Source organism: Microcoleus sp. B4-C1, assembly GCF_036705285.1.
Classification (GTDB): Bacteria; Cyanobacteriota; Cyanobacteriia; order Cyanobacteriales; family Microcoleaceae; genus Microcoleus.
In genome coordinates this window covers 1-41017 of record NZ_JAUBUC010000063.1, presented here as the reverse complement: position 1 = coordinate 41017, position 41017 = coordinate 1, and the positions used below count along the sequence as shown (strand labels likewise).

The window sequence follows — 41017 nt, the reverse complement described above, 5'->3', positions numbered from 1 at the left end:
GCCCGTCCAAAAAGGACGGGCGGGACGCCCATCCCACAATAACAATTAAAATTGTAAGTTATTTAATTCGCGATCCTCAGTAACATGAGGTGCTCTCGCGGGCATAGGGCATAGGGCATAGGACTCACCCCATACCTCACCACGCTTGAGAACCGCTATAAATGTTATCGAAAGTATTAATTTTTGGGCAAGTTTATGATAATTTAATTTCCTGGTGAGATCGGGATTTGTTGTGGCTGGGTGGAGATTTGCTCAATCAACTGCTGGCCTTGCGGGTTCACCAATAACCCCAAAATCGATCGCCATTAGCCGACGATCGCCCTAAGAGTGTGAGCCGATCGTGAAATTAGCCAAAAGTTGCGAGTAGAATGGTGCAAGAGCCGATCGCTCGATCGTAGTGCACAGCGAAATATGACCCCACCGCCGCCGCCCCGCAAACCTCAAACCGTCTTGGGTGCAATTACCCAAGCAGTCCAGACTATTGCCAAGGTTAATTTTAACCAGCTAGCGCTGAAACCTAATGCCAAAGTACCCGAACTGTGGGTTCAGGATGCGGGTGCAGCTAAAGCTGAGGTTTATCCGCTGTTGGGCGATCGATATTTGTTAGGTCGATCGTCCAAATCTTCAGATATAGTAGTTCGCAATCCCGTTGTCAGTCACGTGCACTTATCCCTGTCGCGGGATACTCGGCGGCGGACTCCTTTTGTCATCAAAGATGAAGACTCCACAAACGGCATTTACAATGGCAAAAGGCGAGTTAAAAGTATGTCCCTGCGTCACGGAGACGTGTTCACTTTAGGGCCGCCGGAACTAGCCGCCGCTGTCAGAATTCAGTACGTATATCCGCCGCCTTGGTATGTGCAACTTGTGCGTTACAGCTTTTACGGCGTCAGCGGAATCACCGCTTTGATTGCCGTGTTGGTAGGTGCTGAATCGACAAAGTTTCAAGTGCGGCCTCTGCCGAGAAGTATCAATGGCCCCGTGATTGTTTACGCCCGCGATGGGCAAACTCCCCTACGTCCTCCTCAGAATAACGCTCACTTAGAATTAAAGCAATTGCAGGATTTTTCGCCTTATTTATCCAAGGCGGTACTTGCTTCGGAAGACAGCCGCTACAATTGGCATTTGGGAGTAGATCCGATCGGAGTTTTGCGCGCGCTTTTGACCAATGTTCGCGGGGGAGGAATTCGCGAAGGCGGCAGCACTGTGACGCAGCAATTAGCGAGGAGTTTGTTTCGAGATTATGTGGGAACTCAAGATTCGGCGGGACGCAAGTTACGGGAAGCTGTAGTTGCCTTGAAACTGGAGAATTATTACAGCAAAGATGAGCTGTTGCTGACTTATTTGAATCGCGTGTTTTTGGGAGTTGACCTTTACGGTTTTGAGGATGCGGCTCGGTTTTATTTTGGGAAGTCTGCCAGGGATTTAACTTTGTCAGAGGCGGCGACTTTGGCAGGGATTTTGCCTGCTCCCAACAGTTTTAATCCGATTCAAAATTATCAGTTGGCGGTGCAGTATCGCGATCGAGTGATCGAACGGATGCGCGCACTGGGGACGATTTCTCAGGAAGAAGCCGATCGCGCGAGGCGATCGCGAATTGAGATCAATCCTAAAGCTCGCCAATATCTGCAAAGTACGATCGCTCCTTATTTCTACAGTTATGTATTTGACGAATTGGAGTTTTTGCTGGGGGAGCAGTTAGCCAGAGAAGGCAATTTTATTGTAGAAACAGGCTTGAACCCCGGCCTGCAAAAGTTGGCGGAAACTTCCCTCAGAAATGCTGTTGAAAATGCGGGAGCCAGTGCAGGTTTTTCTCAAGGAGCCGTGGTAACTCTCAATAGTACAACCGGGGAAGTCTTAGCTTTAGTTGGGGGCGTAGATTATTTAAAAAGTCAGTTTAATCGGGCTACCCAAGCTTTGAGACAGCCCGGTTCTACATTTAAGATTTTCAGCTATGCAGCCGCCCTGGAACAGGGAATCTCACCCGATAAAACTTATTCTTGCGCCCCCCTTTCTTGGGGCGGACAAAGTTACAGCGGCTGCGAAAGAACCAGCGGTAATGCTGATATGTATCGGGGTTTAGCACAGTCGGAAAATGCAGTTGCTTTGAGAATTGCACAAGATGTCGGTTTAGACAATGTAGTGGGAATGGCAAGACGTTTGGGAATTACTTCGGAACTGCGTTCTAACCCTGGTTTAGTATTAGGTGAAAGTGAAGTTAATGTGTTGCAATTAACGGGTGCTTTCGGGGTTTTGGCCAATCGGGGTTTAGGAAATCGCCCCCACGTAATTAAGCGAATTATTGACAGCAGCGATTGCAAAGATCGAAATGATTTTAACAGTTGCCGGGTGATTTATGAGTATCAAAAAGATGGCATTGCCAATCGGCAGTTAGTTTCTGAAGCCGTAGCGGATACGATGACTGATATGCTGCAAGGTGTTGTGCGGGGAGGTACGGGTAGCAGTGCTGCTTTGGGGTTGGGAGAAGCTGGAAAAACAGGCACGACTAATGATAATAGAGATTTGTGGTTTGTCGGTTATATTCCGAGTCAGCAACTGGTGACAGGAGTTTGGTTGGGAAATGATGATAATTCTCCGACTGCCGGAGGTAGTGCAAATGCCGCTCAGTTGTGGGGGGAGTATATGCGCCAGGTGGCGCGTTGAAATCAACAGCACAGACGCATCAAAAGTAGTAAGTAGGGTACGCAGTACGCACCCTACGAGGATTTAGGGGCAATTTCTGCGCTTATTCTACAGTCTGAGAAACTGGCCGACAGCCAGACAATATCGAGTGCAAATTAACGACATTTCCGATTACCGCGATCGCAGGTGCTGCAAATCCGATCGCCTCAACTTGCTCTACAATTGTACCCAAAGTCCCGATCAATTCTTCTTGTTCCGGCCGCGTTCCCCAGCGCACTAACGCTATGGGCGTTTCTGCACTTAATTCTGCTGCTGTTAACTGGCCGATAATGTAAGGCAAATTGTGGATTCCCATGTATACTACAATGGTTTCGGAGCCACGGGCGATCGCCTGCCAATTTACTTCCGGTCGATATTTTCCCGCTGATTCGTGGCCGGTGACAAAGGTGACTGAGGAACTGTACGATCGATGTGTTAAAGGAATTCCCGCATAAGCAGGGGCCGCAATCCCAGAAGTTACACCGGGCACAACTTCTACAGACACTCCAGCTTTTACCAACTCTTCCATTTCTTCGCCACCGCGGCCGAAGATAAACGGATCGCCGCCTTTGAGACGAACTACGATCGCATTATCTCCAGCTTTTTCTATCATTAACTGAGTTGTTTCGTCCTGCATTAACGAGTGACGCCCTTTGCGTTTTCCGGCATCAATTCGTTCTGCTTGGGGGTTAATTGCTGCCAAAATTTGAGGGCTGACTAAAGCGTCGTAAATCACCACATCCGCGCACTCTAACAAAGCTTTTCCCTTCAAGGTCATCAAACCCGGATCTCCGGGCCCCGCACCTACTAAATACACTTTTCCTAAAGACATTTTTCTTGGTTCCTTTACCTCTTCTGTGCCTCTGCGGTTCATTTTTGAATTAAATTCCCAATTAAGTCTGCTAATTCTACACTTGCGCCTAGAGGATTTGCGAGATGAAGTTCCGCCGCAGGAAATTGCTGCTTTAGCTGTGCTACATTTTTGGCGATCGCATCTGTAATTCCTCCATTAAATAAGAAGTATGGCACAATCCCTATTTGCTGCTGTCCACCACGAACCAAACTGTCAATTTGCTCTTCCAAACTCGGCTTTACCGACCAATAAGCTGTCAGCGCACCGAGTTTGCTGGCAATTTCCTCAACAATCGAGTTACCTCCGGGGCGACGGCTGCCGTGAGATAATAAAATCCATTTTGGCAATAGCAGATTGGGGAGAAAACTCACCTCTTGCATCTGACTTTTTACCAATTTTGTTAAGCCTGCTTCCTGGGAACCTAAATGCGGGCGCAATTCAATTTTTAGCTTGTCACCAAAAGTTTTTTGGGCAATTTCCACCTCTGCCGGTATGTCTTCGGCGACGTGAACTCCCGGCAATAAAAATACAGGCAGGATTTGCAATTCTGTCAGTCCCAGCGACAGGGTACGTTCGCCAAAACTGCAAATTTGTTCGTGCAGCGGTGCGGGCCCGAGTTCTAAGGTGGCGGTTGCTACTGCGGGGAAGGAGTCAGCCAAATTTTGAGACAGCAGTTGACCTAGGTTTTCCAAAGCTTGTTGGGGTCTGGGGTCACGGCTGCCGTGAGAAACTAATAAATAGGTGGATGAGCGCAATTTCAATATGGATTTGATGTTAATGTTCGAGCCGAATTTCAAATAATTATAACACCGTTGGGCCCGTGACTTGAAAAATACTCAACACAAAAGTTCGATATCCTACGGTGCGCGGCTTAAAAATCAATAAGGTTCAGTTAAGGAAAATTGTAGAGAAAATGTTGGGTTTCGTTCCTCAACCCAACCTACGCACTCAACACAGGGCTTAAATTTTCTAAGCCGCCCACCTTACAAAAGAAGGCGGGCGGCTGAAAAATTACTTAATACAGGGCTTAAATCTTTTAAGCCCCACACGCTAAACAACTCTCAAATTAAGCTTTTGGAGCGGGATCGGCAATGTATTTGAAAGTAGGTTCCGAGTTCCAAGGGCCGCGTTCATCCTTGCCATTTGTGGACAAGTTAAAGTAGAGATCCACAGTGGAATCTGGCGGAATATTGCCGAACATCGGATCGGTGAGTTTGCCCAGCGCTTCCAGAGCTTTCATGAACATTTGAGTGTGAGAAATTTCGCGAGTCAACAGAAACTGCAACGTCTTTTTCGTTCCCATATCCGGTGCTAGTTTAATCAACTCTTCGTAGGTTTGGCGAGCTCCTGCTTCTGCACCGATATTAGCGCGTAAATCGCGCACCACATCGCCACCTTCGTTGACATAAGCTGCCGTCCAAGCTTGACCTTGGCTGTCCAACAAGTGTGGGCCTACGCCACGCACCGCAAACAAAGTGCTTTTGTAAGCTTCTGTTTGGTCAACGTTTTTGGTGTGCATTTCTATGAGTTGACCCACCATTTCTAAGTGGCTGAATTCTTCTATTGCAATATCTTGGAGCATATCCTTAATCCCTGCATCTTCACAGTGAAAAGACTGCACCCAGTATTGCAGAGCTGCTGTCAGTTCTCCGGTTGCTCCGCCAAACTGTTCTAGCAGCAATTGGGCAAAACGGGGGTTGGGTTGGTCTACAGTCACCGCAGCCATTAATTGTTTTTTGTGAAAAAACATGGATTGATACCTCTCTTTAATTCTGTTGCTACAGTCTCAGGATTGCAGACTTGTAGCTGTGTTCACCTTCAGAATCCATTGTGCGACAATCGATCGCACCGAGCCTCGGTCGATGGATACATCTAGCTCAACAAATTTCTCTGCTTTCCGGTAGAGTTTAAATATGAAATTATACTTAGTGAGTCGGTAGACCGAATTACAATTTAGGAGCAGGATTATTGTCGCACTCGGTTAATTTTGCTGATAGGGCATCGAGGTGTCGCAGCCACTGAATGCCGCCAACCCAACTGCGAGAGGGAGGTGTCCGATTGGTGCTTGCTGACTAAATTTAATCTGCCCTAAAGTAGTAGCAGAATTGTAGGTTTGCCAGTTGACCCGATCGCAAAATCTGATATAGTCTCCCTTAACGCTTTCGTAAATCTGCTTTTGGACGCTGAAGCCAAACCGACCTTGACTGTAGTGCAGCCAAAGGCGATCGACTGTTTGCAAATCTTCGCAAGGGATCTGGTAAATTTGGCTAATTTCTAGCTGAGTACCCGGTGGCTGAGAAAGAGATTGACACATCAAGCCCCAAGTTTCGCGATCGGCTTCTTTCCACTTTTTGTTTGACAAAAAATCTCGCAGTTTGGTATAATTAATTCCCCGTGCAGAAATTAGGGTTGGATCGAGATTTGAAGTATTTGAAGTAACAGATAAGGGAAAAGTTTCTGCGGAATTGGCTACGGCATTTGTGGGTAAAATCGGAGAATCAGGAGTTTGTAGCGCGTTGATATCGGCAGAGTTGTCGCTATTATTAAGAGCAGGAGCGATGATCTGCTTTTCCGGCGAAAGCAAATTTTGATGGCGAATATCTAAAGCTGCTTTGATATCGTCCAAAACTTCCGTAGCAAAACTGTACCGCTGAGTGAGACGAGTTTGCAGCAATTTATCTAAAATTTCACCTAACTCGTCGCTAATACTCGTGGCTTTGGGGAGAAACTCGCGCCACCACCAGCGCTCGTGGTTGCAGTCGTACATATCCAAGGGAGGAACTTGCGTCATCAGGCGAATGCAAGTAACACCTAAACTGTAAAGGTCGCTAGCAGGAAATACTTTGCCGCGCATTTGTTCGGGAGCTACATAATCTTGACTGCCGATGAGCGTTGCTGAACGGAGTATCGCTGAATCAGTCAGCAGTTTGGCTATGCCGAAATCGATCAATACGAGTTTGTTGTCTGACTGGCGGCGGATAATATTTTCGGGTTTGATGTCCCGGTGAATGACGCGCTTCTCATGGATAAATTGCAGCACCGGCAATAAGTCTTGCAGCAGTTGCCAAATTTGATTTTCATCGTAGACACTCTTGTCTAATTCTTGTTTAAGAGTCGGCCCGTCTATAAACTCTTGAACTAAATAAATATGACCTTCTTGTTCAAATCCCGCTAATAATGTGGGGATTTGCGGGTGTTTTCCGAGTTCGTCTAAACGGACTGCTTCTTGGCGAAATAATTCAACGGCTTTGTTGAAAATTTCGGGGTCGCGGTCGTAAAAATAAAATTGCTTGACTGCACAGCGGGGTAGAGATGGGATGTCTTGATCAATTGCTAGGAAAGTTTTACCAAATCCGCCTCTACCTAAAAGTTCAATCGGGCGATATCGCTGTCTCAGCAACAGGTTAAAGCCGCAGTTTAAGCAAAATTTGGCGGTGTGGGAGTTTTGAGGATTTTGACATTCTGGGTTGATACAGTAGCTCATATCGATTTTAGATTTTAGATTTTAGATTTTGGATTGCGGAGAAGAGTTTTTTTTAAACGAACCGCGAAGACGCGAAGCGACGCGAAGGAATAGGGAAAAGAGAAGAGAGAGAAAAGGGATGGTTGATAACTCATGCGGTGTGGGATAAGCTGTCCCGCTTCTGGCGTTGTATTTTTCGGGCGGGCGGGACACCCCACAAGCATTTCATCTGAGATATTGCACCATTCTCAATCAGGCTTTTAGGGGTGGGCTAGAAGATCCCACCCTAAAAGAAATTCATTCTTTGTGGAACAGGCCGGAAAGCCTGTTCTTAAAAATGGTGTCAGAGGTGAGTTTTATCAAACTGGACTGTAGATGCGCCTGGGCTGATAAGGCTATTTTAATGCGCTGGATCGAATCGGGACGCTGCCAGAGCTGCCGAACCCACGCCGCATGAGTGCTGGGGGCGAGATAATTGCCGTTGGCGAAGCCCTCGAAGAGGCTCGCACAGGCCGATCGCACAGAGCGAAAATTGTGCTAAACTCCTACTGTGCTTGGAATTTGAGGCACCATCGATCTGTCCGGTTCAGGGACGCTCAGAAATATTTCAAAATATTTTTGCCTTACCCCTAGACTTGTGCTGAGATATGATGCTATAGTTAACACTGATACGGCGAGCGTAGCCAAGTGGTTAAGGCAGTGGTTTGTGGTACCACCATTCGTGGGTTCAAGTCCCATCGTTCGCCCTTTTGATTCTCAACTGTTTAATTCGATCGCCTCCGGGTGGGCTTCGGCACACCTTAATCTTTGGGATTTAGCGGTTCTGTCGGCATCATTTGTGTCAACTTAACGTTAAAAGTAGTATGGGTCTGCTGTTTGACAGTTAGGGATCGATCCCCCCTAACCCCCCTTAATAAGGGGGGGACAAGAGCGTCATCGAAGTCAACCCCTACTCCCCTTATTAAGGGGGATTTAGGGGGATCTAGACTCAGCGAAAAGCGAGATTTCTCAGGGGTTTCAGGCTGGTTATTGACACCAATGTGTCGGCACAAGTTCCGATGTGCTAATCTTAAATCCAATCTAAAATCTAAAATCTAAAATCTAAAATCTAAATATGCCATCTTTAGTAACAGAAGATTGGGGATATAAATTTAGTGGCGATCGCACAATTAATAAGTTTATTCGCGATATAGAAGGAGAAGCGGCTTTAGGGAAATATTGCGATTGGGAATGCAGAGAGCGTGCGGAAATTCTGATGTCTGAGATTGCCGGCAAATCCCACAGTCTTTTCTACGTGCGCCGCCAAAAGGTAAATGAGAGATTTTCGGAAGAAGAAATCTGGGAATTGCTCCTTGCTACGGATGGAGATGATTTTGAATTACCCCAATTGTTGCAAAAAGCTGATCGCACTTTGCGGTTGTTAGCAACTGTACGCTGTGAAGACGGAATTGGCGGTTTAAAACTGCTGGATGCTGGTTTGGTGGCGGTTCCCAGAGGGAGGAAAGATGGGTATTCTTTGCCGGTTCAGTTGCGACTTTTGGCTAACAGTAGATCGCCAATTCCTGTAAAGTCGATCGCCCGCGTCCAACAAATGCCATTTTGGGACGACAGGCACATACCGACTACCGAACAACTAAAGGTTTGGCACACTTTTTTAAATGTAGAAAAACGCATCGCCGAAGCGCGTCAATTTTGTGTACCTTTCCGAGGACACAATTACGGTTCCGGCTTCAAAATCGTCACTTTTGAAATTGAGCGTAATTCCGCAACTCTTGACGGCTACGAGGAAAATCCCTTAGAATTGGGCGACTTTCGCGAAAGGCTGAAAAAAGCCAGAAATGAAGAAATTATCCTGTTTGATTCGCCGCCCGGAAGCAGAAGCAGCCGCGATGGAGAGACATTAGGTAGCATCGCTGAAATTGACTTTGAACATGGTAAATTACGCATTAAGTTAGATGTTGATTTAGGATCTCGCATGGCGGGCGGCAGATATCAAATGCCCAAACAAGGATTCTTGTATTTTGAGGCTGCGGGCGATATTAGTCAGATTGAACGCAAGAAAAAAGCTTTAAAAATGCTGACAGATGGGCGCGCTCAAAATCCCTATTTAAGTGAGTTTTTATTCGACTCTTCTCAGGCGAGAATTCCCGAAAAACTGATTAAATTGGATCGGGAAAATTTATTAAATCGCAATGCTAATGACGATCAACTTGCCGCCGTAGAAACGGTGCTTTCGGCGCGGGATTTAATTTTGATTCAAGGGCCGCCGGGAACGGGCAAAACGACTGTGATTGCGGAGATTTGCTATCAAATTGCCCGTCAGGGTGGCAAAACGCTAATTGCTTCCCAAGCAAATTTGGCTGTAGACAATGCTTTGAGTCGGTTAGTTCACAATCCGGCGATTCGGGCTTTGCGAAAGGGAAAAGCTCATAAGGTGCAGGAAGAAGGGCAGCCGTTTTTGGAGGAAAATGCGATCGGCACTTGGCTGCAAAATACGGCGACTGACTGCGAACAAAAGCTCTCGCAGCGCCTGACTAATGTCAAATCTTTGCGGCAGTTGGTGGCAGAATCCGAGCGATTTACCGCCTACTGTGCCGCAGAGAGAGATTTTTTTAATGAACTAAAGCACCTGCACGACAGTAAAGCAAGTATTGAGGAAAAGTGCAACCAGCAAGCAACCAATTATGAACTAATTTTAACCGAAAAAAGCGATATTGAATCGGTGGTTTCGGGGCTAGAAAATCTACTGGATGCGCCGCAAGTTAACTGGGAATCTCCAGAAGTTGCCGAGTTTATGCCCCGACTAAAACCCTATTCAGAAGGCAATGTTTTAGTAGAAAACTTTATGGCAAATGTGCGGATTGCCGCTAGCAATGCTATTCAAATAGGGTTCGATCGCCCTGCTTGCGGCGCGTTTGGGATTGCTGTTTGGCTGCAGGAAACTGTAGCAGCGCAAATATCGGAATTTAAGACGGCATTCGATCGCGCTGATGATGTTTGTCACGCTATGTCGGCGGTTGCGGAGTCGTTGCGGGTGTCGCGGCAGATGTCTGAGGCTGTGAATCAACTCGAATTGGGCGATCGGCAAAATCAGACACATCGCCAAAATCTCGAACAGAAAATCAAGAATTTGGAACTGCGAAAAGCGGAAATTGCAGCCGTTGTCGTCGCCGTTGCACAGTGGATTGAGACAGCAGATACGGGGCTCTATGAAGTCGTGAAAACTTGCTGGGAAACGGGCGCAATGCTGACGGATGATATGGTAGAATTGCCGACAGGATTGCTGAAAATTGCCCGATCGCTCAAATTGCCGATCGTACCGCCCAAATGCAAAATCAATTTGCCCGATTTGGATCGGTTGCAAAAGGCTATATCCCACGAAGAAAGCGCAGGTTTTAAGGACATACAAGGGCAACAGTTCCGGTTTAGCGAGTTTCTGCACCTAAATTTGAGTCAAACGCCGATCGTACTCTCTGCGGGCGATCGTACACAGTGGCAGCAACTAGCCAAAGACTTCGCCAGCTATTCCCAAGTCAGCCAAAGTCAGCGCAAATTTATCATCGAAAAAGCTCGCACTTTCTTAAGCAGCATTCAACAATTTTATAGTGAATCCTTGCACCCAAATCATATCCAGGCTACCTTCGATCGCCTAGTCAAAGAATTGCTGCACAGTATCCTCGCAAACGCCCGTCAGTGCGTGGTTCCCCTGAAAACCGAAACCGAACAGCAGCTTATAAAACAGCAACAGTTATTAGATAAAATCGGTCAAACCTTGAGCCAGCAGCAAATATCCGCCGCTAAACTTCAGGTAGAAACAGCGCAGCAAGAGGCAAACTTAAAAATTAGCGAAGTTACTACTTTGTTGCAAGCAATTGTCCAACAGCCAAACGTACCTGAAAAATTGCGAATTTTATCCGAACAATATCTCGCCCAAAAATCGAATATTTGGGAGCAACCGCAGCAGTTTGTCAAGCAAGTTGAGGCTTGGAAATCAACCACGATTCAGCTTGAAAAATCCATTGCTGACTTAGATCCTTTTGGGGTTTTGGAGACAATCAAAAACACCCTTGACGAGCATTTATCCCCGCTACAAATTGCGGCTGCAACTTCGCAGCAGCAACTCGCTCAACTACAAGCAGAATTGAGCGAAATTAATGCTCAACTGCAACAGCAGCAACCAACAGCAGCATTACTTGTCGAGAGAAATTGGTGGGAGTCAGCATGGCAAACTATCCCGACTCAATATCAGCCAGAAGTTCCGAATACAGGATTATTCACCGTAGCTTTTTTGAACAAAATTAAGCGTTTATTCAAAACTTGGCAACGTAAATTAGAACAAGAAGAAACCGCACTAAATCGCTCTCAAACGTTTGTGACAGATTGGATTCAAAAACTCCGCAATCCATCAGAAAAAGACCGCAACGATTTAAAGCAAATTTATATTGACAATGCCAACGTGATCGGCATTACTTGCGTGCAAGCTGCTAGTTTCGATTTTACTAAAAACTTTCCCAGCTTTGATGCAGTTATCATTGACGAAGTTAGCAAATGCACTCCGCCAGAGTTATTAATCCCCGCTTTGAAAGGCAGAAAGTTAGTATTAGTGGGCGATCACAGGCAATTGCCGCCGATGTTTAATCAAAGTACGATCGACGATATTGCCGAAGACATCGGCTGTACCGGAGACGAACTTAGCTTTATCAAAGAATCGCTGTTCAAAGTTTTGTTTGAAAATGCCAGCGACAGCATCAAAAAAATGCTGACAACTCAGTATCGAATGCACCCACAAATCATGGGCGCAATCAATCAGTTTTACCAGCAAAAACTCAACTGTGGCATTCAGGAAGCTGACACCAAGCGCGCCCACAACCTCGCAGGTAGAATCATTCAAGAAAATAATCATATTCTGTGGGTGAAAACGCCCATCGGACAAGGATTTGAAGAGGAAAAACAGGGTACTTCGCGGTTGAATGTCAAGGAGATTGATGCGATCGAGCGTTTGTGCGAACAAATGGAGATAGCTTGGCAGCCCAAAGTTGCCGACGGTGAACCACCGAAAGAAATCGGAATTATCACTTTTTATGCTGCTCAATTAAATGCAATTAAAGACAGAATCGAAGGCGAAAGATTCCCTGCTTTGAGCATCCGCACTGGTACGGTTGACATATTTCAAGGTATGGAAAGACCTGTAATTATTGTCAGCACAGTGTGCAATAATGTTAGGGGCGATATTGGATTTGCTAAGGAACCGGAACGGGTGAATGTGGCATTTTCCCGCGCTCAAGAATTGCTGGTAGTTGTCGGCTGCCACGATTTATTTACTCAACAACTAGGTACTGTGGGAAAAATGTATCAGGAAGTTTCAAAAACGGTGCGTCACTGCGGAGGTTTTGTAGATGTTTCTAGCGTCCTCAACTAAAACAATTGACTCAAATTTAAGTTCGCTAGCCGAACAAATTGAGCAACAAAATCCGGGTTTGTCAGTGTTGGCGGCGCGTCAATTCCGCTTTGCAATCCGCCAAACTCCGCTGGAGGTGGCGATTAGCGAACCGCGCGAGTTTAACGTGTTGGAAGAGTTCATTTTGCGGGCGGGCGTTGAGTTTGAACCTGCGCCAACTTTGAAGGAATTGGCGGATTTGCTGGGGTTGGACGAGATTTTTGTGAAGACTACGGCGGCGACTCTGGTTAGTTTGGAAACCTTGGAGGTGGCTGAAAATGGAAAAATTGCGATCGCCCCGCAAGGTAGAGATTTTTTCGAGAAAGGTGCGGTTAGTCGATCGCAAATTCAATCACTTTATGCCATTTCCGATCCGCTGAATCAAACTCTTACCTTCAAGTTCGATGCTTTAGCGGCCGAATCTGTCAACTTACCCGATTTAGCAGATTTAGTATCGCTCGAACATAAAATTAGCGACCTTGCGAATTTAAGTCTAGCAGAAATCCAGCCGTTAATTCAAGATTCCGGCTTAGGAATTCACGCCCCACAAAACGGCAAAATTGTCTCTGCTTGCGATGTCGTGGGCGACGATTTAGATATTTGGCAAACAGTCTCGATTTTTGTGTTGCTAGATGCGATCGAAAATAAAACTACTATTCAAGTCCGACAGGGAAAGCAAATATTAGAAACTGCTTCAAACTTGCTAAACGAACTTGAATCGCAACAAAAACTTTCCTTAAATGACTTTTGTAACTCAACCTCAGATATCGCACAGCAAGAATTAGAGACAATCCCGGTTCCGAAAACTCCTAAAAAGCTATCTAAGAAGAAACCCAAGTAAACGATATGATGAAATCTAAAGTCCTGATTACGAACTGGTTTGTAATCAGGACTTTAGTCCTGATTAACTGATATCTTGCACCCTTCTCAATTACTTGTTTAGGAACGGGCAAGATGCCCATTCCACAATAAAATCAAATTTTGTGGAACGGGCATCTTGCCCGTTCTTGACAAGAGTACAACATATAACTATTAACCCACAAATGAGGTGATTGTATAAGGGACAGACTAGATCAATATCGTCAATACCTTCAGACATTAATGAGCCGTTATTCTAAAAAAGTTTTAGACGGCTCTTTAGCAACTAAATTTGGCTGCATTCCCGCCGAAAAACCGAATTCCGCCTCTCGACGGCGCACCCCCATCAATTCAGCGCGAGTGACGGGCTGGGTAGGTTTAAAAGTTCCATCTTGATAGCCGCTAACTATCTTGTTGTCCCGCGCAAATAGAAGTTTTCCGGCACTCCAGTGGGAAATAGGAACGTCGCTATAGGGAGGGATAGAAACATAGCTAGGAAATGTGATATTACCACATTGTATTCCTTTCAAAGATTCCCAAACTAAAGATACCAATTGCTCTCTGGTAACCGCAAATTGCGATCGAAAGGTATTATTGTGAAAAAACCGGGCTACAAACCCAAAGCCCACAGCTTCTTTAATTTCGGAAGCGTAGATATCCTCGGTAGCTATCTCCGAGTTGTAGAAAAGCTAGTATTGCCTACGGTATTGGTATTTCCTGCGGTATTTCCTGCGGTATTGGCTGCGGTATTTCCTGCGGTATTGGCTGCGGTATTGGTATTGGTATTGGCTGCGGTATTACTTCGGTATTGCCTCCGGTATTGCCTCCGGTATTGCCAATTTCTTCCGGTGCGGGTTGATTGGTAGTGAAATAAAAGTGACCTAATGTGCGGCCTTGATAAGCTCTTTTGCTCAAGCGCCAAGCAGGATCGAGAGTGATTTTCATAAATTCGTTAGCATCGCCATTTGTGCGGCCTATCACCACCGATTTACCTTGGTAATCTACGGGAGTTCCAATTAGTAGAACATTGCCATCAACAATTTCCAAAGTCAGGGCGTATTTTAATGCTAAATCGGTGCCTGCCATGCGAATTGAAAAGCCGTTGCTGTCTGTTGCGCGACCACAAATACCGGTGAAATCAAAACTAACTAATAATGGATCGACTTTCACGGGATTAGAGCCACTTTCGCTCCAGCATTGTCGCGTGTTAGATACCTGTTCTACAATTAGCAATTGGTAGCCGCCGGAAGGGCGGGGTTGGGCGATGACAATTACTCGGTCTTGGTTAATTTCGGTTTCGTCAAAAGTAAATGCTTTAGCCGAACCGATCGCGCCAAGTGTTAAAATTGCTGAACCTGCCAGTGCGGCCACTGTTCGTACAAGTGAATGTTTCATGATTTTTCCCTATTGGCTCCTTATTGTGATGAGACTTATCTAGAATATAAAAAAGTCGCCCTCTTCCAACAACAAGATAGAATTTTACCATCTCTTGTTCCGGTGGTACCAAGTGCGATCGATCGGCGATCGTCAAATTGGTTCGTAGTGAAAACTCAAGTCCGAGCGAATTGTATGAGGACTTGAGTCCTCAGTACAAACTTATAACCGTTATTTTACCGAGGAACTTGATAAGCTGTTCGGCATCTAAATTGTATTTTCCGGGCGGGCGGGACGCCCACTCCACAAGAATTTGAGGGGACTTGACAGTAAAATTTAGATGAGCCTGGGCTGATTACTTGCGGGAAACGATCGCACTATTCACAAAAAAAACGGTGCGTTACACTCTTGTTAACGCACCCTCAAACAAACATTCAAAAAGTGTCTTTGCCCTCTAGCGGAACATACTGCTAACAGAACTATCTTCGTGAATCCGCCAAATAGTTTCTCCGAGCAAATTGGCTACCGAAAGCACCGTCAACTGCTCAAAACGGTTTTCTTCCGGTACAGGAATTGTATTCGTAACAATTACCTCTTCCAAAACCCCGCTAGACAAACGCTCGATGGCTGGAGGCGAAAACACCGCATGAGTAGCACAAGCATAAACCTGCCTCGCACCCTCGTGGCGCAACAATCTCGCGCCCTCAGAAATCGTGCCGGCAGTATCGATCATGTCGTCCACCAACACAGCAGTTTTGCCCCTGACATCACCGATGAGGTTCATCACTTCGGCGACGTTGTGAGCTTGGCGGCGCTTGTCAATAATTGCCAGGGGAGCATCACCAAGCTTTTTGGCAAAAGCTCTCGCCCTAGCGACTCCGCCAACATCCGGCGAAACCACAACAATATCCGTCAATTGCTTGCTCGCCAGATAATCCAAAAGCACCGGCGAACCGTAAACGTGATCGAAAGGAATGTCAAAATAACCTTGAATTTGAGCCGAGTGCAAATCCATCGCCAAAATGCGACCTGCCCCAGCTTCCGTAATCAAATTAGCCACTAATTTTGCCGTAATCGACTCTCTTCCGGCCGTTTTGCGGTCAGCCCTAGCATATCCGTAATAGGGAATGACAGCAGTAATTTGTCTAGCCGAAGCGCGGCGACAAGCATCGATCATAATTAACAATTCCATCAGGCGATCGTTTACCGGACAGCAAGTTGGCTGAATCAAGTAAACATCGCAACCCCGAATCGATTCTTGAATTTGAACGTAGAGTTCCCCATCAGCAAACCGCTTGCGAACCATCGGCCCCAAATCAATCCCCAGATAGCGAGCCACCTCTTGGGCGAGGGGAATATTAGCAGAACCGGAGAACAGCCGCAGACGGTCATGAGCGGAAACCGGCGGCTCGGGAAGCGGAAGCGGTAAAGTAGCAGAACGGATCACAGCAGGCCTCTTGCAGGACGTTTATTCCATCGCTATCTTACCATCTGAAACTAGAAATATTCAGCCAATTTTTTAATAGATTTAACTTTCGAGGCGACCACAAGTGTGAAGTTAGGCGAATTGAATAGGACTTGCAGAAATATGTCCGAGAAACCGGGTTTCTAGCCCTCTTTCGGCACCCTCAACGGTCACAATCGGTTTTTACTTATTTTTATCCACCCATAAAACTATAAGTTATACTATAATACCGTACATTAACGGATAAATTACTTTTTAAAGGCATAATTTATTACTGTAAAGATCAAGCATTCTGCGTAATTATGCTGTGTGACAGCCCAGCGTGCGGAATGTGGGTTCTAGCGCTCTCTGTAATGGCAGAAGTACGATCGCACTGGTGTCCCTGGGTCTAAAAGTTCTACCGTGAGTCAATTTGGGGCTGAGGCGGGAAGTCTAGCGGCCCAAAATTCAGTCGAAAGTCGAAGGCATCCGGGTTCCATGCGATAAAAAAGCCACCAACAGGCAATAAACTTGAAAAATACTGTAAAAAAAGTTAAGAATCGGAAGCATACTTCAGATTTTTGAGATCGGGCAAAGCAAGGTAGAAATCGATGAGCTTAAGAGAACGCATTGACGCAGAAATCAAAGCAGCCATGAAGTCCAAGGACAAAGTTCGCTTGGAAACAGTTCGCGGCATCAAGAAATTTATTCTCGAAAAAGAAGTCAGCCTCCGTCCCTCCGGGCAAGAAACGCTGACAGAAGCTCAAGAAATGGAAATTTTGATGCAAATAGCCAAACAGCGCCGGGATTCGATCGAACAATACCGCAAAGGTGGCCGCGAAGATTTAGTGGCACAAGAGGAGGCGGAGTTGGCAATTGTTGAAGAGTATTTGCCGGCGCAGATGTCAGACGAAGAGGTGAGTCAAGTAGTTGACGAAGTGATTGCTTCGGTTGGCGCTACTTCTGCAAAAGATATGGGCAAGGTGATGGGCAAGGCAATGCAGCAGCTTAAGGGCAAAGCAGACGGTAACAGAATTCAAGACATGGTGAAAGCAAAGCTTAGTCCTTAGTCAGTAGTCAGTAGTCAGTAGTCAGTAGTCAGTAGTCAGTAGTCATTAGTCATTAGACATCTCCGATAAATCATCTCAAGCTTTATAGAGATGTATGGCTTAGGCCGAGGGGCGACAATTTATTAGGGCTAAGGCCAAAAAACCCGGTTTCTACGAAAAATCGTGCATTTCTCCCTTGAGATATTGACGCAGAAACCGGGTTTTTGATCGGATCTGCAGGTGGCAACCTCTGTGTTTTCGTGAAAAAACCCGGTTTCTGACCATCATTGCGTCCAAGAATGTCATAAAAAATGTAAAATACTAACTTTGGTCGGGACTGGGGACTACAGATAGTGAAGTATGCTCAAGAGCATTAAAGACCTAGCATTACTAAGTCTGTGAGCGATCGTCTATTTTTTAACAGTTTCTACTTAAACTTATGCAGCCACCTATTGCTATTGGAACTCTCCTACAAAACCGCTACCGCTTGGTGAATATTTTAGGTCAAGGAGGATTTGGCCGGACTTATTTAGTAGAAGATTTGGGACGGTTTCAAGAACGGTGCGCCCTGAAGGAATTGATCCCGGTGCAAAGCGGGCCATACGTTTTGGAAAAATCGAAGGAATTGTTCCAAAGAGAGGCGGCAATACTTTACCAAATTGGGCACCCACAAATTCCCCAGTTTCGAGCAATATTTGAAGAGAACCAGCGTTTGTTTTTAGTGCAGGATTACGTGGAAGGGATGACTTACCGCGAACTGTTGCTCGATCGAACTTCCAATGGTCGCAGTTTCACTGAAGCCGAAGTCTTGGTATTTATCCGGCAAATGTTGCCGGTACTCGCTCACATCCACGCCCGCGGCATCATCCACCGCGACATCTCCCCAGAAAATATAATTCGGCGGGAAAACGACCAGTTGCCGGTGCTGATTGACTTTGGAGTGGTAAAAGAACTCGCCACCAAAGTCCAGTCTCCCGAAGGAACAGCCCACGCGACAACTGTCGGTAAAATCGGCTACGCGCCGATGGAACAGTTGCAAAGCGGGCGGGCAACTGCCAGCAGCGACCTCTACGCTTTAGCCGTAACGGCGATCGTCCTGCTGACAGGCAAAGAACCGCAGGAATTGCTCGATCAAACAACGCTGCAGTGGAATTGGCAGCAGCAAGCGCAGGTGAGCACGGGTTTGGCTTTGGTGCTAAATCGGATGTTGAGCCGATCTCCGGGCGATCGATATCAATCTGTCAGCGAAGTCGCCCAAGCACTCGACGCCCAAACTAATCCTAAACCTAGCCAGCCAACTGTACCGCCCGCGCCAGTAGTGGTGCAGACAAACCCTTCGCTAATAGCAACGGTGGCCGTGGGCAGGCCGCCAGAGCCCGTCGCCCAGAGTTCCCCCCCGCCAAACCAGCCAGACCCGTTAAGTGAGCCTGTTGGGGGCTCTTTTTGGGACAATCCCATCGCTGCGATCGGACTGCTGGCCGGCTTAGTAATCTTGACTGGCTTTGGTTCCTGGGCTTTAGTCGGCTCATTTCTCAACAATTCGCGCCCCAAACCCACTCCGACACCGCCAGCACTTACAAGTCCGACGCCGACACTAACTCCGGTACCAAACCCGCTACCTTTGCCAACCCCAACCCCGCAACCTTTGGCAACCCCAAGCCCAGAACCTGTGCCAGAACCAAGCCCAGAACCTTTGCCGGAACCAACCCTAGAACCTTTGCCGGAACCAAGCCCAGAACCTTTACCAGAACCGAACCCAGAACCTTTGCCTGAACCAAGCCCAGAACCTTTACCAGAACCAAGCCCAGAACCAAGCCCAGCGCCAACTCCGACTCCAGCGCCGACTCCAGCGCCGACTCCAGCGCCGACTCCAGCGCCCAAACCGGCGCCCGCACCCAAACCAACACCCGCGCCGTCGCCAACACCAGCACCAACACCCGCACCAACACCCGCACCAACACCGGAACCTGCCCCAACACCAGCACCATCGCCGGAACCTGCCCCAACTCCGGCACCGTCGCCGGAACCGGAACCGGAACCCGCGCCGGAACCCGAACCGGAGCCCGCGCCGGAACCCGAACCAGCACCAACACCCGCACCATCACCAGAACTCTAAACTTCTGGCAAAATTCCCCTAGACTGAGGTTGAGGCCAATTATTTGTTAGCTTTTTGCCAATGAACTCGCTGCTAATTACTGGAACTGATACCGACGCGGGCAAAACTGTTTTGACCAGCGCTCTGGCTGCTTATTGGCAAATGTATTTTCCCGATCGCAGTTTGGGAATTATGAAGCTGTTGCAAACAGGAACGGGCGATCGCGAACTTTACACCCGTTTGTTTTCCCTCGACCAATCCCCCCAAGAACTCAATCCGGTGCACTTTGATGCGCCTCTAGCACCGCCGATTGCGGCCGAACGGGAGGGGAGACGTATCGAACTCGAAAAGGTCTGGACAGCGTGGCAAAGCCTCTCTGAACGCAAGGATTTTGTGTTGGTGGAAGCTTTGGGAGGGCTGGGATCGCCTGTAACGTGGGAACTGACGGTGGCCGATATTGCTAGGGATTGGCGGCTGAGAGGGGTTTTGGTAGTACCTGTGAAGTTGGGGGCGATCGGGCAAGCTGTGGCGAATGTTGCTCTCGCCAAACACACTGGTTTTAAGCTGAGAGGAATTGTGCTCAATTGCGTTAAAGCTTATTCTGAACAAGAAATTGCCGATTTAGCGCCCGTTGATTTAATCCAGTCGCTGACTCAAATACCTGTGTTGGGTATTTTGCCGCATTTAGATGACCCGACTGACCTTGCTAAATTAGCTAAAGTTGCTTCAGATTTAGATTTAGAGCGGTTGCTACCAGGGGTTAATTTAGTTCCTCAGACTTCTAAATAACCCTATTCTCAACACATCTCTTTCTCATTCTTCTCTTCCTCTGCGTACTCTGCGTCCTCTGCGGTTCATTAAAAAAAAATCTCCGGCACAACTCAGATAGGATTGAAGAAGATTTTCTTTTAACCGCAGAGAGCGCAGAGAGCACAGAGAAAGAAAAGAGAGAGTTTTACAAATTGCTATAAGGAGAATAAAACATGGTTTCTACTTTACCGAATTTAACCTCTGTCGATTTATCTCAGTTGCGGCTGGAAATTAGAAATTTGCAGCCTCAGCTAGTTGAATGGCGTCGCCTTTTGCATCAAAGGCCGGAGTTGAGTTTTGATGAAAATTTAACGGCGCAGTTTATCTCACAAAAGTTGCAGGAATGGGGAATAGATCATGAAACTAATATTGCTCAAACTGGTATTGTCGCCACTATAGACAGCGGCAAACCGGGGCGGGTTTTGGCAATTCGGGCTGATATGGATGCTTTGCCGATTCAAGAGGAAAATGAGGTGGATTATCGATCGCAGCATGATGGAATTATGCACGCTTGCGGCCACGACGGCCACATTGCGATCGCCCTTGGTACTGTTTGTTATCTTGCCAAGCACAAACACAGCTTTTCGGGTAAAGTAAAATTTATCTTTCAGCCCGCCGAAGAAGGGCCAGGAGGCGCAAAACCGATGATTGAGGCGGGTGTTTTGAAGAATCCTGATGTTGATGCGATCGTCGGCTTGCATTTGTGGAACAATCTACCTTTAGGCACTGTAGGCGTCCGCAGCGGCGCGCTGATGGCGGCTGTGGAAGTTTTTGACTGCACGATTTTTGGCAAAGGTGGACACGGCGCAATGCCACATCAGACTGTGGACTCGATCGTAGTTACAGCCCAAATTGTCAGCGCTTTGCAGGCAATTGTCGCGCGGAATATTGACCCGATCGACTCAGCGGTAGTAACTGTCGGCAAATTCCACGCAGGCCACACCCACAACGTGATTGCCGATACTGCTCAAATCGGTGGCACGGTGCGCTATTTCAATCCAGCATATCAAGGTTATTTTGCAAACCGAATCGAGCAAGTAATTGCCGGAATTTGTCAGAGTCACGGCGCTAATTACCAATTAGATTATTGTGCGCTTTATCCGCCAGTTATTAATGATTCGAGAATAGCTGAATTGGTGCGCGACGTGGCAGAATCCGTCGTCGAAACTCCTGCCGGAATCGTTCCCGAATGTCAAACAATGGGCGGCGAGGATATGTCGTTCTTTTTGCAAGAAGTCCCCGGTTGCTATTTCTTTTTGGGTTCAGCAAATCCAGAGAAAAACTTGGCTTACCCGCACCATCACCCGCGCTTTGATTTTGATGAAACTGCGCTGGGGATGGGTGTAGAAATGTTTGTGCGGTGTGTGGAAAATTTTTGTGTGAATCAATGAAAGATTGTGTCATCCGGTGGGGGCGGGTTTATGAGATTATTGATTTTAGGCAATGATAGTTTGTAAAACCCGCCCCTACAGCAATCATATCTATTTAACCCGATCTCTTACACCCGCCGTCAAAAAACTGTAGGGGCGGGTTCACCAAAAGATTTAAAGAATGCAGACAGCTTAAATAAACCCGCCCCCACCCCACGCGAGAGTCTTTTTACCGAGTTTGAAAGATATTCTGCACCATTTTCTTATCTACACTCGCCGCCGCCTTATCCAATTCGGCAATCTCCCCGGAGTCTAACTCCCAGCCCAAAGCACCAATATTATCCATCGCCTGTGCAGCAGATTTCGCCCCCGGAATCGGAATAGTTTCTTTGCAGATACACCAGTTGATTGCTACCTGCGAAACAGTCTTGTTTCTGAATGCCGCTATTTCTCGCAAACACTCCAGAAGCGATCGCATTCCCGGAAGTAGCTGCTTGCACGCCAAACCTCGGATACCTTTAGGAAGAGAGCCGTTTTCGGAATATTTACCCGTCAGCAACCCCAAGGCTAGAGGACTGTAAGCAATCATTTTAATCCCCAATTCATCGCAAACATCTTTCAACCCTAGTTCGGTCACGGGATAGGTGGAAAGTAGCGAATATTGCACTTGTAAAGTAACAATAGGAATTTGGCGATCGCTAAATCTTTGATGCACCCATTTCAGCCGTTTCGGCCCGTAATTAGACAAGCCCACTCCCTTGACCAATCCTTGCTCATAAAGGTCAGCCAAACCGTCTAAAAGAGCGCTTTCTTGCCAAGGAGCGTAATTAGCTGTAGACCAGTGCATTTGCACCAAATCTACATTTTTTCCGAGGCGCGCAGCAGAGGCTTTGCAAGCCGATATCATTGATTGTCGCGTCAGTCTCCAAGGATAAGCAGCCAGTTTTGTCGCAATACAAATACTGTCTTTGTTTGCACCTTGATATTGTTGAGAAAACTGCCCCAAAAGCTGTTCGCTGCGTCCATTTAATTTCCCAGTTCCGTAAGAGTCGCCAGTATCGAATAAGGTGACACCGTTACTAACACAAAGATTGAAAACGACTTGCAATTCCTCGTCCATACTTTCATTGTATCCCCAGAGCAATCTGTTGCCCCAGGCCCAAGTGCCGCAGCCCATTTTTGGCAGTAAAAATTTTTGCTTTGTTGGCATTTTTATTGAGGGTAGTTGTTGGTAATACGGATATTTTATAGGAACATAACTCGGTATCCCCTCGCCCCCAGCAGAGCTGTTTCATTCTGCCACTGGCCGCCAGGGACTCAAGTCCCTGTCTAATAGCATAAGTCGGTTAAAACCGACTCAAATAGTAATCTCAATTTTCAAAAGTAGAGTTACACATATATTCTGCGCTAACTCTATAGAAAAACAGCTTTGATAGAATTGCTACAGTCGTCTAAAGACGACTTCAGCTATGAGACAGGGGTTTAAACCCCTGTCGGACTGTCGGACTACTTGCACACCCTACAAAGTTACTAATGACTGATGACTCTTTAATTCTTTTACGTGGTTGGTGATGGCGAAGGTGGGCTGTTTTTGGTAGGTTCCTCTGGCTTAGCTTTGGGGTCTGGTTTTGGTGGCGCAGGCGGAGGGAAAGTCGCCGCGCGTCTGGGTATTTGTAGCGCTGTTCGGAATGCAGAAGACGGGAAGAAAGCACTAAATTGAGAAAGTCGAACTGCTAGAGGTTCTGGTGCATATTCCCACAAGCTTTCGTAGTAGAAGAAAGCGGCGCCTAAGCCGTATTCTTGGACTGCTTGCACCTGAGATTTAATTTGCTGAATCGGTACTGGGTTATTTCTCAAACCAGTCATAATCCCAACTCCGGTGGGAATTTTTTGCTGTGCTTCTTGCATTTCTGGACGGTTAAGCTTGTCTACAAATGATTCTAGATTGGAACGGTAGACTTGCACGATTAGCTCGTCGGCAATATCCAAACGCACCCAAGCCAGCCAATCTTGCAGGTGATGTTTGTAAGCAAACTCGTAGTAATTGGGAGAAATTGAGAAAATTGCATTGGGTTTGACTGCTTTGACGGCTTGATTTAGCTGTGACATAAAAGCGGTAATTTTATTGGCTCGCCATTGCACCCATGCTGGGTTTTGAAAATCTTTGGGCGGAGCTTTTTTGGTTTCTTTGGTATACAAAGCAACTGTGTAGTCATCGTATCCAAATTCAGACGGCAAACTCATGTGATCGTCAAATTGAATGCCGTCGGCGTTATATTGAGTGGTAATTTCTAGTACGAGTTTGGTAATGAATTGCTGAACTTCTGGATGAAAGGGATTGAGCCAAACTACTTCGCCACCTGCACCGATTGATGTTTGGCTGCCGTCCTGTTTTTGTGTCAGCCAATCGGGATGATTTAAGGCTAATTCTGAGGTGGGAGGAGCCATGAAACCAAACTCAAACCAAGGAATTACTAGCAGGCCTTGGCGGTGAGATTGAGCTATCAAATCTCCGATCATATCTTGTCCCTCTAACCCTCTGTAAACAAAGGGTTGAATGTCTTTTTGCTGCGCTACATTGCTGGGATACATTGCATAGCCTGAATTCCAGACTACGGGATAGATTGTGTTGAAATTTAACCGTTTTAGTTTGCTGACAGCATCTCCTAGTTTGCGACGATCTCTGAGGATGTCTTTGTCGTTTGTCGTCATCCAAACGCCGCGAATTTCCTGGCGGGGTGGCTGGGCGATCGCCGGAATGAAGTTGTTCGCCAGCAATACTATAATGAATGAGAGGGCAAACAGAAGCGGGAAAAGAGTTTTAATAGATCGCTGCCAACGGCGCGGAATGATGCGTAATGTCATAGTTTTGAATGGTGAGTTAGCTATTGAAACACACCCTGGCATAATTTGGTGATAAAATTTGCTCGCTCTACAGTCTACAGCTATTTGCGCTGAATGTGGAATCGGTTAACTGAAATGGGTGAATTGATGTGCTGCGATCGCAACTGAGCTCCGTATAATCTCTGAGACAGAGGGTAAGTGAGAGCATTCTGTCTAACTGCTGGGAAATCATTAATTACGCACTGCCAGCTATCCTTACCGGACTCTGCGGCCCAAGGAGTGCAAGTGCTGTACAATATCGGTGCTGGAACATCTCGATCGAACATCTGTAATTGTCAGAAACCTCAGCCTAAAGGCGTGAGGCTTGAAAGAGAAATCTAACAGGCCATTCTGACCAGACTAAGCTTTAAATAGCTATGTTATTTAGGTCACGACACCCTGGGATGCGAAGCTAGTCCCTTGCTCTGTCGCTAGTGGTTAAACAGTCTTAAGGTCACTGAGACAGTGCTGCTAGCCTAACAAGCCTTTATAACTTTGTCGAAGCTAACTTTACCCCAGAAATGGGAGTTTGGGGCAACCATTCCCCAAAAATCGGAGAGGTTGCATTAAATTCCCTCTCCGACCCCGAAAGGGGATTTAATTCAATGTAAAGCCGTCCTATAAGGACGGGGCTTCAGACCCAGTTTTTTGGTGAAACATTTAGTGTTAATTGGCGGCGGTCACAGTCATGCTATCGTATTAAAAATGTTCGGTATCAACCCGCTGCCGGGAGTGCGTTTGACTCTGATTAGCGACGTGCTGCACGCACCTTATTCGGGGATGCTGCCGGGACACGTTGCCGGGTTTTACGATTATGATGAATGTCACATCGATTTGCGATCGCTCGCGGAATTTGCCGGATGTCAAATATTAATCGATCGGGCGATCGCGATCGACCTTAACAAAAATTTAGTTATTTGTCAAACTCGGCCTCCGATTAATTTTGATGTGCTTTCTGTGGATATCGGCAGCACTCCTGCGACTTTATCTGTACCGGGTGCGGCAGAATATACAATTGCAGCTAAACCCGTACCGGAGTTTTTAACTAGCTGGAATCAGTTAATTTCCGAAAGGCAAAACCATCCCCAGAAACCGCTGCGAATTGCCATTGTGGGCGGCGGTGCAGGCGGCGTAGAATTAGCATTAAATATGCAGTTTCGATTGGGGAAGGAAGAAGGGTTCGGCAACAGATTGTGTAACGGATTTAACGGATTTAACGGATGGGGATTCAGGGAAGAGGCAAGGGGGAAAAAAGAAGAAGAACTAGAAATACATTTGTTGCACAGCGGTGCTGAATTAATGCCTGCACATAACCATCGAGTGCGTCGCCGCCTTCAAGAAATTCTCATACGTCGCGGCATTCAATTGCATTTAAAGGAAAAAGTTTGTGCTGTAAAAAAAATCGAGAGGGAAACCACTCTTCACTTCCCTACCAATTACCAAATTTCCTGTGAATCTGGTTTAAAATTAGAGTGCGATCGCATATTTTGGGTGACACAAGCATCGGCAGCCAATTGGATAAGAGAATCCGGTTTAGCAGCCGACTCAAACGGCTTTATGCAAGTCAACGATTGCCTGCAATCAGTCTCTCACCCCAATGTATTTGGGGCTGGCGATATCGCTGCGATGGTTAATTATCCGCGCCCCAAAGCAGGCGTGTTTGCCGTGCGTCAGGGCAAACCGCTGTTTGAAAATTTGCAGCAGTTTTTATTAGAAAAACCGCTGAAACCCTTTGCACCCCAGGAACAGTACCTAGGGTTAATTGGTACTGGGAATAAAAGGGCGATCGCATCTCGCGGATCTTTCATGTGGGAATCGGGGCTGCTGTGGTACTGGAAAGATTGGATCGATCGCCAATTTATGCAAAAATTTAGCAATCTACCCAAAACCCGCAATGCCAAATAGCAAGACATTCAAATATTCTCCTCTGTTCCTCTGCGTTCTCTGCGTCCTCTGCGGTAAAGAAAAAAAGTATTATTCAAAAACCCTTTAAGCTTGCTATAGTAATATCAGAAGTCAGAAAAACTAACTATGTTCATAAAAATTGGATTTGGGCTGCTTTGGATTGCATTTATCACCTACGCCTTTGTATTTGCACCACCCGACAGCCCAGAAAAAACCATCACACTAATTACCAATATTTCCACAGGCAAAATAGCAGACATCAACCCTTTAATTGTAGCGTTATTCAACCTCATGGGAGTCTGGCCGCTCATCTACAGTTGCGTCTTATTTGCTGACGGCAGGGGCCAGAAAATACCTGCATGGTTATTTGCCACTTTATCCTTTGGCGTCGGCGCCGTTGCCTTGCTGCCTTATTTAGCCCTGCGCGAACCTAATCCAGAATTTCCCGGTCAAAAAAATATCTTTTTAAAGATATTAGACTCCCGTTTTACTGGATTTTTCTTAACATTAGCTGCTGTTGGTTTAGTTGCCTTTGGCTTGACAAACGGCGATTGGTCTGATTTTATTGGGCAGTGGCAAACCAGCCGTTTTATCCATGTAATGAGTTTAGACTTTTGTATGCTTGGCCTACTATTTCCTGCCTTATTAGGAGACGATATGACCCGCCGAGGAATGCAGAGTTCTACAGCATTTTGGGCAGTAACATTAGTGCCGCTGTTCGGGCCGTTGGCTTATCTGTGTACGCGCAAACCGCTGCCGGAAACTAATACTAAAACTGTTACAAATTAGACAGCCGTGTAGGAAATTCTTAGTTTAATCTAGGAATCAATTACAATAAATCAGACAAGAAACAGGCAAGATGCCTGTTCCACAATAAGTAAGTTTATGGTGGGTGGGCTTCTAGCCGGCCCAAAGAAACAGGCAAGATGCCTGTTCCACAATGAGTAAATATTCTTGTGGGGTGGGCTTCTAGCCCGCCCGCACCTTCCACAATTAATTATCTCCCGCCCTGTAGCAAATGAAAAAATTTCCTATCGTTGGCATCACAACATACAACCGCTGTCCAGCAGGCGAATATCGCTTAAATGGAACTTATATTGATGCAGTTCAGGCGGCTGGTGGCATTCCGATTTTACTGCCGCCCAATCAATTAGATCCGGCTAGTATTTTGGATGCAGTAGATGGGTTGATTTTTTCCGGGGGCGGAGATATCAACCCAGAACTTTATGGCGGTTATGTCGATCGCACAGTTTACTCGGTTAATGCAGAACGCGACAATTTTGAATTAAGCTTAGCAAAGCTAGCTTTGAAGGCTGACATACCTGTGTTGGGGATTTGCCGGGGTATGCAAATCCTGAACGTAGCCAGCGGTGGCAGTTTGGTGATTCACGTACCCGATGCTTACGGAGACAAGGTTAATCACGGATCGGGAATTCCCCCGCGTGCGATCGAGCATACCATTGAAATTGAACCCAACAGTCGGCTAGCAAAAATTATGGGAAAAACTTCAACAACAGTTGTTTCCTGGCATCATCAAGCAGTGCGAAAGGTAACATCCGATTGGCGAATTGTAGCCGATGCACCTGACACTTTGGTAGAAGCAATGGAGCACTGCTATCACCCTTGGATGATAGCAATTCAATGGCACCCAGAAATGTCGCCAAACTGTTCGGTAAACTCTCGAATTTTTCAGGCCTTCGTAGAAGCAGCCGCTTCAAGATTTATGAATTCTACCAAGTCAGCATCAAAGGCAATTCCGACCTTTTTATAGTCACTTATTCTTGATAGTCAGTATCTATTTCAATATCCAGGGTATCTTCATCTATTCTGACATAAAGAACATTCGGGCGACAGCAAACCTGACAATCTTCGATATAAGATTGTTCCATACCACCGCTGATATCAACAAAAGTTGTACTCGGTTCGCCGCAGAAAGCACAGTAATATTCAGCCGTTGTTTGCATTTTTCTCGCACTCTCTTTTTGTGACTTCGTGGCGGTAGCGAAACATATCTGTTAACCGCATTTCCACCCACCAACCTAACAACAAATCGACAATTGGGCCGCCCGGTATCGAAAATGCGATCGCATCTGTTAATCTAGTTTTGCCATTTTCTGAGGTAAACTCGTGTCGGTGAGTCCAACTTGCCATCGGCCCCTCAGTTTGTTCATCAACAAACAAGCGATATTGTTCGCACTGAGTGTGAGTCGCCACCCATTTTACAGGAATCGGCCCCAATAACAGGCGAAATTCTGATACAGCACCCACATCAAGTCCCCCTTCGCGGCGAATGATTTTCACCGGTTGCCAAGGCGGAGTCAAAAGTTGCAGAATGTCGGGCCTTTCGTGAAAGTTCCATACTGCTTCAACGGTGGCATTAATTAAGGAGGAATATCGAAAATTAGGCATTTTCTAGATTCAGTTAAACAGTTATTTGCGATCGCGTTTCCGCATTTGCAGTATTATCCTCTGTCTCAGTAGAAACAGCAACTGTTAGTTTCAATCCCAAAGCATTCAGCCAAGTGCCCAGATTATAAATCGCATCACTTCCTTGCTGCGACAGCAATTCATCCAGTTTTTTTAAGTGCAATTCATATTGTTCAGGAGTCATTTTTGGTTGACCGAGAGCTTCTGCTACATCGCTGAGAGCTCGTTTTAGCAGTTCAGCTTCCGGCTCTTCCTCCTCTAATGTCGCCGTTATATAGGCGGCTGACAATGCCGGGTTTTTTCTCAGAGATTCAATCAAAAACGGATGATAAGGTAGGCTTTTAGGCATTGTCTTAACTCCTATAATCTGTCCAGTATTCTTTAGCTTGGCGGATATCTCTGTCTTGAGTGCTTTTATCGCCTCCGCAGATGAGAATCACAATTGTCATTGCTATTTGTCCAAAATAGATTCGGTAGCCTGGCCCATAATTGATTTTGAGTTCGCATACGCCTTCCCCCACGGAGCGATAGTCTCCTAAATTACCATCAGCAATTCGGTTAAGCCTAGATATAATCTTGGCTTGAGCATTGATATCTCTCAGCGAATCAAACCACTGATCGAAAGGCACTTTGTTATCTGGCGTAGTATAACGCTGAATGTCTTTCGGTTGGACTTCGGGCATAATTATATTATAGTGCGTCACTCATCCCAGTATCCTGGCAATTAATTATACTCAAGAAATGCCACAGGGGAAAGATGGAAAAACTTAGCTAACTTGTGAATTTGACCCGCCGTCAGTTCCCGCTTTCCATTCATCACCTCAGATACCCAAGACTCGGATTCAAAAATATCAACCAAATCTTTTTCTTGAATATTGTCTTCAACCATCAATGCTTTCAGTAGTGCGATACCTTTCAAGACTGGCATTGGCTCATGTTTTTGTTCGTAATCATAAACAAGACTACCCAACACGTTTAAGTAATCCCGATCGTCCTGCGTGAGATTTCTCCGACTCACAATAGAATCAATCCGATTTTGTGTAGCGATTAACTCAGCTTCACAAGTAATGGGACGCGGTGGAAAAGTTGTGATTATCTCAATATAGTAGCTACTAGGAGTTTTCAAACCAGTCGTCATTTTTCCAGTTCTCCTTATTATATTCTGCATGAGTTAAAACACAGCGGACAAACACTATCTGGTATTCATAATCGATAAAAGCAATTAACCGATAGTTATTGCCACCAATATTAAATACCGTAAAGTTACCTACTAAGTCAGCCGAAGGAAATACTTTACGAATATCTACTAAACTTTGCCATTCAGCATCACAACTACGCTGATACCATAGCAACAGACTTGTTTCAGCATTGGGGTGTGTTTCCCAAAATTCTTTTAGTCGTTTTCGGCTAATGACACGCATGAGACTATTATAATCTAATTTACTAAACGCGACTTAGTGAATTCTCACATTCTTGATTTGGCTGTCGTGTTGTATGAGTCATCGCCTCAGCCAAATGCTTCTTCAAAGTCGCCTCCGGTAGCGGCCCTTTTAAATGACTCCAAGGCAAAACCTGATCCAATTCCCACTCTTGAAAAACATAAAAATCCATCTCCGGCAACTGTCCCCGCAACTCCTTAAATGCTCGCCGATAACTGCCCAAAGTATCGCCGTAATGCCGCACTAATTCCAACAGCCGAGACAACCGCCGATCGCCCTTTGACAACAAACCCTGAATCACAGACCAGTTATAGCTTTCAGGTCTAAATTCTAAACCCAACTTCCGCAATTCTTTATCTAAAAACTTCAGCCTCTTCTCCGCATCTTTATTCACTCCAAACCACTGAAAAGGAGTGTGAGATTTCGGGACAAAAGTGCTGCATCCCAGAGTCAACCGCAAACCGGGAACAGCTTTTCTAATCGCCCGCATCATCGCCACCGTTTCCTCTAAATCCTCCATTTCTTCGCCGGGAATTCCCGCCATCCCGTAAAGTTTAATTCCCTTTAATCCGCCAGCCTTAGCATTGATAGCAGCTTGAATAATTTCGTCATTTGTGAGTTTTTTGTTAACGATTTTGCGGAGGCGATCGCTCCCGCTTTCCACGGCAATCGTCACAGATTTGCTGTCTCTGTTGGTCAATATTTCTGCTAGCTTAACTGTCACCGTATTCGTCCTTACCGAAGAAAGACTCAACCGCACGCCGTCGTATTTCGGATGATTCAAATGATCCAGCAACGCTTCAAATTCCGGGTGCTGAGTCACCGAAGCACCCAACAAACCCAAACGATTAGTTACAGCTAAACCCCGATCGATCGCCGGAATTAACGAATCCTCCAAACTCGCAGTTCTAAACGGCAAAGTCAGATAACTTGCCAAACAAAAACGGCACATTTCTGGACAACTACGAACCACTTCCACCATGTAAATATTTTCCCAAGCAGCTTTTTCTGTCACCACAGTGGAAGCAGATAAAGTATTGCCGCGGTACGTCTGTTTTTCAACCATACTGGGAATTCCCGAATCGACAGGCTGAATCGATTTAATCCCCTCAGCCGCATCCAGATAAGTTACTTCGTACAAACTGGGGACGTAAACTCCCGGAACTTGGGCTAAATGCCGCAATTTAGTTTGTCTGTCGGCGCTACGGACTTCTTTATAAGCATCAATAAAATTGTCAATGAGATGTTCGCCATCTCCCAGCAAAATCACATCAAAAAAATCGGCAAAAGGTTCTGGATTCGCAGTAAAAACCGGGCCACCCCCGAAGACTATCGGATGATTATCAGTTCGTTTTGACGCCCAAATCGGAATTTCTAGAGATTCCAATAAATTGAGAATATTTACATAGTCTAGTTCCCAAGACAGCGAAAATCCCAGTAATTCTGGATGTCGGGGAAGTTGTTCGCGGATATCTGTAAATAAGCGGCCCACTTCAATATCCGATCGCACAGCCAAAGTGGCCCACACTATCTGATAGCCGAGACTGGTAATACCCACCGTGTACTCGTTGGGAAAAGCAAAAATAGTCGGGATAGCATCAGCATCGGGGGTTGCTGGGGCAAATAGTAAGCGTTCTTGGGCAAATGGATTAGGATTCATCCGATTTTAGATTTTAGATTTTAGATTTTAGATTAAGCTGTTGTGCATTTAAATAGAATGTCAAAAAACAATCTAATTCTTGTGGGGTGGGCGTCTCGCCCGCCCTGAATATGCAATTTAAATGCGTGACAGCTTAGGGAATTTATCCCACGGATAAATCCGGGAGTTTGTGACCAAATTGCTTTTGATCGCGGGCAAGTTTAGCCTTAGCAATAAAAAATCTAATTATAGCTCATAAATGACTCTAACCTGAAGTTGACACCTGTACCTTCTGGTAACAGACAACTGACAAATGACCGAAAACAATTGGTTGCGAGGCCGCCGGATTCATCAGCGGATAAGGAATGAGAATCAAATAACTTCCACTCTTGAAAGTGGGATGGGCGTCCCGCCCGTCCTTTTTGGACGGGCGGGGCGCCCATCCCACAAGAACAATTAAAATTGTAAGTTATTTAATTCGCGAGCCTAAGCAAAAAAAGCTCGGCATCCCATAAACCTGAGAACGGTACAGCCCGTGGGTGGTTAATCGAAAATCGAAAATCGAAAATCGAAAATCGATTGACTTGCCCAAAGTTAGTCTGAAATAGAATCGCGATCGTCCTGACTTTTCGGAGTCGGCGGTGCACTGTGAAAAGTTGCAATCAGCAAACAGATAATCCCAGCATTAATAAACACATCGGCTAGATTAAATACGGGGAACCGAATGAGCCGAAAATCGATAAAATCTACAACATGGCCCGAAACAAATCGATCGATCCCATTCCCTAGTGCTCCCCCCAAAATCAAACCGTATCCAGCTTGTTCCCAGCGGTTTATTCGCGGCCCGAACCAAGCCAGCACCATCAATCCCACACTAACGCCCAATGACAGCCACCGCAACCAAATCGCCCCGCCATTGCTGAACAGACTAAAAGCCGCACCGGTATTAACAACATAAGTGAAGTGAAACACTCCGGGTAACAGCGGCTGCGTCTGGGGAGGAACCGTCAAATCAAAATTTTGTACCACCCAAAACTTAGTCAGGTGGTCTAAAACTAAACTGATAACAGCAGCAACCCAGAACAAGGGATTTCTTTTAAAACGCATGAATTAAGCAATAGAAAATGGGGCATCGGGCATGAGAGAATTTACTCCAATCTCACGTGTCATTATGAGCAGAATGCAGTGCAGGAAAGCAATCCCAGCCGCAGCGCGATGACTCTCTCGTTGGGCAATGTATAGTATAACCTTATTTGACACAACAACCAATCCCCGATTACCAATTCCCAATTCCCAATTACCCAATCAATAAAACATCAAGCGGCGCAAAGTAAATGACAACACTGCGATCGCACAAACTACCGCCAATTGTCCCGGCAGAGGATAAACCGAATATTTAAGAATCTCATCAAATAAAGGTGTTTTTTTTGCCGGAGGCAGCAAGTAAGTAAAAATTAGATAAATTAAGCCGATCGCGTGAACAGTGAACAAACCACACAAACAGCTAAAAGCCATAGATTCCAGTCGCGAAGCTACCTTAAAAGCCACCCAGCCACACACCCAAGCACCAGGAACAAAACCCAGCAAATACCCAAAACTCGCTTCTTTGAGATAGCCAATGCCGCCGCCTTGAGAAAAAACTGGCCACAAAGTTAATCCTAATGCCAAATAGGCAATTTGCGAGAGAGCCGCAGCATTTTTCCCCCCCATGCAGCCTACTAGCAAGACGGCGCCAATTTGATAGGTAACACCTAAAGAGTAGGCCTGAAGTCCTCGATCGTCCCACAACCCAATGGGAATTGTGACAGATGCAGGCAAAAAAGTGCCTCCTATCGTCAGGAGCAAACCAATAACAGCCCAGATTAATTCAATAGGAGCAGGCATTATAGCAGAAGAAAGAAGGAAGACCGAAGTTGCAATCGACCGTTTATGTTTGTGCAATTAAGAACGTCCTAACCGTCAGGGCGGTTGCTATATCATCAAACGGCATTCGTCAGAATGTATTTGTCAGATGCAAGCTTCTATGCCCGCAGCTTTTAAATCCTTAATACTAGCACTACTGTCAAAATAACCACCATTGTATGGTTTTCTGGCTCTCAAGCCTCGATCTTGTGATAATTTAATGGGGAATTTTTCGCGATCCTCTTCGAGGGCTTCGCTAACGGGCGATCGACTGGTTTCCGTACAAATCTATCTTGCCTATATCTCATGAAATCACAATTGTCAAGATCATCTCTTAATTAATAATATTAATTAATATTAAATTGCCATTAAATGTAAAGATTCTTAACCCAAGCTTTACTTTTGCGCGCTATGCTGATGCGGGACACCCATATAACGATCGCAGCTTTTGTATACCTATGCTTTTTCGTCTTAACTTGATTAATCCAAACCGTCTGACTACTGCAATTTCCGGTATGGCGATCGCCCTCAGTGTAGCAGCTTGCAGCAGCCCAAGCACAACAACAGGCAGCAGCCCCAGCCCCGGCGACACCGCAGCTAGCCCCGTTGCAGCCACCGGCACAGCACCAAACACCAAACTCGCCCTAGCCTCAAACTTAGCCCTGACGGGTGCCGGCGCGTCATTTCCAGCACCCCTGTACCAGCGCTGGTTTCAAGATTTCAACACAGCCAATCCCAAATTACAGATCAATTATCAATCAGTAGGCAGCGGCGCCGGAGTCGAACAGTTTACCAAAGGTACGGTAGACTTTGGAGCCAGCGACACCGCCATGAGTGACGAGGAAATTGGGAAGGTGCCCGCCGACAGAGGCGTGCTCTTGCTGCCGATGTCGGCTGGTAGTATCGTGATCGCCTACAACCTGCCAGACGTACCCGAACTGAAGTTGCCAAGAGCCGTTTACACAGATATCTTCTTGGGGAACATCACCAAGTGGAACGACCCCAAAATTGCAGCAGCTAACCCGGGTGCTAAACTGCCCGACCAAAATATCACAGTTGTACACCGTTCTGACGGCAGTGGTACGACAGACGTATTCACAAAACACCTCAGCGCCATCAGTCCAGAATGGAAAGAAAAAGTAGGGGAAGGCAAGACAGTAGAGTGGCCTTCTGCCGGTAAGATTGGTGGCAAGGGGAATGAAGGTGTGACAGCTTCTATTCAACAAACCGTTGGCGCTATAGGCTACATTGAGTACGGCTACGCAAAGAACAACAATATCAAGTTTGCGGCCCTGGAGAATAAAGCCGGCAATTTTGTAGTCTACAACGACGCAGCGGGGGCCAAAACCCTTGAAGCAGTGGTACTACCGGAGAATCTCCGGGCGTTCATTCCCGATCCGGAAGGGGCAGAGTCCTATCCTATTGTTAGCTACACTTGGATGCTCATCCCCAAAACAGTTGCTGACCCCAACAAAGCCAAATCAATCGAAGCTATGATTGAATACGGCTTGAATGAAGGTCAAAAGGTCAGCCCTGAATTGGGCTACGTTCCTCTGCCCCAAAACGTTAAAGAAAAAGTAGCAGCGGCCGCCGACGGCATCAGCCCCGACTACAAAATTGAGGTTGCCAAATAGTAATTGTTGACTGTTGACTGTTGACTGTTGACTGTTGGAAAAAAGGGGAAAGAAAAAAGCAAGAGAGATATTTGTGTAGGGGCGGGTTCACCGACAATAATTGCCTAAAATCAATAATCCGATCGACCCGCCCCACCCAACGGTAAATCGCCATTTACCTCTTTCAAAATACAATGGTCAGGTTTTACCAAAAATAATTGTTGAAAAGTCAGGGGATTAATAAACCCGCCCCTCTTTGATTTTATTTATGGTCTTTCTTTCTGCTTCCTTCTAGCTTTTTCCGAAACAGACTATTTTCCGCTACTATATATTTGGTTTTTTTTCTATGATTTCAGACAATCACAGCGCTCAATCACAGAGCAGATCGCGCTCTGGGGCAGAAAAGTCTTTAGACGAAGGCTTTATCTGGCTGACTCGGATTTTGGGTATAGGAGTTGGTGTAATATTGCTGCTAATCGCGCTCACCGTTGCTTACAGGGCTTTACCGGCGATTCAACAGTACGGTTTGGGATTTCTATTTGGCAGTAGCTGGAATCCGGTTAAGGAAGAGTACGGTGCGCTGCCAATGATTTACGGGACGATCGTCAGTTCGGCGATCGCGCTCCTAATTGCTGTACCATTAGGAGTAGGGACTGCCATCTTCTTAAGTGAAGATTTTTTGCCGCTGCCAGTGCGTACAGCTTTAGTTTTTTTAGTAGAACTTTTAGCCGCCATTCCCAGCGTAGTCTACGGTTTGTGGGGAATTGCTGTATTGATTCCCCTGATTACCACTCTCGGCAGGTTTCTCAACAGCACTTTCGGATGGCTGCCGATTTTTAGCACCCCGCCAGTGGGCCCGGGAATGTTACCAGCCGGAGTAATTTTGGGAGTCATGACTTTGCCCATTATTACTGCTATCTCCCGCGACTCTTTGGCAAGTCTCCCGCCCGAATTACGGCAAGCATCTCTGGGTTTAGGAGCTACTCGCTGGACAACAATTTTTAGAGTGCTCGTACCGGCGGCTTTTTCCGGCATTGTCGGCGGAATTATGCTTGGGCTCGGTCGCGCTATGGGAGAAACAATGGCTGCAACTCTGTTAATTGGCAATTCCAATCAGTTAAGTCTTTCTGTGCTAGCTCCAGCAAATACTATTGCTTCTTTGATGGCAAATCAATTTGCGGAAGCTTCGGGATTGCAAGTAGCAGCTCTGATGTACACGGGCCTAATTCTGTTTATTCTGACACTGATTGTTAATATTTTGGCAGAGTGGATTGTTTCTCAAGTCAGAGCGAAGTACAACTAAAAGTTGGCCGCAGTTTCCCATACAGTGTTGATTTATGTCAAATATCTCATCGGAAGATCACAATCCTTATGCCTCGAATACAGGCAGTTTGAAGAAGGTTAAAGGCACTCCGCAATCGCTGTTCAATATCGCGATGACGGGACTAGCAGGAGCCTGTTTGGCAATTAGTCTTTTGCCTTTGTTTGCAGTGCTTTCTTACGTCATCGTTCAAGGTTTCAATCGCCTGAATCTAGACTTGTTTACCAAGCTGCCACCGGCGCCCGGACTATCGGGAGGCGGTATTGCTAATGCAATTGTCGGTACATTGATGACGGTGGGAATTGCTTCTTTAATTGCTGTTCCTTTTGGTGTATTGGCAGCCGTTTATTTATCGGAATTCAGCAGCGGCCAAATCGCTCGCTGGGTGCGGTTTGCTACTAACGTCCTCAGCGGCGTTCCTTCGATTATTGCAGGGGTGTTTGCCTACGGTTTGTTCGTGGTAAATATGGGAGGTTTTTCGGCAATTGCAGGGGGTGCGGCGCTAGCTGTGCTGATGTTGCCGACGATTGTGCGGACTACTGACGAAGCTCTACAAATCGTCCCGCAAGATATTAGATGGGCGTCGGTTGGTGTGGGTGCTTCTAATTATCAGACGGTATTGCAGGTGGTTTTGCCTGCGGCAATTCCGGCTATTTTAACGGGCGTGACGCTGGCAATTGCTCGCGCTGCTGGAGAAACTGCTCCTTTGATTTTTACGGCGCTGAATTCGCCTTTTTGGCCGGCTGGATTTGATAAGCCAACTCCGAGTCTTTCGGTTTTGGTGTACAACTTTGCAACGGTTCCTTTTAAGGCACAGAAAGAATTGGCCTGGGCGGCATCTTTGATTTTGGTGATTATGGTTTTGCTGACGAGTATTCTTTCTCGCTGGGCTACTCGCCAAAAAGTTTATTGAAGGAAGAAGGGCACGACACGGATTTGGACACCGATACACGGATGAATTTAACTGTTTTTCCTTTCGTCTCCTACTTTCTGTGTCTCCCAGTCTCGCCTTCTTGTTATTTTGTAAAATTCGATTGGATAATTAGCTGTATGATGATGGATTTAGACCAGCAAACGGAAACAATTTTACGGACAGAAAATATCAATATTTTTTACGGCGCTTTTCACGCGGTTAAAAATGTTTGTATGGAGATTCCTAAAAATCGCATTACTGCTTTGATTGGGCCGTCTGGCTGCGGTAAAAGTACAATTCTGCGATGTTTTAACCGCCTCAACGATTTAGTTAACGGTTTTCGTTTAGAGGGTAGAATTGATTACTACGATCAAAATCTTTACGCTCCTGATATTGATGCTGTAGAGGTGCGCCGCAAGATTGGGATGGTATTCCAAAAGCCGAATCCTTTCCCGAAGTCGATTTATGACAATATTGCTTACGGTGCGAGGGTAAACAATTATAAGGGGGATATGGATGAGCTGGTGGAAAAATCGCTCCGCCAAGCTTATTTGTGGGATGAAGTGAAGGATAAGTTGAAGCAAAGCGGTTTTTCTCTTTCGGGTGGCCAGCAGCAGCGTTTGTGTATTGCTAGGGCGATCGCGATTAATCCTGATGTAGTGTTAATGGATGAACCTTGCGCTTCTCTTGACCCGATTTCTACGATTAAGATTGAGGAGTTGATGCGGGAACTTAAGGAGAAGTATACGATTGTGATCGTTACTCACAATATGCAGCAGGCTTCTAGGGTTTCTGACCTGACTGCTTTTTTCAATGCTAAACTTTCTGACGATGGGAAGCGGTTTGGCTATCTTGTGGAGTGTGACAAGACTGAGATAATTTTCCAAAGTCCGAAAGAAGAGTCTACTTTAGATTATGTCAGCGGTCGTTTTGGTTGAGTCCCCGACAGGTTGAAACCTGTCGCTACACAAACGAAGTTTGTTTCTAAGAGATTAAAAATATTTAATTTGCTGAGTCTGGTAGCGACAAAAAAAACTGCGTAAAACTTTCCTGAATTGAGAATCCCGCTTTCTTGGAGAAAGCGGGATTCTGCGTTTTATGATTAAAAGCTCGATCGTACTTTTTGCAGATACAAGCCACTGATTGTTGTGAAGAAATGCTCGAAGAGTTCACATATTCTTCATCCAATGCTTGAACAGGTTTTCTTTGACCATACTTTGCCGCATAACTTCGAGCAAGTATTCCTGAGCTTGGTCTTGGCTTAACCTTTTGACTTCTTCGCGCAGCACTTGAAGTTTGAACTGCTGTTCCATGCTGAGGTTGGTTGTAGGCATATCCATAAATCGCTCCTCCAGTTTGCTGAGATTAATGCGAAATTGATCGGAATGACCTTTCGCAGGATTTGTTGTGTCTCCTACATTGTAAACTATCATAACATTCCCTTGACAATATGTCCAAAGTAGACATTTTGAAACTAATTTGTGTCGCAAAAGTACATCAAAGTGAGGGGAGCCTTATCATAAAAAGGCGTAAAGACAGGGAAGCCTAAGCCAAAGGAGCTAGTTCGTATGGATGCCATGGAGTTTTTTCAAAGCAGTGCTGGGGAGTGGCGTTCTCAGCGCAGCACTCACCACCTCGCTTTCCGCCAAGCGGAGATTGGGGATTCAAATATTCAGGTAACGGCGCTGGGTGCGGATGACGCGCGAGTCGCCGATATTTGCAAGATGCACGAAGTCGATCCGAGCCGGGCTGCTGGGGGGGCTTTTGTGACTTGGCACGGCTCGATGGCGTGGGATAAGGATGATGAGAATCATAAAGGGTCTACGGTGTTCGCGATCGTCCCCGATCCTGAAAATCCCCGGCAGGGCTTGATGTTGCGCGAACGGGGCTATGCGGAAATTGTGCCGGTGGCTGGCCGTTTTGAGATGGATGAAGAGGATGGGCTGCTGCTGATTACGGAATACGAGACGATGAGTTCGATCGAGCGTTTTTGGTTTGCTAATCCGAACGTGCGGATGCGGACAAGTACCGTAAAGCGCTTTGGCGGTTTCAGCACATCGACTTTTTGTACCGAAATTCGGGTGCAACCAGACTCGGATGCAACATCAGAAGCAGCCGCCGATCAAGTGGCCGGCAGCGAGTTTTATTCGGCTCTGGGTTGGTAATTTATTTGACTGTGAACGGTTGACTGTTTATGGTTGACTGTTTACGGTTGACTAAAATCTGCCAACTGCCAACTGCCCACTGCCAACTGCCAACTGCCCACTGACAACAGTCAACAAATGTTACAGATTGTTGCAAAAATTCAGGAAAATCAGATTTAGATTGCGGGAATCCCCTAATCTGTATGTTGGTTAGTTGTATCCGTTTTGCTGGCAGCTCACGGTGTCAACTATTTCTGAAATTTGAGATAACGGAGATTTTAACGTGGCGCTTCCTTTATTAAGCTACGCCCCCAAGAGCCAAAACCAGCGCGTTGCTGGTTATGAAGTGGGCGGCGACGAGCAGCCGAGAATTTTCACAACTGAAAATGTGCTCTCGTCTGGAGACATGGAAAATTTGATTTGGGCTGGATATCGCCAGATTTACAGCGAACACCAAATCCTCAAGAGCAACCGCCAAAAGTCTTTGGAGTCGCAACTCAAGTTCGGCCAAATTACTGTGCGGGACTTTATTCGCGGTTTGGCGACTTCTTCTCCTTTCTTGGAGCGGAATTATCAAACTAACAGCAATTACCGATTTGTAGAAATGTGCGTGCAGCGCATTTTGGGTCGGGATGTGTACAGCGAGCGCGAAAAGATTGCTTGGTCGATCGTCGTAGCCAATAAGGGGCCTCAAGGCTTTATTGACGAGTTGGTCAATAGCGAAGAGTACCTGGATAAGTTCGGTTATGACACAATACCTTACCAGCAGCGCCGAATTTTGCCTCAGCGAGTTGGAGGAGACACTCCTTTCAACTTGAAGACGCCCCGCTACAGCGAATACCACCGTTCGCAGCTTGGCTTCCCGCAAATCATCTGGCAAACAAGTGTCCGCCGTTTTGTTCCTCAAGAACAGCAGCCGAAAGCTGGCGATCCGTCGAACTATTTGGGTATGGCGCGCAATATGCCCATGCCTGCTACTCCGCCCCAGCGCGTGCCTCTGGCTAATATCAATATCGACACGATGGTTCCCCGTCGCCGGTAATTGATGCTGCCCTGATGCGATTATTTGTGTCGGGCGATCGACTGAATCGATCGGCTTTTAGGCTGAGAGAGTTTTGAGTCTTGAGTTTTGAGGTTTGAGTTTTTTGATAAACTTGGAATCCAAAACTCAGGGCTCATAATTTTTGGGGAAAAAAGGAAGTTCGGCAACGAGCAATCTACAGGATTTAACCGATAAATATTAGACTTGAATTGAAGCTATTCTTTGCTCTCCTATCTTGAAATGTATCTGCGTTCCTCTGCGTGCATCTGCCTTCATCGGATCGCGAATTAAATAACTTACAATTTTAATTGTTATTGTGGGATGGGCGTCCCGCCCGTCCTTTTTGGACGGGCG

Annotated in this window: 37 protein-coding genes and 1 tRNA gene; 18 read left to right on the top strand and 20 right to left on the bottom strand. The window is 46.3% G+C overall.

Translation table 11 applies throughout. From position 1 onward, the window contains the following. The first annotated feature begins 411 nt into the window (after positions 1-411). Positions 412-2664 (top strand): PBP1A family penicillin-binding protein, encoded by a 2253-nt coding sequence (locus QUB26_RS22530; RefSeq protein WP_333319818.1) that lies wholly within the window; start codon positions 412-414, stop codon positions 2662-2664. Between the two features lie 82 nt (positions 2665-2746). On the opposite strand, the gene cobA is transcribed toward QUB26_RS22530, so the two are convergent. From cobA to QUB26_RS22510, 4 genes are all read right to left on the bottom strand, one after another. Then, positions 2747-3556 (bottom strand): uroporphyrinogen-III C-methyltransferase, encoded by an 810-nt coding sequence (cobA, locus tag QUB26_RS22525; RefSeq protein ID WP_333244879.1) that lies wholly within the window; start codon positions 3554-3556, stop codon positions 2747-2749. Further along, positions 3553-4296, bottom strand: a complete 744-nt coding sequence (locus QUB26_RS22520; RefSeq protein WP_333244882.1) for a sirohydrochlorin chelatase — start codon at positions 4294-4296, stop codon at positions 3553-3555. Before QUB26_RS22520 ends, cobA begins: the two co-directional genes overlap by 4 nt. A 305-nt stretch (positions 4297-4601) precedes the next feature. After that, the gene (locus QUB26_RS22515; RefSeq protein ID WP_333244885.1) at positions 4602-5285 is read right to left on the bottom strand and encodes a manganese catalase family protein; all 684 of its coding nucleotides are present in this window, start codon (positions 5283-5285) and stop codon (positions 4602-4604) included. A gap of 231 nt (positions 5286-5516) precedes the next feature. Then, positions 5517-7019, bottom strand: coding sequence for a serine/threonine-protein kinase (locus QUB26_RS22510; protein WP_333319816.1), 1503 nt, complete (start codon positions 7017-7019; stop codon positions 5517-5519). A 652-nt stretch (positions 7020-7671) separates the two neighbouring features. Between QUB26_RS22510 and QUB26_RS22505 the strand changes: the two genes are divergently transcribed. The 3 genes from QUB26_RS22505 (at position 7672) to QUB26_RS22495 (ending at position 13276) form a co-directional block, all read left to right on the top strand. Then, a tRNA-His gene (locus QUB26_RS22505) sits at positions 7672-7744 on the top strand. A gap of 368 nt (positions 7745-8112) precedes the next feature. Next, positions 8113-12417: an AAA domain-containing protein gene (locus tag QUB26_RS22500; RefSeq protein ID WP_333319814.1), complete on the top strand. Its 4305-nt coding sequence runs from the start codon at positions 8113-8115 to the stop codon at positions 12415-12417. Beyond that, positions 12395-13276, top strand: a complete 882-nt coding sequence (locus tag QUB26_RS22495) for a hypothetical protein (RefSeq protein WP_333244897.1) — start codon at positions 12395-12397, stop codon at positions 13274-13276. The genes QUB26_RS22500 and QUB26_RS22495 overlap by 23 nt, the downstream gene beginning before the upstream one ends. 268 nt (positions 13277-13544) lie before the next feature. On the opposite strand, the gene QUB26_RS22490 is transcribed toward QUB26_RS22495, so the two are convergent. Beyond that, complete coding sequence (locus QUB26_RS22490; protein WP_333319812.1) at positions 13545-13847, bottom strand: S-layer homology domain-containing protein; 303 nt, start codon at positions 13845-13847, stop codon at positions 13545-13547. 145 nt (positions 13848-13992) lie between these two features. Then, positions 13993-14688 carry a DUF3747 domain-containing protein gene (locus QUB26_RS22485; RefSeq protein WP_333244903.1) on the bottom strand — a complete coding sequence of 232 codons (696 nt, stop codon included), beginning with the start codon at positions 14686-14688 and terminating at the stop codon, positions 13993-13995. Here QUB26_RS22485 and QUB26_RS22480 point away from each other — a divergent pair. Further along, positions 14680-14874: a hypothetical protein gene (locus QUB26_RS22480; RefSeq protein ID WP_333319810.1), complete on the top strand. Its 195-nt coding sequence runs from the start codon at positions 14680-14682 to the stop codon at positions 14872-14874. The two genes, QUB26_RS22485 and QUB26_RS22480, sit on opposite strands and share 9 nt — an antisense overlap. 247 nt (positions 14875-15121) lie before the next feature. On the opposite strand, the gene QUB26_RS22475 is transcribed toward QUB26_RS22480, so the two are convergent. Beyond that, complete coding sequence (locus QUB26_RS22475; protein WP_333244908.1) at positions 15122-16114, bottom strand: ribose-phosphate pyrophosphokinase; 993 nt, start codon at positions 16112-16114, stop codon at positions 15122-15124. Between the two features lie 608 nt (positions 16115-16722). Between QUB26_RS22475 and QUB26_RS22470 the strand changes: the two genes are divergently transcribed. From QUB26_RS22470 to QUB26_RS22455, 4 genes are all read left to right on the top strand, one after another. Continuing rightward, a complete protein-coding gene (locus QUB26_RS22470; protein ID WP_333207777.1) occupies positions 16723-17181 on the top strand; it encodes a GatB/YqeY domain-containing protein in 459 nt (152 codons plus the stop codon). A 418-nt stretch (positions 17182-17599) separates the two neighbouring features. Beyond that, entirely contained in the window at positions 17600-19276 is a 1677-nt protein-coding gene (locus tag QUB26_RS22465; RefSeq protein ID WP_333244912.1) for a serine/threonine-protein kinase, read from the top strand. Positions 19277-19336: 60 nt separating this feature from the next. Then, the gene (gene bioD, locus QUB26_RS22460; RefSeq protein WP_333244915.1) at positions 19337-20044 is read left to right on the top strand and encodes a dethiobiotin synthase; all 708 of its coding nucleotides are present in this window, start codon (positions 19337-19339) and stop codon (positions 20042-20044) included. A 194-nt stretch (positions 20045-20238) separates the two neighbouring features. Further along, entirely contained in the window at positions 20239-21456 is a 1218-nt protein-coding gene (locus tag QUB26_RS22455) for a M20 family metallopeptidase (protein WP_333244918.1), read from the top strand. Positions 21457-21664: 208 nt separating this feature from the next. Here QUB26_RS22455 and QUB26_RS22450 read toward each other — a convergent pair whose 3' ends face one another. The 3 genes from QUB26_RS22450 to QUB26_RS22440 all read right to left on the bottom strand — a co-directional run bounded on the left by QUB26_RS22450 (position 21665) and on the right by QUB26_RS22440 (position 24605). After that, on the bottom strand, positions 21665-22645 hold the full coding sequence (locus QUB26_RS22450; protein WP_333244921.1) for an aldo/keto reductase: 981 nt from the start codon (positions 22643-22645) through the stop codon (positions 21665-21667). A 347-nt stretch (positions 22646-22992) separates the two neighbouring features. Further along, entirely contained in the window at positions 22993-24384 is a 1392-nt protein-coding gene (locus tag QUB26_RS22445) for a glycoside hydrolase family 10 protein (protein ID WP_333244970.1), read from the bottom strand. Beyond that, a complete protein-coding gene (locus QUB26_RS22440; RefSeq protein WP_333244924.1) occupies positions 24381-24605 on the bottom strand; it encodes a hypothetical protein in 225 nt (74 codons plus the stop codon). The genes QUB26_RS22445 and QUB26_RS22440 overlap by 4 nt, the downstream gene beginning before the upstream one ends. Positions 24606-24969: 364 nt before the next feature. Between QUB26_RS22440 and QUB26_RS22435 the strand changes: the two genes are divergently transcribed. The 3 genes from QUB26_RS22435 (at position 24970) to QUB26_RS22425 (ending at position 27994) form a co-directional block, all read left to right on the top strand. Next, entirely contained in the window at positions 24970-26223 is a 1254-nt protein-coding gene (locus QUB26_RS22435; RefSeq protein ID WP_333244927.1) for an FAD-dependent oxidoreductase, read from the top strand. Positions 26224-26349: 126 nt separating this feature from the next. Further along, on the top strand, positions 26350-27012 hold the full coding sequence (locus tag QUB26_RS22430; RefSeq protein ID WP_333244929.1) for a DUF2834 domain-containing protein: 663 nt from the start codon (positions 26350-26352) through the stop codon (positions 27010-27012). 229 nt (positions 27013-27241) lie between these two features. Next, on the top strand, positions 27242-27994 hold the full coding sequence (locus QUB26_RS22425) for a gamma-glutamyl-gamma-aminobutyrate hydrolase family protein (RefSeq protein ID WP_333244932.1): 753 nt from the start codon (positions 27242-27244) through the stop codon (positions 27992-27994). A 4-nt stretch (positions 27995-27998) separates the two neighbouring features. Here the strand turns inward: QUB26_RS22425 and QUB26_RS22420 are convergent, their stop codons facing one another. The 9 genes from QUB26_RS22420 to QUB26_RS22380 form a co-directional block, all read right to left on the bottom strand. Then, complete coding sequence (locus tag QUB26_RS22420; RefSeq protein ID WP_006635525.1) at positions 27999-28187, bottom strand: CPXCG motif-containing cysteine-rich protein; 189 nt, start codon at positions 28185-28187, stop codon at positions 27999-28001. Next, on the bottom strand, positions 28171-28632 hold the full coding sequence (locus tag QUB26_RS22415; protein ID WP_333244935.1) for an SRPBCC family protein: 462 nt from the start codon (positions 28630-28632) through the stop codon (positions 28171-28173). Before QUB26_RS22415 ends, QUB26_RS22420 begins: the two co-directional genes overlap by 17 nt. 13 nt (positions 28633-28645) lie before the next feature. After that, positions 28646-28999: a transcriptional regulator gene (locus QUB26_RS22410; RefSeq protein ID WP_333244937.1), complete on the bottom strand. Its 354-nt coding sequence runs from the start codon at positions 28997-28999 to the stop codon at positions 28646-28648. 4 nt (positions 29000-29003) lie between these two features. Further along, positions 29004-29333 (bottom strand): type II toxin-antitoxin system RelE/ParE family toxin, encoded by a 330-nt coding sequence (locus tag QUB26_RS22405; RefSeq protein WP_333244940.1) that lies wholly within the window; start codon positions 29331-29333, stop codon positions 29004-29006. Between the two features lie 41 nt (positions 29334-29374). Next, a complete protein-coding gene (locus QUB26_RS22400) occupies positions 29375-29788 on the bottom strand; it encodes a transcriptional regulator (protein ID WP_333244942.1) in 414 nt (137 codons plus the stop codon). Then, positions 29763-30071, bottom strand: coding sequence for a type II toxin-antitoxin system HigB family toxin (locus QUB26_RS22395; protein WP_333133871.1), 309 nt, complete (start codon positions 30069-30071; stop codon positions 29763-29765). Before QUB26_RS22395 ends, QUB26_RS22400 begins: the two co-directional genes overlap by 26 nt. A 22-nt stretch (positions 30072-30093) precedes the next feature. Continuing rightward, on the bottom strand, positions 30094-31749 hold the full coding sequence (locus QUB26_RS22390; protein WP_333244945.1) for a radical SAM protein: 1656 nt from the start codon (positions 31747-31749) through the stop codon (positions 30094-30096). A 573-nt stretch (positions 31750-32322) separates the two neighbouring features. Beyond that, positions 32323-32835, bottom strand: coding sequence for a signal peptidase II (lspA, locus tag QUB26_RS22385; RefSeq protein WP_333319808.1), 513 nt, complete (start codon positions 32833-32835; stop codon positions 32323-32325). A 198-nt stretch (positions 32836-33033) separates the two neighbouring features. Then, positions 33034-33612, bottom strand: coding sequence for a biotin transporter BioY (locus tag QUB26_RS22380; RefSeq protein ID WP_333244950.1), 579 nt, complete (start codon positions 33610-33612; stop codon positions 33034-33036). Positions 33613-34088: 476 nt separating this feature from the next. On the opposite strand from QUB26_RS22380, the gene pstS reads away from it, so the two are divergent. The 4 genes from pstS (at position 34089) to pstB (ending at position 38415) form a co-directional block, all read left to right on the top strand. Continuing rightward, positions 34089-35264, top strand: coding sequence for a phosphate ABC transporter substrate-binding protein PstS (pstS, locus tag QUB26_RS22375; RefSeq protein WP_333244954.1), 1176 nt, complete (start codon positions 34089-34091; stop codon positions 35262-35264). Positions 35265-35589: 325 nt separating this feature from the next. After that, positions 35590-36546 carry a phosphate ABC transporter permease subunit PstC gene (gene pstC, locus QUB26_RS22370; RefSeq protein ID WP_333244957.1) on the top strand — a complete coding sequence of 319 codons (957 nt, stop codon included), beginning with the start codon at positions 35590-35592 and terminating at the stop codon, positions 36544-36546. Positions 36547-36580: 34 nt separating this feature from the next. Beyond that, the gene (pstA, locus tag QUB26_RS22365) at positions 36581-37477 is read left to right on the top strand and encodes a phosphate ABC transporter permease PstA (protein WP_333244960.1); all 897 of its coding nucleotides are present in this window, start codon (positions 36581-36583) and stop codon (positions 37475-37477) included. Positions 37478-37614: 137 nt separating this feature from the next. Next, the gene (gene pstB / locus QUB26_RS22360) at positions 37615-38415 is read left to right on the top strand and encodes a phosphate ABC transporter ATP-binding protein PstB (protein WP_333244973.1); all 801 of its coding nucleotides are present in this window, start codon (positions 37615-37617) and stop codon (positions 38413-38415) included. A gap of 231 nt (positions 38416-38646) precedes the next feature. Here the strand turns inward: pstB and QUB26_RS32090 are convergent, their stop codons facing one another. Then, entirely contained in the window at positions 38647-38910 is a 264-nt protein-coding gene (locus QUB26_RS32090; RefSeq protein WP_445242989.1) for an NblA/ycf18 family protein, read from the bottom strand. Positions 38911-39045: 135 nt separating this feature from the next. Here QUB26_RS32090 and QUB26_RS22350 point away from each other — a divergent pair, with 135 nt between their 5' ends. Together QUB26_RS22350 and QUB26_RS22345 are read left to right on the top strand one after the other, a co-directional pair. Then, on the top strand, positions 39046-39642 hold the full coding sequence (locus tag QUB26_RS22350; protein ID WP_333319806.1) for a phycobiliprotein lyase: 597 nt from the start codon (positions 39046-39048) through the stop codon (positions 39640-39642). A gap of 262 nt (positions 39643-39904) precedes the next feature. Continuing rightward, positions 39905-40663, top strand: coding sequence for a phycobilisome rod-core linker polypeptide (locus QUB26_RS22345; RefSeq protein ID WP_333244967.1), 759 nt, complete (start codon positions 39905-39907; stop codon positions 40661-40663). The last annotated feature ends 354 nt before the right edge of the window (positions 40664-41017 follow it).

Excerpts from the sequence above, each read along its gene's own strand:
- QUB26_RS22530 (WP_333319818.1), top strand. The coding sequence starts at position 412 with ATGACCCCACCGCCGCCGCCCCGCAAACCTCAAACCGTCTTGGGTGCA.
- cobA (WP_333244879.1), bottom strand. The coding sequence starts at position 3,556 with ATGAACCGCAGAGGCACAGAAGAGGTAAAGGAACCAAGAAAAATGTCT.
- QUB26_RS22515 (WP_333244885.1), bottom strand. The coding sequence starts at position 5,285 with ATGTTTTTTCACAAAAAACAATTAATGGCTGCGGTGACTGTAGACCAA.
- QUB26_RS22510 (WP_333319816.1), bottom strand. The coding sequence starts at position 7,019 with ATGAGCTACTGTATCAACCCAGAATGTCAAAATCCTCAAAACTCCCAC.
- QUB26_RS22500 (WP_333319814.1), top strand. The coding sequence starts at position 8,113 with ATGCCATCTTTAGTAACAGAAGATTGGGGATATAAATTTAGTGGCGAT.
- QUB26_RS22495 (WP_333244897.1), top strand. The coding sequence starts at position 12,395 with ATGTTTCTAGCGTCCTCAACTAAAACAATTGACTCAAATTTAAGTTCG.
- QUB26_RS22480 (WP_333319810.1), top strand. The coding sequence starts at position 14,680 with ATGTTTCATGATTTTTCCCTATTGGCTCCTTATTGTGATGAGACTTAT.
- QUB26_RS22485 (WP_333244903.1), bottom strand. The coding sequence starts at position 14,688 with ATGAAACATTCACTTGTACGAACAGTGGCCGCACTGGCAGGTTCAGCA.
- QUB26_RS22470 (WP_333207777.1), top strand. The coding sequence starts at position 16,723 with ATGAGCTTAAGAGAACGCATTGACGCAGAAATCAAAGCAGCCATGAAG.
- QUB26_RS22465 (WP_333244912.1), top strand. The coding sequence starts at position 17,600 with ATGCAGCCACCTATTGCTATTGGAACTCTCCTACAAAACCGCTACCGC.
- bioD (WP_333244915.1), top strand. The coding sequence starts at position 19,337 with ATGAACTCGCTGCTAATTACTGGAACTGATACCGACGCGGGCAAAACT.
- QUB26_RS22455 (WP_333244918.1), top strand. The coding sequence starts at position 20,239 with ATGGTTTCTACTTTACCGAATTTAACCTCTGTCGATTTATCTCAGTTG.
- QUB26_RS22450 (WP_333244921.1), bottom strand. The coding sequence starts at position 22,645 with ATGCCAACAAAGCAAAAATTTTTACTGCCAAAAATGGGCTGCGGCACT.
- QUB26_RS22440 (WP_333244924.1), bottom strand. The coding sequence starts at position 24,605 with ATGTTCGATCGAGATGTTCCAGCACCGATATTGTACAGCACTTGCACT.
- QUB26_RS22430 (WP_333244929.1), top strand. The coding sequence starts at position 26,350 with ATGTTCATAAAAATTGGATTTGGGCTGCTTTGGATTGCATTTATCACC.
- QUB26_RS22425 (WP_333244932.1), top strand. The coding sequence starts at position 27,242 with ATGAAAAAATTTCCTATCGTTGGCATCACAACATACAACCGCTGTCCA.
- QUB26_RS22420 (WP_006635525.1), bottom strand. The coding sequence starts at position 28,187 with ATGCAAACAACGGCTGAATATTACTGTGCTTTCTGCGGCGAACCGAGT.
- QUB26_RS22415 (WP_333244935.1), bottom strand. The coding sequence starts at position 28,632 with ATGCCTAATTTTCGATATTCCTCCTTAATTAATGCCACCGTTGAAGCA.
- QUB26_RS22410 (WP_333244937.1), bottom strand. The coding sequence starts at position 28,999 with ATGCCTAAAAGCCTACCTTATCATCCGTTTTTGATTGAATCTCTGAGA.
- QUB26_RS22405 (WP_333244940.1), bottom strand. The coding sequence starts at position 29,333 with ATGCCCGAAGTCCAACCGAAAGACATTCAGCGTTATACTACGCCAGAT.
- QUB26_RS22400 (WP_333244942.1), bottom strand. The coding sequence starts at position 29,788 with ATGACGACTGGTTTGAAAACTCCTAGTAGCTACTATATTGAGATAATC.
- QUB26_RS22395 (WP_333133871.1), bottom strand. The coding sequence starts at position 30,071 with ATGCGTGTCATTAGCCGAAAACGACTAAAAGAATTTTGGGAAACACAC.
- QUB26_RS22390 (WP_333244945.1), bottom strand. The coding sequence starts at position 31,749 with ATGAATCCTAATCCATTTGCCCAAGAACGCTTACTATTTGCCCCAGCA.
- lspA (WP_333319808.1), bottom strand. The coding sequence starts at position 32,835 with ATGCGTTTTAAAAGAAATCCCTTGTTCTGGGTTGCTGCTGTTATCAGT.
- QUB26_RS22380 (WP_333244950.1), bottom strand. The coding sequence starts at position 33,612 with ATGCCTGCTCCTATTGAATTAATCTGGGCTGTTATTGGTTTGCTCCTG.
- pstS (WP_333244954.1), top strand. The coding sequence starts at position 34,089 with ATGCTTTTTCGTCTTAACTTGATTAATCCAAACCGTCTGACTACTGCA.
- pstC (WP_333244957.1), top strand. The coding sequence starts at position 35,590 with ATGATTTCAGACAATCACAGCGCTCAATCACAGAGCAGATCGCGCTCT.
- pstA (WP_333244960.1), top strand. The coding sequence starts at position 36,581 with ATGTCAAATATCTCATCGGAAGATCACAATCCTTATGCCTCGAATACA.
- pstB (WP_333244973.1), top strand. The coding sequence starts at position 37,615 with ATGATGATGGATTTAGACCAGCAAACGGAAACAATTTTACGGACAGAA.
- QUB26_RS32090 (WP_445242989.1), bottom strand. The coding sequence starts at position 38,910 with ATGATAGTTTACAATGTAGGAGACACAACAAATCCTGCGAAAGGTCAT.
- QUB26_RS22350 (WP_333319806.1), top strand. The coding sequence starts at position 39,046 with ATGGATGCCATGGAGTTTTTTCAAAGCAGTGCTGGGGAGTGGCGTTCT.